This is a genomic window from Cellulomonas sp. Leaf334, from assembly GCF_001424195.1.
In the GTDB taxonomy this organism is placed as follows: Bacteria; Actinomycetota; Actinomycetes; order Actinomycetales; family Cellulomonadaceae; genus Cellulomonas.
Genome location: NZ_LMOO01000005.1, coordinates 574,382 through 630,950 on the forward strand (window position 1 = coordinate 574,382; position 56,569 = coordinate 630,950).

At 71.8% G+C, this 56,569-nt stretch carries 54 protein-coding genes and 1 tRNA gene (2 of these 55 cut by a window edge); 28 read left to right on the top strand and 27 right to left on the bottom strand.

Features of this window, described 5'->3' with window-relative positions:
- From ASF78_RS13060 to ASF78_RS13085, 6 genes are all read left to right on the top strand, one after another.
- A protein-coding gene (locus ASF78_RS13060; RefSeq protein ID WP_056589911.1) for a carboxypeptidase-like regulatory domain-containing protein crosses the window boundary here: on the top strand, positions 1–1,538 show its 3' portion. Its footprint begins 985 nt before the window's first position; 1,538 of the gene's 2,523 nt are visible here — the last part of the coding sequence; the start codon falls outside the window, past its left edge; its stop codon occupies positions 1,536–1,538.
- A gap of 13 nt (positions 1,539–1,551) precedes the next feature.
- On the top strand, positions 1,552–7,512 hold the full coding sequence (locus ASF78_RS13065) for a carboxypeptidase regulatory-like domain-containing protein (protein WP_056589914.1): 5,961 nt from the start codon (positions 1,552–1,554) through the stop codon (positions 7,510–7,512).
- A 30-nt stretch (positions 7,513–7,542) separates the two neighbouring features.
- Entirely contained in the window at positions 7,543–8,496 is a 954-nt protein-coding gene (locus tag ASF78_RS13070; protein ID WP_056589917.1) for a PaaX family transcriptional regulator C-terminal domain-containing protein, read from the top strand.
- A 60-nt stretch (positions 8,497–8,556) separates the two neighbouring features.
- Complete coding sequence (locus tag ASF78_RS13075) at positions 8,557–9,783, top strand: cellulose binding domain-containing protein (protein ID WP_056589920.1); 1,227 nt, start codon at positions 8,557–8,559, stop codon at positions 9,781–9,783.
- Between the two features lie 211 nt (positions 9,784–9,994).
- A complete protein-coding gene (locus ASF78_RS13080) occupies positions 9,995–10,285 on the top strand; it encodes a helix-turn-helix transcriptional regulator (RefSeq protein WP_200940602.1) in 291 nt (96 codons plus the stop codon).
- Positions 10,272–11,540 carry a type II toxin-antitoxin system HipA family toxin gene (locus ASF78_RS13085; protein WP_056589923.1) on the top strand — a complete coding sequence of 423 codons (1,269 nt, stop codon included), beginning with the start codon at positions 10,272–10,274 and terminating at the stop codon, positions 11,538–11,540. Before ASF78_RS13080 ends, ASF78_RS13085 begins: the two co-directional genes overlap by 14 nt.
- A 17-nt stretch (positions 11,541–11,557) precedes the next feature.
- On the opposite strand, the gene ASF78_RS13090 is transcribed toward ASF78_RS13085, so the two are convergent.
- The 7 genes from ASF78_RS13090 to ASF78_RS22415 are packed head-to-tail and all read right to left on the bottom strand — an operon-like array spanning position 11,558 to position 17,629.
- Positions 11,558–12,067 carry a hypothetical protein gene (locus ASF78_RS13090; RefSeq protein ID WP_056589926.1) on the bottom strand — a complete coding sequence of 170 codons (510 nt, stop codon included), beginning with the start codon at positions 12,065–12,067 and terminating at the stop codon, positions 11,558–11,560.
- Positions 12,064–12,612 carry a phage tail protein gene (locus tag ASF78_RS13095; protein ID WP_056589929.1) on the bottom strand — a complete coding sequence of 183 codons (549 nt, stop codon included), beginning with the start codon at positions 12,610–12,612 and terminating at the stop codon, positions 12,064–12,066. Before ASF78_RS13095 ends, ASF78_RS13090 begins: the two co-directional genes overlap by 4 nt.
- Complete coding sequence (locus ASF78_RS13100; protein ID WP_056589931.1) at positions 12,609–14,555, bottom strand: putative baseplate assembly protein; 1,947 nt, start codon at positions 14,553–14,555, stop codon at positions 12,609–12,611. The genes ASF78_RS13095 and ASF78_RS13100 overlap by 4 nt, the downstream gene beginning before the upstream one ends.
- Entirely contained in the window at positions 14,555–14,977 is a 423-nt protein-coding gene (locus ASF78_RS13105; RefSeq protein ID WP_056589934.1) for a GPW/gp25 family protein, read from the bottom strand. Before ASF78_RS13105 ends, ASF78_RS13100 begins: the two co-directional genes overlap by 1 nt.
- The gene (locus tag ASF78_RS13110; protein ID WP_056589937.1) at positions 14,974–16,737 is read right to left on the bottom strand and encodes a phage baseplate assembly protein V; all 1,764 of its coding nucleotides are present in this window, start codon (positions 16,735–16,737) and stop codon (positions 14,974–14,976) included. The genes ASF78_RS13105 and ASF78_RS13110 overlap by 4 nt, the downstream gene beginning before the upstream one ends.
- Positions 16,734–17,417, bottom strand: coding sequence for a LysM peptidoglycan-binding domain-containing protein (locus tag ASF78_RS13115; protein ID WP_056589940.1), 684 nt, complete (start codon positions 17,415–17,417; stop codon positions 16,734–16,736). Before ASF78_RS13115 ends, ASF78_RS13110 begins: the two co-directional genes overlap by 4 nt.
- Positions 17,417–17,629, bottom strand: coding sequence for a hypothetical protein (locus tag ASF78_RS22415; RefSeq protein ID WP_156374157.1), 213 nt, complete (start codon positions 17,627–17,629; stop codon positions 17,417–17,419). Before ASF78_RS22415 ends, ASF78_RS13115 begins: the two co-directional genes overlap by 1 nt.
- Before the next feature lie 79 nt (positions 17,630–17,708).
- Here ASF78_RS22415 and ASF78_RS22420 point away from each other — a divergent pair, with 79 nt between their 5' ends.
- The 3 genes from ASF78_RS22420 (at position 17,709) to ASF78_RS13135 (ending at position 21,545) form a co-directional block, all read left to right on the top strand.
- Positions 17,709–18,827, top strand: coding sequence for a hypothetical protein (locus ASF78_RS22420; protein ID WP_056589946.1), 1,119 nt, complete (start codon positions 17,709–17,711; stop codon positions 18,825–18,827).
- Positions 18,828–19,232: 405 nt separating this feature from the next.
- Positions 19,233–21,041 (top strand): hypothetical protein, encoded by a 1,809-nt coding sequence (locus tag ASF78_RS13130; protein ID WP_156374158.1) that lies wholly within the window; start codon positions 19,233–19,235, stop codon positions 21,039–21,041.
- A 27-nt stretch (positions 21,042–21,068) separates the two neighbouring features.
- Positions 21,069–21,545 carry a hypothetical protein gene (locus tag ASF78_RS13135; RefSeq protein WP_235518562.1) on the top strand — a complete coding sequence of 159 codons (477 nt, stop codon included), beginning with the start codon at positions 21,069–21,071 and terminating at the stop codon, positions 21,543–21,545.
- Here the strand turns inward: ASF78_RS13135 and ASF78_RS13140 are convergent.
- From ASF78_RS13140 to ASF78_RS13155, 5 genes are read right to left on the bottom strand one after another with little or no spacing between them, the layout of a single operon-like run.
- Positions 21,493–21,957, bottom strand: coding sequence for a phage tail protein (locus ASF78_RS13140; RefSeq protein WP_056589954.1), 465 nt, complete (start codon positions 21,955–21,957; stop codon positions 21,493–21,495). The two genes, ASF78_RS13135 and ASF78_RS13140, sit on opposite strands and share 53 nt — an antisense overlap.
- Positions 21,950–22,123 (bottom strand): DUF6760 family protein, encoded by a 174-nt coding sequence (locus tag ASF78_RS22795; protein WP_200940603.1) that lies wholly within the window; start codon positions 22,121–22,123, stop codon positions 21,950–21,952. Before ASF78_RS22795 ends, ASF78_RS13140 begins: the two co-directional genes overlap by 8 nt.
- A 5-nt stretch (positions 22,124–22,128) precedes the next feature.
- Positions 22,129–22,593 carry a hypothetical protein gene (locus ASF78_RS13145; RefSeq protein ID WP_056589957.1) on the bottom strand — a complete coding sequence of 155 codons (465 nt, stop codon included), beginning with the start codon at positions 22,591–22,593 and terminating at the stop codon, positions 22,129–22,131.
- Positions 22,590–23,069, bottom strand: coding sequence for a phage tail protein (locus tag ASF78_RS13150; protein WP_056589959.1), 480 nt, complete (start codon positions 23,067–23,069; stop codon positions 22,590–22,592). The genes ASF78_RS13145 and ASF78_RS13150 overlap by 4 nt, the downstream gene beginning before the upstream one ends.
- Positions 23,070–23,101: 32 nt before the next feature.
- On the bottom strand, positions 23,102–24,670 hold the full coding sequence (locus ASF78_RS13155) for a phage tail sheath subtilisin-like domain-containing protein (protein ID WP_056589962.1): 1,569 nt from the start codon (positions 24,668–24,670) through the stop codon (positions 23,102–23,104).
- A gap of 243 nt (positions 24,671–24,913) precedes the next feature.
- Between ASF78_RS13155 and ASF78_RS13160 the strand changes: the two genes are divergently transcribed.
- On the top strand, positions 24,914–27,526 hold the full coding sequence (locus ASF78_RS13160; protein ID WP_056589965.1) for a LuxR family transcriptional regulator: 2,613 nt from the start codon (positions 24,914–24,916) through the stop codon (positions 27,524–27,526).
- 10 nt (positions 27,527–27,536) lie between these two features.
- Positions 27,537–27,725: a hypothetical protein gene (locus ASF78_RS13165; RefSeq protein WP_056590888.1), complete on the top strand. Its 189-nt coding sequence runs from the start codon at positions 27,537–27,539 to the stop codon at positions 27,723–27,725.
- Positions 27,726–27,739: 14 nt separating this feature from the next.
- Here ASF78_RS13165 and ASF78_RS13170 read toward each other — a convergent pair whose 3' ends face one another.
- Positions 27,740–28,078: a hypothetical protein gene (locus ASF78_RS13170; RefSeq protein ID WP_156374159.1), complete on the bottom strand. Its 339-nt coding sequence runs from the start codon at positions 28,076–28,078 to the stop codon at positions 27,740–27,742.
- Positions 28,079–28,126: 48 nt separating this feature from the next.
- A complete protein-coding gene (locus ASF78_RS13175) occupies positions 28,127–29,461 on the bottom strand; it encodes an FAD-binding oxidoreductase (RefSeq protein ID WP_056589968.1) in 1,335 nt (444 codons plus the stop codon).
- A 97-nt stretch (positions 29,462–29,558) separates the two neighbouring features.
- Between ASF78_RS13175 and ASF78_RS13180 the strand changes: the two genes are divergently transcribed.
- The 6 genes from ASF78_RS13180 (at position 29,559) to ASF78_RS13200 (ending at position 35,693) form a co-directional block, all read left to right on the top strand.
- Positions 29,559–29,924: a VOC family protein gene (locus ASF78_RS13180; RefSeq protein WP_056590893.1), complete on the top strand. Its 366-nt coding sequence runs from the start codon at positions 29,559–29,561 to the stop codon at positions 29,922–29,924.
- A 79-nt stretch (positions 29,925–30,003) separates the two neighbouring features.
- Positions 30,004–30,076: transfer RNA gene (locus ASF78_RS13185), tRNA-Arg, on the top strand.
- Between the two features lie 1,556 nt (positions 30,077–31,632).
- Entirely contained in the window at positions 31,633–33,087 is a 1,455-nt protein-coding gene (locus ASF78_RS22035) for an AAA family ATPase (protein WP_082495039.1), read from the top strand.
- Between the two features lie 2 nt (positions 33,088–33,089).
- Positions 33,090–34,007 (top strand): hypothetical protein, encoded by a 918-nt coding sequence (locus ASF78_RS22425; RefSeq protein ID WP_156374160.1) that lies wholly within the window; start codon positions 33,090–33,092, stop codon positions 34,005–34,007.
- 702 nt (positions 34,008–34,709) lie between these two features.
- Complete coding sequence (locus ASF78_RS13195; RefSeq protein ID WP_156374161.1) at positions 34,710–35,012, top strand: hypothetical protein; 303 nt, start codon at positions 34,710–34,712, stop codon at positions 35,010–35,012.
- Between the two features lie 129 nt (positions 35,013–35,141).
- The gene (locus ASF78_RS13200; protein WP_156374162.1) at positions 35,142–35,693 is read left to right on the top strand and encodes a hypothetical protein; all 552 of its coding nucleotides are present in this window, start codon (positions 35,142–35,144) and stop codon (positions 35,691–35,693) included.
- A gap of 178 nt (positions 35,694–35,871) precedes the next feature.
- On the opposite strand, the gene ASF78_RS13205 is transcribed toward ASF78_RS13200, so the two are convergent.
- From ASF78_RS13205 to ASF78_RS13220, 4 genes are all read right to left on the bottom strand, one after another.
- Positions 35,872–36,111: a hypothetical protein gene (locus tag ASF78_RS13205; protein WP_056589979.1), complete on the bottom strand. Its 240-nt coding sequence runs from the start codon at positions 36,109–36,111 to the stop codon at positions 35,872–35,874.
- A gap of 56 nt (positions 36,112–36,167) precedes the next feature.
- Complete coding sequence (locus ASF78_RS13210; protein WP_056589982.1) at positions 36,168–37,037, bottom strand: patatin-like phospholipase family protein; 870 nt, start codon at positions 37,035–37,037, stop codon at positions 36,168–36,170.
- A gap of 195 nt (positions 37,038–37,232) precedes the next feature.
- Positions 37,233–38,447, bottom strand: coding sequence for a Fic family protein (locus tag ASF78_RS13215; protein WP_056589985.1), 1,215 nt, complete (start codon positions 38,445–38,447; stop codon positions 37,233–37,235).
- A gap of 50 nt (positions 38,448–38,497) precedes the next feature.
- Positions 38,498–39,832: a bifunctional 2-polyprenyl-6-hydroxyphenol methylase/3-demethylubiquinol 3-O-methyltransferase UbiG gene (locus ASF78_RS13220; protein WP_235518563.1), complete on the bottom strand. Its 1,335-nt coding sequence runs from the start codon at positions 39,830–39,832 to the stop codon at positions 38,498–38,500.
- Between the two features lie 480 nt (positions 39,833–40,312).
- On the opposite strand from ASF78_RS13220, the gene ASF78_RS13225 reads away from it, so the two are divergent.
- Genes ASF78_RS13225 through ASF78_RS13240 form a run of 4 tightly spaced genes read left to right on the top strand, consistent with a single transcriptional unit; the run spans position 40,313 to position 43,662 of the window.
- Positions 40,313–42,463, top strand: coding sequence for a DEAD/DEAH box helicase (locus tag ASF78_RS13225; RefSeq protein WP_056589988.1), 2,151 nt, complete (start codon positions 40,313–40,315; stop codon positions 42,461–42,463).
- A 42-nt stretch (positions 42,464–42,505) separates the two neighbouring features.
- Entirely contained in the window at positions 42,506–42,733 is a 228-nt protein-coding gene (locus ASF78_RS13230; protein WP_056589990.1) for a hypothetical protein, read from the top strand.
- Between the two features lie 2 nt (positions 42,734–42,735).
- Positions 42,736–43,122, top strand: coding sequence for a type II toxin-antitoxin system VapC family toxin (locus tag ASF78_RS13235; RefSeq protein ID WP_235518564.1), 387 nt, complete (start codon positions 42,736–42,738; stop codon positions 43,120–43,122).
- A gap of 54 nt (positions 43,123–43,176) precedes the next feature.
- Complete coding sequence (locus ASF78_RS13240) at positions 43,177–43,662, top strand: isoprenylcysteine carboxylmethyltransferase family protein (RefSeq protein WP_056589995.1); 486 nt, start codon at positions 43,177–43,179, stop codon at positions 43,660–43,662.
- Positions 43,663–43,666: 4 nt separating this feature from the next.
- On the opposite strand, the gene ASF78_RS13245 is transcribed toward ASF78_RS13240, so the two are convergent.
- Positions 43,667–44,308 (bottom strand): helix-turn-helix domain-containing protein, encoded by a 642-nt coding sequence (locus tag ASF78_RS13245; RefSeq protein WP_056589998.1) that lies wholly within the window; start codon positions 44,306–44,308, stop codon positions 43,667–43,669.
- Positions 44,308–44,742: a VOC family protein gene (locus ASF78_RS13250; protein WP_056590000.1), complete on the bottom strand. Its 435-nt coding sequence runs from the start codon at positions 44,740–44,742 to the stop codon at positions 44,308–44,310. Before ASF78_RS13250 ends, ASF78_RS13245 begins: the two co-directional genes overlap by 1 nt.
- Positions 44,743–44,908: 166 nt before the next feature.
- Between ASF78_RS13250 and ASF78_RS13255 the strand changes: the two genes are divergently transcribed.
- Positions 44,909–45,733: an aminoglycoside phosphotransferase family protein gene (locus ASF78_RS13255; protein WP_082495040.1), complete on the top strand. Its 825-nt coding sequence runs from the start codon at positions 44,909–44,911 to the stop codon at positions 45,731–45,733.
- Positions 45,734–45,887: 154 nt separating this feature from the next.
- Positions 45,888–46,685 (top strand): hypothetical protein, encoded by a 798-nt coding sequence (locus tag ASF78_RS13260; RefSeq protein WP_156374163.1) that lies wholly within the window; start codon positions 45,888–45,890, stop codon positions 46,683–46,685.
- On the opposite strand, the gene ASF78_RS13265 is transcribed toward ASF78_RS13260, so the two are convergent.
- Genes ASF78_RS13265 through ASF78_RS13280 form a run of 4 tightly spaced genes read right to left on the bottom strand, consistent with a single transcriptional unit; the run spans position 46,618 to position 49,998 of the window.
- Positions 46,618–47,892 (bottom strand): RNA polymerase sigma factor, encoded by a 1,275-nt coding sequence (locus ASF78_RS13265; protein WP_235518565.1) that lies wholly within the window; start codon positions 47,890–47,892, stop codon positions 46,618–46,620. The genes ASF78_RS13260 and ASF78_RS13265 overlap by 68 nt on opposite strands.
- Entirely contained in the window at positions 47,889–48,215 is a 327-nt protein-coding gene (locus tag ASF78_RS13270) for a YciI family protein (RefSeq protein ID WP_056590006.1), read from the bottom strand. Before ASF78_RS13270 ends, ASF78_RS13265 begins: the two co-directional genes overlap by 4 nt.
- Positions 48,216–48,231: 16 nt before the next feature.
- Complete coding sequence (locus ASF78_RS13275; RefSeq protein ID WP_056590009.1) at positions 48,232–48,831, bottom strand: dihydrofolate reductase family protein; 600 nt, start codon at positions 48,829–48,831, stop codon at positions 48,232–48,234.
- A 48-nt stretch (positions 48,832–48,879) separates the two neighbouring features.
- On the bottom strand, positions 48,880–49,998 hold the full coding sequence (locus tag ASF78_RS13280) for an epoxide hydrolase family protein (protein ID WP_056590012.1): 1,119 nt from the start codon (positions 49,996–49,998) through the stop codon (positions 48,880–48,882).
- 94 nt (positions 49,999–50,092) lie between these two features.
- On the opposite strand from ASF78_RS13280, the gene ASF78_RS13285 reads away from it, so the two are divergent.
- Positions 50,093–50,839 carry a DinB family protein gene (locus ASF78_RS13285; protein ID WP_056590015.1) on the top strand — a complete coding sequence of 249 codons (747 nt, stop codon included), beginning with the start codon at positions 50,093–50,095 and terminating at the stop codon, positions 50,837–50,839.
- 86 nt (positions 50,840–50,925) lie between these two features.
- Here ASF78_RS13285 and ASF78_RS13290 read toward each other — a convergent pair whose 3' ends face one another.
- Together ASF78_RS13290 and ASF78_RS13295 are read right to left on the bottom strand one after the other, a co-directional pair.
- Entirely contained in the window at positions 50,926–51,315 is a 390-nt protein-coding gene (locus tag ASF78_RS13290) for a hypothetical protein (protein WP_056590018.1), read from the bottom strand.
- 13 nt (positions 51,316–51,328) lie between these two features.
- A complete protein-coding gene (locus ASF78_RS13295) occupies positions 51,329–52,096 on the bottom strand; it encodes a class I SAM-dependent methyltransferase (protein WP_056590022.1) in 768 nt (255 codons plus the stop codon).
- A gap of 190 nt (positions 52,097–52,286) precedes the next feature.
- Between ASF78_RS13295 and ASF78_RS13300 the strand changes: the two genes are divergently transcribed.
- The 4 genes from ASF78_RS13300 (at position 52,287) to ASF78_RS13315 (ending at position 55,971) form a co-directional block, all read left to right on the top strand.
- Positions 52,287–53,738, top strand: a complete 1,452-nt coding sequence (locus ASF78_RS13300) for an MATE family efflux transporter (RefSeq protein WP_082495042.1) — start codon at positions 52,287–52,289, stop codon at positions 53,736–53,738.
- A 108-nt stretch (positions 53,739–53,846) separates the two neighbouring features.
- Positions 53,847–54,371 carry a sigma-70 family RNA polymerase sigma factor gene (locus ASF78_RS13305; protein ID WP_056590899.1) on the top strand — a complete coding sequence of 175 codons (525 nt, stop codon included), beginning with the start codon at positions 53,847–53,849 and terminating at the stop codon, positions 54,369–54,371.
- Positions 54,368–55,180 (top strand): hypothetical protein, encoded by an 813-nt coding sequence (locus ASF78_RS13310; protein WP_056590025.1) that lies wholly within the window; start codon positions 54,368–54,370, stop codon positions 55,178–55,180. Before ASF78_RS13305 ends, ASF78_RS13310 begins: the two co-directional genes overlap by 4 nt.
- Before the next feature lie 89 nt (positions 55,181–55,269).
- Positions 55,270–55,971: a hypothetical protein gene (locus ASF78_RS13315; protein ID WP_156374164.1), complete on the top strand. Its 702-nt coding sequence runs from the start codon at positions 55,270–55,272 to the stop codon at positions 55,969–55,971.
- A gap of 5 nt (positions 55,972–55,976) precedes the next feature.
- Here the strand turns inward: ASF78_RS13315 and ASF78_RS13320 are convergent, their stop codons facing one another.
- Positions 55,977–56,569: the 3' portion of a TetR/AcrR family transcriptional regulator gene (locus tag ASF78_RS13320; protein ID WP_056590031.1), read on the bottom strand. The gene runs 13 nt beyond the window's last position; 593 of the gene's 606 nt are visible here — the last part of the coding sequence; its start codon lies beyond the right edge, outside the window; it ends in the stop codon at positions 55,977–55,979.

The following is a 56,569-nucleotide window of genomic DNA, read 5'->3' on the forward strand; positions in this document are numbered from 1 at the left end:
CCGGCGCGGGTTTCGCTCCCACCTGGTACCCGTCGGCGGCCGCGCAGCCGGACGCGCAGCCGGTCGAGCTGACCACGGGCCAGACCGTCGACGGGCTGACGGTCGTGGTCGGCGGGGTGCCCGCCACGCTCACCGGCACGGTGACGGGGGCGGACGTCGGGGGTGCCCAGCTCACGGTGGAGCTGCCCCTCGACGTGCCGCCGCTCGCGGGCGAGGTCCAGCCGGAGGCGGGCGAGGCGACCGCGACCGGGAGCACGGGGGCGGTGGTGCGGACCGTCCCGATCGGCGCCGACGGCACGTTCGAGGTGGCCGACCTGCCGTCGCCCGCGGTGTACGACCTGGTGGTCTCCAAGGCCGGGTTCGCCAGCGCCGTGCAGCGCGTCGACGTGGCGGCGGGGGAGGACCGCAGCGGGATCCAGCTGTCGCTGCTGACGGGCGACGGGTCCATCGCGGGCTCGGTCAGCGGCGCCGCGGGGCCGGTCGGTGGGGCGACGGTCGTCGCGAGCGCCGGGCAGGTCGTCGTCGAGACGGTGACGCTCACGGAGGAGCCGGTGGGGTCGTTCACGCTGCGCGGGCTGCCGACCCCCGGCACGTACACGGTCGTCGTAACCGCGGAGGGGTTCGCCCCGGCGACCCTCAACCTCACGCTGACGCCCGCGCAGGAGCTCACAGGCGTCTCGGTGCTGCTCGGGCAGGACCAGTCGAGCATCAGCGGTCTGGTCACGGTGCCGGGCGGCGACCCGAGCGGCGTCGTGGTGACCGTGACCGACGGGGCCGTGACGGCGCAGACGGTCACGAGGTCGTCCGCACCGGCGGGCAGCTGGGAGGTCACGGGCCTGCGGCTCCCGTCCACGTACACGGTGACGTTCTCCCGGGCCGACCTGGAGTCGCAGGTGCTCTCGGTGAGTCTCGACGGGTTCGGGAACGTCACGTCTGGGGCACCGAGCGCGACGCAGGTGAACGCGACGCTGCGGGCGGCCGACGGCACCATCTCGGGGGTCGTCCGGCAGAGCACGACCACGGGTGCGACCAGCCCGGTCGGGAACGTGACGGTGACGGTGAGCTCCGGGACGACGCAGCGGGTCGTGACGACCGCGTCGACTCCCGCGTCCGAGGTCGGGCGGTACGTCGTCGACACGCTGCCGCCCGGCACCTACACGGTGACGTTCTCCCGGGCCGGCACCCGCCCGACCTCGACGATCGTGGTGCTGGCGGCGTCGCAGAACCGGGACCTCAGCCCGGTGCTCGTCGCACCCGCCGCGATCTCCGGCACGGTGACGCAGGGCAGCGCCCAGGTGCAGGCGGGGCGTGCGGTGCTGCTGTACCTGGCGGCGCAGTACGGCACGGCGGCCGGGCCGGTCGCCACGACGACGACCGACAGCGCGGGGTTCTACTCGTTCCAGGACGTCAGCGCCCCCGAGCACTACATCGTCGAGGTCCGCACCACACCGTCCGGCACCGTGCTGGTCACCTCCACCCCGCAGACCGTCAGCGCGAGCCAGCAGCTCACGGTCAACCTCTCCATCCCGACGGACTGACGGGGGGATCGACGTGGCCGTCGCACCGCAGCGCACCGGGCAGGGCGCCCCGAGCGTCCTGGCCGAGCCCGGCGCGCACGCGTCGCCGGGCCAGTCCGCGGTCCTGCGGGTGCACGCACGCAACATCACGACGCAGGCGCAGGACCTCGCGTTCTCCGCGATCGGCCTCGAAGGCGCCTGGCTGCCGGCGCCCGTCGCGGTCCCCGGGGTCCCCGCGGACGCCACGGTCACGGTCGAGCTGCCCCTGATGCCCCCCGTCGGTGCCGCCCCCGGCGACTACCCGTTCGTCGTCGCGGTCGAGGCCCGCGGACCCGGCGCAGGCGCACCCGCGACGACGCTGGCCGAGGTGGTGCTGCGCGTCGACGGGGTCAGCGACCTGGTGCTCAGCGTCGAGCCGGCGGACTCCCGCACGGTCCGGCGCAAGCCCGTCCAGGTCGTCCTGGCGAACACCGGGGAGCAGCCGGTCCGGGTACGTCTCGAGGCGCTCGGGGATGCCGACCTGGCGGTCGACCTGGACGCCACGGACGTCGACCTCGCGGCGCACCAGACCGTCCGCATCGCCGGGCAGGTCCGGGTGCTGCGGCCGCGCGTGGTCGGCAGCACGCAGCGGTCGCCGTTCCACGTCGTCGCGACGGGTGCGCGGGCGCCGCAGCGGTTCGACGGGTCCGTCGCGCTGCGCCCGCTCCTCACGTCGACCGCGCTCAAGGCCGTCGCGATCACGATGGTGTCGCTCCTGTGGATCGGGGCGGTGCTGGCGGCCCTGCCGCTGGTGTCGCAGGTCGTCGCGGACCGGTCGCAGGAGCAGGCGAAGGCGCCGTCGGACGAGTCGCAGGGCGGTGCCGACGGAGGGACCGACGGCGCGGCGCCCGAGGGGCCGCCGCCCGGCCCTCTCGTGCCCGGTGTCCGGGTCGCCGGGCAGGTCACGGGGGCGGACCCGGCCGGGGTGCAGGTGCAGGTGGCGCCCGCGTCGGCGTTCGCACCAGAGGCGACCGAGACACCACCGTCGACGGCTGCCGGCCTGGACCGACGACTCGTCGCGCTCGCGGCGCCCGGCCGCCTCGCCGCGACGCTCCTCGCGGCCGCCAGCGTCACCCCGCCGTCGACCGACGCGGGCAAGGTCCTGGGCACCGCGCTCCCGGTCGAGCTCACGGACCAGGCGTCGCAGCGCCGCTCCACGACGACCGACGAGAAGGGCACCTGGGCGTTCGCCGACCTGTCCGCGACGGGCCGCTACCTCATCGTCCTGTCGAAGCCCGGGTACCAGACCCAACGCTTCCTGGTCACGGGTGCGGAGGCGGCCGCCGCGCCGCTGGAGCTCGAGATGGTCCCCGGGAACGGCCGGATGTCGGGGACGGTCACGGGTCCCGACGGTGCGGCCGGCGGCGTGGAGATCACGCTCTCCGACGGCACCACCACGGTGACCACCCGGACCGCCACGAGCGGGCGCGTCGGGTACTGGGAGGTCGACGGGCTGTCCACGCCGAGCACCTACCTGGTCACCGCGGGCACCGAGCGCCTGGGCGCCCAGTCCGTGCTCCTGCGCCTGGAGGCCGACGGGACGCGGACGGTGAACCTGGCGCTGCGCAGCGGGGTCGCGACGCTGTCCGGGACCGTGCGCGGCACCGACTCCCTCGGCGGGTTCGGCGGGCTGGGCGGGCTGACGGTGACGGCGACGGCGGGTGAGGTCACGCGCACCGCCACCACGGTGACGGGCGACCGCGCCGGCACGGTCGTCCTGCCCGACCTGCCCGTGCCCGCGTCGTACACGGTGACCGTCTCCGGGGCGGGCTACGCGACGCAGACGCGGCAGGTCGACCTGGGACCGGAGGGCATCTCCCCGCTCGACATCGTGATGACGTCCGTCGGCGGCGTCGTCGAGGGCACCGTCAGGGCCACGGGCGGAGGCGGCCTCGCGGGGGCGGGCCTCACGCTCGACGGGCCGACCGGGACCTACAAGACGATGGCCGCGTCCGACGGGTCCGGCACGTTCCGGCTGTCGGGGATCGACCCGGGCCAGTACGTGCTCACGGCCACCGTGTTCGGGCACGAGCCGGGGTCCGCGCAGGTCACCGTGACCAGCGGGAGCACCTCGCGCGCGGACCTCGTGCTGGCGCCCATCCCCGGTGACGGGCTCGTCGCGACCTCCCGCATCCGGGGCAGCGTGCGCGACGCGAGCACCGGCGGGCAGGTCACGTGCCCGCACCTGCGGGACGACGACGTCGGCGGGTGCATCATCACGGTGACCGGTGACGTCGCCGACGCGTCCGGCGCCACCACCCGGTTCACCGCGACGGTGGGACCAGACGAGGAGTACACGTTCCCGACGCCGGGCGACCCCGGTCTGCTGCCGGGCCTCTACCGGCTGACCATCTCCGCTCCCGGGTACGAGAACGGGCACGTCAACGTCACCGTGCCCATGGGGCAGGTCATCGAGGCCACGACCGTCGCGCTCGAGCAGTCCCCGTCGATCGTGGGGACGATCCAGGCGCGGGTGGGTGCCGTGTCCACGGACACGTGCGTGATCGCGGTGCCGTCGACGCCGGGGGTGGTCGTGCCGACCGCCCCGTGCACCCCCAGCGACGACCCGGCGTGCGAGATCACGGGGGCGGCGTGCAGCTTCATCGGCACCAACGGGTCGTACGAGATCAACCGCCTCACAGCCGGGCCGTACACCGTGTTCGTGGTCCCGCCGGCCGGCACCGAGTACCTGCCACCCGAGCCGGGCGAGGTCTCGCTGGTCCCCGGGTCGTCGCGACGGTTCGACGCGGTGCTCGACCGCCTGGGCCGGCTCAACGTGACCGTGATGCGCTCCGACGGCACCTCCGCGCTCGTGCCCGCCGTCGGGGCGACCGTGTCGACCGCCCCGGCGTCCGTGCTCTCCACGCCCACGCCCGCCACGGACATCAACGGCCTCACACAGGTCATCGGGCTGGAGCAGGGCGACTACCAGGTGACGGCGTCCGGCATCAGCACGGGTTCCCTGGCCGACCCGGTCACCGTCGGGCTCAACCAGGAGGTCTCCGTCCAGATCGTCCTGACGCTGCCCGTCGCGAAGGTCACGGGGACCGTCGTGACGCAGCTCATCGCGGGGGAGCAGACCCCCGTGCGGGACGCGGTCGTCACGGTCACGGGCACGACGAGGTTCAACGGGCTGACCCCCGTCCGCGAGTCCGCGTCCGCCGTCACGCCCGTCGAGGGTGCGTTCACCATCTGCACCGACGGCGGAGCGTGCCCCGAGGAGGTCACCAGCCCGGCCAGCACGATGGTGCTGCCGCTGGTGCAGCCGCGCGTGGACGTGACGGTCACCGCACCCGGCTTCCAGCCGTTCTCGGCCGTCGACGTGCCCACGTCCGCGCTGGCGACGCTCACCCTGTCGCCCGCGGGCGTGGCCTTCTCGGGGACCCTGTCGTTCGTGCCGGGTCTCGACCCCACCGCGACGGCCGACGCGGTGCGCAACGTGCGGTTCTCCGTCCAGTCGGCGCCGCCCGGGGTGGGCCAGCTGTCGCTGACGGCCGTGATGGTCGGCACGACGCCCACGGTCGTCTGGTCCGACTCCGCGCAGGGTGCCGACCCGACCGGTCCGACGGGCAGCCGGCTCATCCGGCCCGGGACGTACACGGTCACGGCGACGCTGCCGGGGTACGACCTGGCGCCGATGACGTTCACCGTCGACCCGGGCGTCGCCATGCCGCGGCCGCCCGACCCGGACGCGCTCGTCTTCACGCTGCGCAAGTTCGGGTTCCTGCGGGTGACGGTCGGGACCACCCAGAACCCGGCCCTGCTGGTGCAGGGCGCGATCGTGACGATCACGCTGCAGGGCGGGACCACCCAGCAGCGGGCGGCCAACCCGGGGGACACGCACGTCGACTTCGGTGACCTGCCCACCGACGACTACACGGTCGAGGTCCGGGCTCCGGGGCACGCGCGGGTGACGACGACCGTGCGCCTCGAGGCCGGAGACGGTCCCGACGACGACAAGCTCGTGACCGTACGACGGCTCGGCCTCGTGCAGGGCATCGTCAAGTCCGTGCTGACCACCGGGCTGGAGCAGGACCTGCCCGGCGCCCGGATGGCGGTCCGCCAGGGCGTCGCCGGCACGCCGTTCGTCGGCACCACCGGCTCCACGGGCGCGTACCGCCTCACCGGCACCACCGTCACGGACGGCCTGGTGGGAGGCGGCTGGCAGGTCGAGGCGACGGCGCCCGGCCATGACCCGGTGCCCGCGACCGCCGTCACGGTCCCCGACCCGAGCTTCGCGTCGCTGCCGAGCCTCGACGTCGACGTGCCCGTGATCCGGCTGCCTGCGAAGAACGGCGGGCTCCAGGTCCGTGCCTACGACGGCACCACGGTGGTGCCGGGGCTGACCATGCAGCTCAGCTACCTGGACTCCACCGGTCCGCGGACCATCACGCCGACGTGCGGACCGGACGACAGCACCGCGCCGTGCCCCGGCGGGCTGTACGTGTTCATCGACGTGCCGCCGCTGACGTACAACCTGAACATCTCCGGCCCCACCTACTCGCCGCTCTCGCTGCCCGTGACCATCCCGCCCGGGGAGACGCCGTCCATCAGCGTGCCGATGACCACCCCGTCGGGGTCGATCCAGGGCCTGGTCCAGCACCAGCGCGCCAACGGTCGGCTCGACCTCGTGGACGGCGCCGTCGTCACGCTGACCCCCGAGACCGGCGACCCCCGGACCACGACGTCCGACGCGAACGGCCAGTACTCGTTCCCGGTCGTCGTGGCCGGCACCTACACCGTCTCGACGACCGTCGACGGGCTCGGCGCCACCCGGACCGTCGCCGTCCAGCCCGGGCAGGGCATCGTCGTCGACCTGGTGCTCCAGGACGTCACCCGACAGGTGCAGGTGACCGTGACGTCCGCGAACGGCACGGACCTCACGGGTGCGCTGGTCAGCCTGACGAGCGCCACCGCGACGGGACCCGCCGCGCAGCCGGTCGTCCGCACGGGCGCGGGCGCCAGCACGTACACGACGACGTTCAACCAGGTCCCCACCGGCACCTGGACCGTGACCGTGTCAGGCCCGTCCGGCCACCTCGGCACGCACACGGGGACCGTCGACGTCCCCGCGACCGGGACCGGCGTGGTGCCGGCCGCGGTGACCGTGCGCGAGACGCAGCTCGCGCTGCGCGCCACGTCGGCCGCCAGCGGGGCACCCGCGACCGTCCTGGCGACCGTCACGCAGGGCGCCACCGCCACCCCCGTGACGGTGGCCGTCGGCGGCGGCGACTCCGTCCTGTTCCTGCCCGACACCGCCGCCACCGTCACCGCGACCGTCACCGGCGGCTGGGTGGTCACCGTGACCGGTGGCACGATCCCCGCAGGCACCACGTTCCGCTCGGTCACCATGGATGTCACCGGTCGGCCGACCACGACGTCCGCCACCGTCGGCGCACCGACCGTGACGACCGGCGGGACGGTCTCCGTGACGTCCCGCGTCCAGCCGGGTTCCGGCGGCGGGACCGTGGACGCGGGCACGCTCCAGCTGCAACGGCGGACGGGGCCGACCACCTGGGCCGACGTGGGGGCCGACGTCGTCGCGACGGGCGCGAACCAGACCGTCTCGGCGACCGCCGACGCCGGCTGGGGCACGGGTGTCGTCACGCTGCGTGTCGCGTACTCCGGCGCCGGGTCGTGGGGCGCATCCGCCAGCCCGGACGTCAGCGTGACGGTCCAGACGCCGACGACCACCGCGCTCGCGGCCGCGGCGGGGGTCCTCACCGCGACCGTCAGCCCGTCGGCCGCCACGGGCACGGTCGCGTTCGAGGTCGTCCCTGCGACCGGGCCCGCGACGACCGTGACCGGCTGCGGCGCGGTCGCGCTCACGGCCGGCGTCGCGACGTGCACCTACACGCCCGCGGCGGGGGTCACGGAGAACGTGCGGGCCAGGTACGGCGGCGCGACGACGTTCGTGGCGTCGCAGAGCGCGAACGTCACGATCACCGGGCCGTGACCTGACGCGGGCGCCCGCTAGGTTGACGGCGTGGACGCACAGGCGGGAGACGTCGACGTCCCTCGCGTGCAGTCCGGGCCGAACCCGCAGCACCTGCTGTCGACCGTGCTGGGGGAGTACCTCGACTCCTCCGGCGCCGAGCTGCCCGCGACGACCGTGGTCGCCGTGCTCGCCGAGTTCGGCGTCACCCCGGCGAGCGCGAGGGCAGCGTTGTCGCGGCTCACGCGGCGGGGCATCCTCGCCGTGCGGGGCGGCACCCGGCCGCCGGTGTACAGCGTCACGCCGCAGACGATCGCGCGGCACCGGTCGACGATGCACCGTCTCCTCGCGTTCGGCGCGGTCCCGCGGCAGGGGGACGGGTCCTGGCTCACGGTCTCGTACTCGCTGCCGGAGTCCGGGCAGGCGCAGCGGCATGCGGTCCGCAAGAGCCTCGGCGAGCTCGGGTTCGTCCGGCTCTACGACAGCCTGTGGATCAGCCCGGACGCCGACCCCGAACCGGTGCGCAGCATGCTCAGCGGGGTTCTCGACGCCGTCCCCGGTGCGCGCTGGTCGGTGCTGCACGTGCGGTTCGACGACGAGGCGGGTCCGCACGGCCCAGGTGCTGCTTACGACCTGACCGGTCTGGCGTCCGACTACCGGCGCTTCGTCGACGGGCACGCCGCGCTGCGGGCGGCGACGCGTGCGGGGCGGGTGGGGGCCGCGGAGGCGCTGGTCGCGCGCACGACGCTCATGGACGACTGGCGACGGTTCGCGCTCACGGACCCTGACCTGCCGGCGCACCTGCTCCCCGACCCGTGGCCCCGGCAGGACGCGCGGGAGCTGTTCCTCGAGGTCCACACGGAACTCGGGCCGCTGGCGCAGGAGCGGCTCGTCGAGGTGATGCAGCCGACGTGGCCCGATGCCGGGTCGTGGGTGACGTACTTCGTCGCCGCCGACGACCCTGCGGCGCCGCCTCGGGGCGGTCGGGGGTCCGGAATCGTTTAGCCCCGGGCTGTGGCGTCGGATCGTCTAGACAGATTTCCTGACTGCCGTCACGTTTACTGCATGAGACGACTGCTCACCCGTGCCGCACTGACCGCGACCCTGGCCGCCACCGCCGTGCTCGGCTCGTCCGCGCTCCTGCCGGCCGCCGCAGCACCGGGCGGCTCGGGTCCGTACCCGGCCGACTACTCGACCGCGAGCAGCCTGCCGAACCACACCGTCTACCGCCCGTCGACCCTGCCGTCGCAGCGGATGCCCGTCGTCGTCTGGAGCAACGGGGCCTGCTCGGCGGACGGCACCTCCGCCGTGAACTTCTTGAAGGAGATCGCCTCGCACGGCTTCCTCGTCATCTCGAACGGAAACCCGGGCGGCGGCGGCAGCTCGAGCTCCTCCTGGCTCACCCAGTCGATCGACTGGGCGGTCGCGGAGAGCTCCCGGCCGCAGAGCGCGCTGTACAACCGCCTCGACACGAGCAAGATCGGCGTGGCCGGCTTCTCGTGTGGCGGGATCGAGGCCTACGCCGTCTCGGGCGACCCTCGGGTCACCACCACCGGGATCTTCAGCAGCGGCCTGCTCAACGACGCCGACGACTACCAGCTGCGACGCCTCGACCACCCGATCGTCTACATCATCGGCGGCCCGAGCGACATCGCGTACCCGAACGCCATCGACGACTGGGGCAAGCTCCCCTCCGGTCTGCCCGCGTTCATGGGCAACCTGAACGTCGGGCACGGCGGGACGTACCACCAGACCAACGGCGGCGAGTTCGGGCGTGCGGCGCAGCTGTGGTTCCGGTGGCAGCTCAAGGGCGACACCACGGCGGGACGTGCGTTCGTGGGGCAGGGCTGCGGGCTGTGCGGCAACGGGTGGACGGCGCAGCAGAAGAACCTCACGCTCGGCCCTGAGCCCACCCCGACACCGACGCCCACCCCGACACCGACTCCCACGCCCACGCCGACTCCCACGCCCACGCCGACCCCCACCCCGACCCAGGGCACGTCCGGGTGCAGCGCGACGTACGCCGTGTCCGACCAGTGGCCCGGCGGCTTCGTCGCGAACGTCTCGGTGACCGCGCGCTCCGCGGTCACCGGGTGGACGGTGCGGCTGACGTTGCCGAGCGGCGCCACGGCCACCCAGGCGTGGAACGGGGTCCTCACGGGCAGCGCGGGATCGGTCAGCGTCACCAACGCGGCCTGGAACGGTCGGGTCGCTGCGGGGCAGAGCACGTCGTTCGGGTTCCAGGGCACGGGCACCGGGGCGGGCGCCACGGTGACCTGCGAGGCCATCTGACTTGATGGCACGAACGGTGCGGCGGGCCGTCGAGGTCCGCCGCACCGTCGGCGCGCGTCCGACGATCCGGGGGGCGACGGTTGACGGATTGCTCGTGCCACCTACAATAGAACGCATCTGAAACGGTCTTGGATACGACTTATTGTTGGTGGTGATGAAGGTGCCTAGGCGTCCGATCGCTGCGTCCCGCGCGTCACGTGACGCATTGGCCGTGCTCGGTGCCCAGATCAAGACCGCGCGCCTGGCGCGCGGCTGGACACAGGCAGACCTGGCCGGCCGCATCGGTGTCGATGCCCGGACGCTCGCGGCGGTGGAACGCGGCGAACCCCACAGCGCGATCGGCACCGCGTTCAACGCTGCGTTCACGGTGGGGGTCAACCTGTTCGGGCTGGACGGGGATGACCTTGCACTGGCGCGGCGCCGCGGCGAGGAGACCCTTGCACTTCTCCCTCGGCAGGTCCGGGCGGCAGCGGTGACGAGTGACGCCGATGACGACTTCTGACGTCCTCGCGACACCACCGACGAACGCCTTCGTCTGGGTGTGGCTCCCGGAGTCCACGGAACCCGTCGTGGCCGGACAGGTTCGCCAGGTCGGTGACCTGCACCAGTTCATCTACGGCCGGAGCTACCTCGATCGCGCGGACGCGATCAGCCTGTACCGGCCGGAACTTCCACTGACGTCCGGGTGGCAGGACCCTCGTGAGGCCATGGGCATGGCCGGCTGTCTGCGGGACGCCGGCCCGGACTCGTGGGGGCAACGAGTCATCAACGTGCGGCTGGCCGGTGGGCGACACGGAGACGTCGCGGACAAGATTCACGCGACGAAGCTGACCTACCTGCTCGAGTCCGGCTCGGACCGCATCGGCGCCCTGGACTTCCAGCGCAGCGCCACTGAGTTTGTCCCGCGCGTCGCGGATGCCACCCTGGACGAGCTGCATGCTGCTGCACAGGCGATGGACCGCGGCGAGCTCACCGGCGTCCTGGATGACGCGTTCGTCAACGGGACCGCGGTCGGCGGGGCGCGCCCCAAGGTGCTCCTGCGTGACGGGCAACGCCAGTGGATCGCCAAGCTGTCGACGTCGAGCGACACGTACTCGGTGGTCAAGGCCGAAGCAGTGGCGATGGCCCTGGCTCGGCGAGTCGGCATCCCCGTGCCGGCGACGAAGGTCATCCGCTCGCTCGGGCGCGACGTCTTGCTCGTCGAACGGTTCGACCGGCCCGGTGGTGGGCGGCGGCGCATGATGATCTCCGCGCTGACCATGCTCGGATTCGACGACTTCCTGGGCGCGCGGTACTCCTCCTACGTCGAGGTGCTCGACGTCCTGCGCCGACTCGGACGCGACGGCGAGAGAGCGGGGCGGTCACTGTTCGAACGGATCGTCTTCAACGTCGCGATCAGCAACATCGACGACCACGCACGCAACCACGCAGCGTTCTGGGACGGCTCCGAGCTCGAGCTGACCCCGGCCTACGACCTGTGCCCACAGCTGCGCTCGGGGACCGAGGCACGCCAGGCCATGGACATCACGGCCGACGGGCGGCGCGCGAGCCAGTTCGCGCTCCTCGTCGAGGCAGCACCCGAGTACGGGCTGACCGGTTCGCAGGCACGCGACGTCATCGACTCGCAGGTCGCGACCATCCGGGAGCAGTGGGCGGACGCTGCCGACGAAGCCCAGCTGACCCTGGACGACCGCAGCTACCTGTGGGGTCGTCAGATCCTGAACCCGTACGCGTTCGAGGGGTACGGCATCGGCTGAGGTGCTCCCACTCCCCGTCAGAACAGCCAGACCACCAGCAGCGTCAGCGGGACCACGATCCACGCGGTCACCAGCACGACGACCCAGGTCCGCGGATGCCCGCAGGGCTCGGGTGGCGGCGGGGGCTGCACGATGATGACGGGCTGCGGTGCGGGCGGCGGGGGAGGCGGCGGGGGCGCGGGCGGGTTCATGTCCGCGCCGCACCGGACGCACAGCGCGGCCGTCGGGACGTTGAGCTCGTTGCACACCGGGCACGCCAGCGTGGCGGGCGTCGCGGTCCCGGAGGCGCCGGGTGCGCGGCGCAGGGCGTCGTCGGAACGGCCCTCGACCCCGGCCGGCGCGACCGACGGGCGGGCCCAGAACAGGGGGTAGTCGCACGTCGGGCAGAAGTCCTCGGCACGGCGCTGGTCGGTGTGGACGGGCGACGGTGTGCCGCACTCCGGGCAGGGGATGACGATCGTGCCTGCCGGCTCCAGCGGGTCGACCGGATCCATCGAGCCCGGCTGCTCGTCGATGACGTCGGTCATGACGCCTCCCTCTCGGCCAGTCGCTCCGGCGTCGGCCAGATACGGCGCTGGGCGACCCAGATCTCCGCGTGCACGTGCGCGGGCACCTCATCGAGCACCAGCGACAGGAAGTCCGCCTCCTCCAGGAGCCCGGTCGACGGGACCTCCATCACCACCCAGGCGGGCCCGACGGGAGCCTCGCCCTGCTCGAAGACGCCACCGCCCTCGGACACGATCACGGGTCCACCCGAGTAGAGCTCGAGCAGCCGGGTCAGCCCGGCCGTGGTGCCGCGCAGCTGCAGGGTCGCCGCGGCGGTCGCCAGGATCCGTCGCTGGACGGCCTCGCTGTACTCGGGGTCGATCCCGGGCAGCCCGAGCCACTGCGCCATCCAGCGGATCATCTCCGGCGGCGTGAGCTTCAGGTCCGCGAGGTGGGCGAGGTTGTCGGCGTGCGCGACGAGCGTGCCGGCCTGCTCCTGGAAGATCGACACGAAGCGCACGAAGAAGTCCTCGGACACCATCCCCAGCGGGAGCTGGCGCAGCAGCCAGTCCTGGTCGCGGCTCATCGCACGACCACCCGGTGCTCGGCGGACAGGAACAGGGTGTGCGGCTCGAGCACGATCGACTCGCGGCCGCCGCCGATGCGGCGTCCGGTGCGCAGGTCGTACTCGAACAGCTGGAGCTCGTCGACGGACAGCACACCCTCGACGGCCTCGATGACCTGCGTGACGGCGGTCGCGGTCAGGGTGGTGTCGAAGGGCCAGCCGGTCCGGTCCGAGCCGCCGGTGAGCGGGTGCACGAAGCGGGTGAGGGCGTCGACGATCCGCTGCCGGACCATCGCGGCCGGGCGGCCGGGCAGCGAGCGGACCAACGCCGCGACGCTGACGCCCTGGTAGTACGGGGTGCCCAGCTCGATCGGCACCCCGACCATCCGCCGGACGTCGAGGGCCTTCCCGACGACCGCGTGCAGCTCGGTGGACAGGGCGAAGTCGTCGAGCTTGTGCAGGCGCGGGTCGGTGCGCACCTGCGGCACGACGAGCACGCGGACGACGGACGAGCCGGTCTCCGCGGCCGGCAGGCACCGCGCGCGGGCGACCTCGACGGACGCCTGCCGGGCGATGGCCTCGAAGTCCGATGCGGTGACCGCCCGCTGCCCGGTGCGCAGCGTCAGCGGGCCGCGCGCCTTGGCCTCGGCCGGGGTCTCGGCGTCGACCCCGCCCGTCGCGGGCTCCAGGTTGGTCACCGACGCCACGAACGGCAGCGCGGTGCGCAGCGCGGTGAGCGTCCGGGTGCCCAGGTTGCCGTGCGCGCCACCGCCCGAGCGGTAGCCGGTGACACGGATCTCGGCTCCGTCCTGCGGGATCGCGCCGTGCTGGCGGACGGCGCCGTCGGGGTGCCGGATCGCGGGACCGAACTGCACCACTCCGGTGTTCGAGTCCCACACGACGTGCAGGTCGTCGGGGCCGGACGCGGAGAAGTCCGGCACCTCCTGCCAGGCGAGGGTGCCGCGGCGGTCCACGACCACCACGTGCTCGTCGTCGCGACGCGCCGCGACCGGGGTCACCGAGACGGGGAACGACTGACCGGTGACACCCGTGGAACGGCCGAGCAGCTCGGCGGGCTGCGCGCTCGCGTGCTCCGCCGGCACGGTGATGCCGATCGCCTGCAGCGCGATCGACGCGATGCGCGGCGACGCCTGGTACGTCGGCTGGCCGGGCTGCGGCCGCAGCAGGCGGACGCGCAGCCAGTGCGCGAGCGTGCCGCCGAGCACGAGCGGCTCGTGCTTCAGCGGGACGAGGAGGACGACGGAGCCCGCCTTGTTCAGACCGCCGGTGCCGTCGGACTCCACGATGGTCCGCACCCACGCCTCCCCGTTCCACGCCTCCCAGGCCAGGGGAGGGTTGCGGGGGTCGACGCCGATGCCCTGCGCGTCGGCGGCCAGGTCGAGCCGCACCGCGAACCCGGCGAGCGACTCCTTCGTGCCCAGGTACAGGGCGTCGCCCTCGGCCAGCGGGGACGACGGGAAGCAGACCGCCGACTGGCCCGGCAGCGTCAGGTCGTCCCAGACGTCCGTCGACGCGAGGTGCGCGGCGTCCGACGTGTGCGCGGTGGTGAGCGTCGGTGGGCTGACAACCGCCTCGCCCGCCGTGGAGAACACGGTCGCGTCGGCGTCGTCGAGGGCTGTCGAGACCTCGGTGCCCTCGGGGATGCGGACCACCCGGTCGGCCGGCGAGGAGAGCCAGAACGTGAGGTTCGCGCGCGCGACGCTCGGCGGGAACGGCTCGATGCCCACCAGGTTGAGGAAGTGCACGTACATGCGGTCCGGCACCTGGTTGACGCGGTAGAGCACCATCTCGCTCACCCAGGCGAACAGCTCGATGAGCGCGACGCCCGGGTCGGACACGTTGTGGTTGGTCCACTCCGGCGTGAAGCGCGGGATGAGGCGCTTCGTCTCGTCGACGATGTCCTGGAAGGTGCGGTCGTCGAGGTTCGGCGGGTCGAGCGGCATCAGACGTCCTCGCGGGGGATCACGTAGAAGGGGTAGACCAGGTTGCGGCGGTCGTTGGTGGCGCGGACGCGGTAGGCGATGCGGATCTGGACGACACCCGAGGACTCCGCGTCCTGCTCCGGCGTCACGTCCTGCACCTCGATCCGCGGCTCCCACTGCGCGAGCGCGTCGCGGACCGCCTCGCTGATCAGCCCCAGCAGGTTGGCGTTGACCGGCTCGAACATGAGGTCCCAGATGCGGCAGCCGAACTGCGGCCGCATCAGCCGCTCGCCGGGGGCCGTCAGCAGGACCACCCGGATCGAGTCCTCCAGGTCCCCGCCCGGGCGCGTCAGCGCGATGGCACCGGTGTGGTCGACGCCCAGCGGCCAGGTGAAGCCGCGACCGACGAAGTCCGACGTCGGCGTCGTGGAGAGCTCGCTCAATTGATCTTCACCATCGCTCCCTTGACCTCGAGGATGCCGCCCGCCTCGACGGCTGCCATGCCGGTGCCCTTCAGGGACGCCTGCGTGCCCTGCAGCTTGAGCGCGCCGGTCGCCTTGGTGTCGATCTCCGCGGCCGACGTCTCGACCTTCGCCTTCGCCTTGATCGTCACCGTCGTCGCGTCGATCGTGATGCCGCCCTTGCCGTCGAACTCGATGAAGGACGAGCCGGCGGTGATCTTCAGGGGGATCCCGTCGGGCACCTTGAGGTCCGCCCGGTCCTTCCCGATCCGCAGGCTGTGCTTGAGGCCGGCCGCCGCGAGCACCACGTGCTGCGTGGCCGGGTCGGTGCCGTCGCTCATCTCCAGGACGTGCCCGAGCCGGCTGGTCAGGGCGCGGGTCACGACGGCGCCGTTCTGGTCCACCGCCGCCGTCGGCGTCGTCGACTTGCTCCCGTACAGCCCGCCCAGCACGACGGGCCGCGTCACGTCGTCGTCCTCGAAGCCGATGAGCACCTCGTCGCCGACCTCCGGCAGCACCACCTGGCCGCGCCCCGCCCCGGCGCCGAGCCCGAGCACCCGAGCCCACGTCGTCGTGGCCTCGTCGGACGCGGTGGCCAGCGAGACGCTCACGCGGCCCATCCCGTCGGGGTCCTTGACGTTGTCGACGATCCCGACGGCCAGCCCGCTGCGCCGGAAGCTGGACACCGGCGCCGTGGTCGACCACGGGTCGGAGAGCTGCACCGGGTCGCGGTCGCCCGCCACGAACCGGGTCTCCGCGTTGCCGCTCATCCAGGTGTTGGTGATCTCCCGGACGTAGTAGTTGCCGTTCGACGGACCCGCCCCGCCGACGGTGACGCGCCCCCCGGGGACCATCCGCGCCGTGTACTGCACCTTGCCGGTGGCGATGACGCGACCCGTCCGGGCGGCGATCGCCACCGCGGCCGTCGTCGCGTCGCTCTGGGACCGTGTCGCGGCACGCGCGTCGACCCGGGTGTACTTCGGTGCGCCACCCGAGCTCACGTCGAAGCCTGCGCGCGACGTCGGTGTCGTCGACGTGCCCACCACCGGGGACTGCGCCACCGGGTCCCAGCCCCGGACCGTCACCTTCGTGTCGCCGTCGCCCACCTGCCGCGCACTGAACGCGATGACGTCCTGCCCCACCGTGACCGAGACGGGCTGGGCGCCCGGCGCGCTGCCGGTGGCCGCCGACCACATCGAGAACGTCTTCCCCGCGATGCACCAGTCCCGGCCGGTCCGCTGCGCGATCTCGTCGATCAGCCCCAGAGCCGTGTCGTTGCGCAGCGCGTACTTCACAGGCGCCGTCGGCAGGTCGATCGTTCCGAGCGACAGCCCGACCTCCTGGACCAGCCGCGACACGATGTCCTTGTACGAGATGTTCGTGAACGACTCGATGTTCGTGTCCCGCAGCAGCTCGTACCCGAGGTCCTGGACGGTCACCGTCAACGTGGCACCGCGGTAGCCGTCCACCTCGCTGGCGACCGAGGTGACCGTGCCGTCGAACACCGTGCCGAGCAGGTCGTCGTACCCGGCGGCCACCGAGACGGCCTTCCCGATGTTCAGCCTGCCCGACCCCACGAGCGCGTAGCTCTCGTCGACGAACACCAAGGTGCAGCGCCCGACCGCGCGCAGCCCCAGCTGCACCCGCACCTGGAGGAGCGGGAACTCGTCGGGGAGCTCGACGCCCTCGACCGTGATCTTGACGTTGACGACGGCGCCAGCGTCGACCATCGGGCTCGTCATGAGTCCAGCTTCGGGATCGTCAGCATCGACCCGGGTCGCAGCGCCAACGGGTCCGCGATCGCGTTCGCCGACGCCAGCAGCCGCCACTTCGTCGAGTCCCCGTAGTACTGCGCCGAGATCCGGTCGAGCGTCTCGCCCGCCTGCACCCGGTGTACCCGGTGCGGTCGCGGCGTCCCGGACGTCGGGTTCTGCTTGCCGAAGGCCTTCGACTCCTCGTACTGCCGCAGCACCAGCCCCATCGTCGCCCGCAGCGGCATGCCCGTGCTGGAGAAGTACGTGAACGTCAGGTCGAGGTGCGCGACCACCGCCTTGAACGAGTGCAGGTCACCCCAGTGGAACGTCACGTACGGCGGGCGGACGCTGTGCTTCGTGTCGTCCGTCCCCGGCAGGGTCGGGTCCACCTCCATGAGGTCGACGATCTTGCCCGTGTGCGCGCTGACGTCCGTGCCCGTGTCGGTGGTGTCGAAGAACAGGTCCACCCGCAGCACGCCGGCGTTCGCGCCCGTGTAGCGCAGCCGCGTCACGCCACGCCCCGGCATCGCTGCGCCCGCCCACGTGTTGCTGCGCGTGATCTTCAGCTGCGCCGGGTTGAACAGGCACGGGACCTTCGTGCCGTCCTCCGTCTCCAGGAACGCCTTCTGGCTCGACGGCGGGGACGCCGCGGGCTGGGTCGGTGTCATCAGAACACCTCCGACCCACGACGCCACGCCCGACGGTCCGTCTCTTCCTCGAGCCGCTCCTCGACGATCCGCAGGACCGCCTCCCGGAACTCCGGGTCGTCGAAGGTACCCAGCCCCGACCCCGTCGGTGTGTAGAGCCCGTCCACGCTCTTGTCGACGCCGGAGTTGTCGAACTCGGCGAAGCTGGCCCGCCACGCGTCGTCGATGCTCATGTCCGGATCCCCCTCGTGGTGGAAGCGCCGCACCACGTGCGGCGAGCCGGCAGGAGCGCCGAACGTCAGGGGTGCCGCCGTGCCGGTCCGGCTGGCCAGCGCGTCCGCGACCGCCGACGTCGGGACGTCCCCGGTCGAACGACGCACGACCGTGCGCGGCGGCAGGACGTTCCACGACGACGGCAGCTGCGGCGGGTTCGCCCCGCTCGACGGCACCGGTGGCGGGACGATCCCGGTCGACGACGACGCCGCCCCCGGAACCCACCCCGCACGCCCGTCACGGTCCGCCGCCGACCGGCGGACCGTGGCACCCGGCGGGAGGCCGACCGTCGGCACACCCGAGGAACTGCCCCCCGCGCCGATCGCTCGCACGACGCCGGAACCCGCGCCGCCCGTCGCCGGGTGGCCCCCACCGGGACCGGAGTCGGACGGGCGGCCCCCTGCGCCGCCCGGCGCACCGGTCGCCGGGGCGACGGGCCTGCCCAGTGCTCGTCCGGACGGCGGTGCCCCCAGCACCTGCACGCCCGCACCGCTCGCCGACATCACCCCGGCGCTCGACCGCCCGACGGCCGTGCTCGCTGCCCCGGGGTCACCGCTCGTCGTCCTGCCGGAGGCGCCCGACGTCGTGCGGGACGCGCCCGCCGTCCGCCACGACGTGCTCGCTGTCCCGGCGGACGCACCGGTTGTCCTGGCGGACGCACCGGTTGTCCTGGCGGACGCACCGGTTGTCCTGGCGGACGCACCGGTTGTCCTGGCGGACGGCGACCCCGCTCGGCGGCGGACCGGCGACGCCGCCGAGAGGATCGACGCCCCTGCCGCCGACGCCCCACCCGCAGCGGCGACGACGGTCGGAGACATGAGCCGCAGCGCGTGGCCCGGCGCTGCGAGCAGGCGCTGCACCGGCGCCTCGGCAGCCCTGCTGCTCCCAGCGGGCGGGCTCCACGCCCGCGGTGAGCCGGCCGTTCCCCGCGCGCCGACACCCGACGGGTCAGCCGCGCCGCGAGCGCCGCCGCCCGACGAGCTGGCCGTGCCCTGCGGCCCGCCGCCCGACGAGCTGGCCGTGCCCTGCGGCCCGCCGCTCGATGGGCCGGCCGTTCCTCGCGCGCCGACACCCGAGGAGGTAGCCGGCTGCCAGGCCCCGGCCTCCGACCGGTTCGCCGACGCGTACGCGGCAGCGGCACCCGTCGGAGGTGCATAGCTGCCCCGGTGGTCACGGACCGACGCCGGCGACGACCCCGGACCGACGGATCCGACCGACCGCCGCACGTGGACCCCCTCGATCCCGAGACCGAACCCCGTCGGTCGGGTGCGATCGTGCCCAGCGCGACGATGACCGGTCCCGGGCAGCCGCCCCTCCGCAGCGGGAGCGCCCGCGAGTCCGTCGTCCGTACCGCTCGTCCACCGACGCACGGCCCCGGCGCGGGTCGAGGCGGAACTCGCCGGTGCGCGCAGGGAGGACGCCACACCGGCGGTTCCCGTCGCGGGTGCGGCCGTCCCGCTGTCCGCGCGTCCCCGGGCTGCGGTCGAGCCGATCGATGCCGACGTGGGGACCGTCCCGGTCGCCGACGCCGCAGCCGTCGAACCGACCGTCGACGGTGCCCCCGTGGCTGGCGTGCCCGTCCCCGACGTGCCGGTCCCCGACATGCCGGACGCCGACGTGCCGAACGCCGACGCGGCTGACGCCGAGGTGCTGGGTGCCGACGCGGCGGACGCCGACGTGCCGGGTGCCGACGCGGCGGACGCCGAGGTGCGGGGTGCGGACGCGGCTGACGCCGAGGTGCGGGGTGCGGACGCGGCCGACGCCGAGGTGCCGGAGACCGACGCGGCCGACGCCGACGTCGCCGCACTCGGTGCCGGTGCCGCGGGTGACGCGCCGCCCGTGCCCGAGGTGGCGGGTCGGGTGGTGGCGACAGAGCCCGACGTCGCCGGTGCTCGGGTCGGAGCCGCGGACGGGGAGGTCCCGGTGGGCGACGAGGTGCCCACCGGGCCAGCACTCGCCGCGGCGGTCCGCACGACGCCGTTCGACGACGAGGACGACGGCGCCGCCGACGAGGAGGACGACGGCGCCGCCGACGAGGACGCCGCCGACGACGAGGACGCCGTCGACGACGAGGACGCCGTCGACGACGAGGACGCCGTCGACGACGAGGACGCCGTCGACGACGAGGACGCCGCCGACGAGGGCGACAGTGCCGGGCGTGGGCTGGTCGTCGGCGTCGGAGCCGCGTGCGGGTCCGTCGAGGAGAGCGCGGAGTGCGCGCTGTTCGACGACGCCGCGTCCGATGCGGTGCGACGGGCCGCATCATGGCCCGCACCGGCTGCGCGACCCGACGTCCCCGACCCGGCACCGGTGGACGCGACGAGTGCGGCGGTGGACGCTGCTGCGTCTGCGGCGACGGCGGCGACCGCCGCGGAGGTCGGTGCGACCGAGCGGCGGACTCGCGCGGTCGGGTCGGCGAGCGTGCCGTGCCCCTGGAACAGGCGTCGTGCGAGCGTGCGCCGCACCGCGCTGGCCAGCGGCCGGTGCGCGGGCATCGCCTGGTCGGTCGACGACCCGACGGGCGACCCGGCGAACATCGACATGGTCGGAGCGACCGCAGCGCCGGGAGCCGCACCCGGCCCGCGGGAGCTCATGGCAACCGGTGTCATCTCGGCTGGCCGGACGGCGTCCGGCATCGGCCCACTGGTGCTCGGGGCGATCGGCGGCGTCTCGCGTCGACGGACGACCTCCGGCGTCGGCTCACGGGGACTCGCGGTGGTTGCCGTCGTCTCGTCGGAGCCGACGGCGGCCGGCGTCGGCTCACTGGGTCTCGCGGCGATTGCCGTCGCGTCGCCGGAGGTGAGGGCGGGTGGCGTCACAAGGCTCGCAGCGGCGTCGTGCGGCGTCGGTCCGCCGGGCGCGAGCTCGGCTGACGGGCCCCCCGTCGAGGTCCCGGACACCGACCGCTGGACGTCCGCCCCGCCCGCCGACCCAGCACCTGGTCGGCGCCCACGGGTGCCGAGCTCGTCCGTTCGCGCCGAACTCGTCTGCTGCAACGAACGATCTCGGCTCGGACCGACGAGTTCGGCGCCGGTGGGCGAGGCGGCGGTGGGCGAGGCGGCGGCGCGCGCGGCGGCGGTCGCCTGGGCGCGGCGGCGCAGCAGTCGGCCGGACGGGGCAGGGCGAGCGCTGGTGGCGGGAGGGAGCGTCGCAGCGGAGGGAGCCCGGTCACCTGTCACGGCGGACGCTGCTCGTCCGGGCCCCCCGTCGTTCCCCGGTCGTGCGGGTGGTCCTGCGGCGCGCGTCGCGGGAGTGCGCATGACGCGGGCGTCGGACTTCATCGTCATCGTCCCGGCGGCCCGCACGTCCTCGGAGACGCGCACGGGGATGGTCGTCGGGGCCAGCCGCGTGGTGCTGCCGCCCGGGCGGTAGCTGGCCTGGTCGGGGACGCGGGCGAGCATGCGCGGGAGGCCGCGGGGGGTGGGCTCGACGGCGGCCGACCGCACGACCGACACGTCGGTCCACCAGCGCGGCGGCGCGACGTCGGCCGGTCCCGACCCGACCGACACCGAGGCGGCCGGTCCGACCAGCGACCGGCGGACGGTCACGGAACGCCCCCACCCGGCGGAGAACCGCGACGACGAGGACGCGAGCGACCCGATCGGCGACGGGCGCGCGTGCCCGAGCGTGGGTCCGGGCCGACGCAGCCGGACGCCGATGGCCCGACCCAGCCGGGTCCGCGGGTCACCGGCCGACGCGCCGGACTCCGACGAGCCCGGCACCGACGACGGGCCCGGCACCGACGACGAGCCCGGCACCGACGACGCGGACGAGCCCCGCACCGACGACGGCGTCGAGCCCGGCGACGACGGCACGGCGGCGGTCACAGCGTCGTCGCCCGGAAGCCGTTGTGCGCGACCTCGAGCGTCTCGGTGAGGGAGTCGGCGACGTCGGCACTGAGCGTCGGCCCGCTCCACGCGACCGCGAACACGCCCTCGAACTCCCAGGAGCGCAGGCGCTCCCCGTTGTTGCCGAGGACGGTCACGGCACCGGTGGAGCGGGTGACCTTGTTCTGGTTGCCGGCGAAGCCCTCACCGGAGGACTTGCCGACCCAGGTGAACAGGGCGTCGGAGTTGACGAGGCCGCGCTTGAACACCAGGTGCGGCCAGCGGATGACCCCGGGGAACTGCTGCACGTACTGGTTCTGGCCGCCCTCGACGTACTCGTGGGTGGTCACGGTCATCTGCAGGCCGGTGATCTCCTTGAACGCGCCGATCTCGACACCGTCGACCTCGAACACGAAGTTCGCGGCGACCGGGACGTCGCCACCGAGCGGCTCCTCAGGCACTCTCCCTCACCGCTTCCCACGCTCGGGCGTTCATGGCGGACACGGCACGCACGATGCGGACGCGGTCGAGGTGCTCGAGGTCGAGCAGCTCGTCCATGGGCCAGTGCAGGTGGTACGCGAGGAACGCGATCTCCTGCCAGAGCGCCTCGGTGGGGTAGCGCAGCATGGGTCCTACCGGGCCTCGGTCCGGATCTCCTCGATCGATGCCCGGCCGGGACGGCTGAGCACCGGGGTCGGGACCTCGTCGGGAACCTCCACCTGGGTCGGCGCCGGCGACGGCTCCGACCCAGGCAGCGGCCCAGCCCCCTGCTGCGCGGCGACGAACTCGTCGAACTCCTCCTGCGACCCGAAGTTGATCACGCCGTAGAAGTCCTGCAGGTACGCCAGGTCGGCCGCGAAGAGACCTTCGATCTCGTGCGGCGTGACCAGGTCGAGCGTCCCCAGCGTCTCCACCACCCGCGCGAGCACCACGATCGTCAGCCGCGGGTCGTCCGGGCCGCTGATCGTCGGGTCGCGCAGGGGTTCCAGCTCGTCGCGCGCCGTCGCCAGGCGCATGACACCGTCCCGGTGGAGTCCGCCGTTGCGGTCCACGTACCCCCGGGGGAGCGTGAACTCGTAGCGGGTCTTGAGGCTCACTTCACCCGCGCGAGCGACTCGATGGTGAGGGTGATGGTCTCCTTCACCGGGTCGTTCGAGTCGACGCTGAGCTGGTCGGTCGAGATCTTGCTGGGCCAGCCGTTGGTGAAGTTGAACCGCGCCACCTCGACGTGGGTCGAGTCGTACATGACGATCGAGCCGCTCTTGCGGTTGTTGGTCCGGTCCGACTGCAGGATGCCCTTGCTCATGATGTCGTTGAACCAGCCCCACATCTTGTCCTGCGTGGAGTCGGGCGGTGCCATCCGGACGAGCGAGAGGTCTGGGGCCTTGTTGCGGCCGGCCAGCGTCTTGACGGTCTGGGACTTGCCGTCCTTGCCGACCTGCTGGGTGGAGGCCACCTCCATCTCCACGTCCAGGCCCGACACGGAGGCGAGGATGGTGACGACGGACCCGTCGATCTCCAGGAAGAAGTTCTGGGCGATGATCGGGTCGACGCTGATGAGGTCGTTCGGCATCTACGTGCTCCTGTCCGGGTGAGGTGGCGCGCTCAGGACGCGATCTGCTTGTTCTGGCTGATGCGGAAGATCACGAACTCGGCCGGCTTGACGGGCGCGATACCCACCTCGACGACGAGCTTGCCCGCGTCGACGGACTCGGGCGGGTTGGTCGTCTCGTCGCAGCGGACGAAGAACGCCTGGTCCGCGCTCGCGCCGAACAGGGCACCCGCCGACCACAGCCCCCGCAGGTATGCGTTCAGCGTGCGCTTGACGCCCTCCCACAGGGCCACGTCGTTGGGCTCGAACACGGCCCACTGGGTGCCTTCGAGGATGGTGGCCTCGATCATGTTGAACAGCCGGCGGACGTTGATGTACGTCCAGTCGGTGTCCGAGGTGAGCGTCCGGGCGCCCCAGATGCGGATGCCGCGCTGGCCGAACGGTCGGATCGCGTTGATGCCGAGCGGGTTGAGCACGCCCTGCTCCGCCTGCGTGATGGAACGCTCCACGTCCAGGACGCCACGGATCGTGTCGTTGGCCGGGGCCTTCCACACACCGCGGCTCTCGTCGGTCCGTGCCCAGACGCCGGCCACGTGGCCCGACGGCGGGATGAGGACCTCGGAGTTGCCGTTGGACCCGGTGGGGTTCTCCACCTTGATCCAGGGGTAGTAGAGCGTCGCGAACGCCGAGTCGAACTGCGCGGTGTCCGTGCGCCACTCCTTGACGGCCTGCGGCGACAGCCCGGGAGGGGCGTCGAGGATGGCGACCCGGTTGGCGTGCAGCTCGCAGTGCGCGATGAGGCTCGTCTGCACGGCCTTCCAGAGGCCCAGGTCGAGCGACCCGTCCTCCTTCGTCGCGGCCGTGATCAGGTCCGGGACCAGCACGATCGTGACGTCGTCGGCGATCGCGAGGCCGGCGATGCCGGTGCGGGCCGACTCGGACCCGGCGAACTTGCGGCCGTTGACCGGGACCGGCTTCGCGGCTGCCTGCTCCAGGCTGTACGCGCCGGGCTTGAGCAGCTCGAGCTGGCTCTTGAGGTCCACGTCGTCGGCGAGCTTGACCTCGACCTTGACGCGCGTGGACGTCTTGTTGATCACCGTCGCAGCGTCGCGCGGCCCACCGAGCGTGAGGTCGTCGTAGCTCTCCACGGCCTCACCGCCGTCGACGATCGTGATGCTGAACGGGGCGGGCCCGTCGTGGTCGTCGGCGACGTCGGACGTCTCGACGACCACCGTGAGGTTCGCGTCGGGCTCCACGGACTCCACCGCGATGGGCAGGCCGAGCGAGCGGTCGGCGGCGGGCAGCGCCAGGCGGGCCGGCTCACCGGACGGCTCGGCGTTGGGCACGCGGACGATGTAGGCGAGGCTTCCGCCGTTCAGGAAGTAGCCGTAGACGGAGAGGGGCAGCACTGCACCCTCGACGAAGCCGCCGTAGAGGCTCTCGAACTGGTTCCAGCTGGTCACGAGGCGCGGGGCGAGGCCCTGCGGGTCGTTCGGGTCATCCAGCGGCGCTCGCTCCGTGAACCCCACGAACGCGGCCACAGCGGTGGGGGCGGACGCCAGCACCTTCTGGGTCGAGGGGATCTCTTCGACGTAGACGCCGGGCGCGGTGTAAGTAGGCACTGGCCATCCTCTGCTTGGTGCGCCCCGCCGGCTGGGCCTGCGCGGGAACGCTGCGACGCGGGTGTGTCGTTCGTCACGGTATGGACGGCTGTGACCGCGCGGCATCGGTAATCGCTACCGAGGTTTGAACCTGGACGCAAAACGCGCATAAGGTGCGAACCTGACAAGCTCGATGTGACTCGCGCAATGCCCCTACAGACGCGGGGGCGAGGGTCCTGGTGCTCACCGGTGAGTGGAGTTGCTGTGGCGGCTGACACCGACGTCCCGTCGACGTCGACGGTGCCCACCGAGAGCGTCAGCGCCGTTGCTCGTCGGACCCTGGTCGTCCGCCCCCTCACCGAGCAGGTCCGGACCGAGGTGCAGTCGGGCCGGAGCGTGCTCGTCGTCGGCGACGCCGGGGTCGGCAAGACGCACCTCGTGACGGCCGCCCTGGCGCACCTGTGGATCGGCACGCCGACGTCCCCGATGCCGACGGTCGTCAGCGTCTCCGGCGCCACCTCCCCGGCGGGCATCCCGCTGGGTGCGCTGGAGCCGCTGCTGGGCGACGTCGCGATCAGCTCGCTGGGCAGCTTCGCGCGTGCCGTCGACGCGCTGGCCCACTCGCTGCACGCGCGTTCCCGCGGCGGTCCGGTGATCCTGCGGGTCGAGGACGCGCACCTGCTCGACCGGGCCAGCAGCCAGGCCCTCGCGTGGATGGTCCAGCAGCACGAGGTGCAGCTCGTCGCGACGGCACGCTCGTCGGCCGTGTCGCAGTCGCCCTGGCTGGAGCTGTGGAAGGACGACGTCGTCGAACGCATCGACGTGCCGCCGTTCACGCTCGCCGAGGTGCGGCAGTGGCTCGTCGGCGAGCTCGGCGGGCAGGTCAGCCTCGACACCGTCCGGCGGGTCTGGTCCGAGACGTCCGGCAACGTGTTCCACCTCGGTGAGGTGGTGGGTGCCCTCCAGCAGCAGGGCGACGCGTGGGTGTGGGTCGGGGGCGCGCCGCCGGGCCGACGGCTCCTCGACGTCGTCGCGCACGACATGTCACGGCTCAGCGGGGACGCGCGCGTGGCCCTGGAGATCGCCGCCCTCGTCTGCCCCGTCTCGCTGAGCGTCCTGCTCGACCTGGTGTCCCGGCCCGTCGTCGAGGAGCTGTCCCGGGTCGGTCTCGTCTCGATGTCGCCGCGGCTGACGGTCGCGGGGGAGGGGGACGTCACGGTCGACCTCGCGCACGCGCTCTACGCCGAGGCGGTCCGTTCCGGGGTCCCGCGGGCGCGTCGTCGCGAGGTGCTCGAACGCGTCGCCGGCCTGGCCAACAGCGGCCACCGCAGCGGCGCCGCGCTGGTCCGCTCGGTCGCGCTGGCGCTCGACTGCGACCTGGCCGTCGAACCGGGCCGGCTCGACGCCGCCGTCGACGCCGCGTTCGAGCTCCAGCAGCCCGACACCGCCACCCGCATCCTGACCGCCGCGCTGCGTCAGACGCAGCCCGGCACCCTGCGTCGCGCCACCCTCGCGATGCAGCGGGCCGACGCGTGGTGGCACCTGGACGACGCGGGGCGGGCGTCGCGGGACCTGACCGACGTCGTCGACGTCCTCTGGGAGACCGCCCGGCCCGACGGGCCCACCGTGCGCCTCATGGTCGCGGCGACCGCGCTGCGCGCCCGGATCGCGTACCACCGCGACGGCGACCTCGACCAGTCGCTCGTCCCGTTCGACATCGCGGCCCGGTGGATCTTCGAGCGCGGCGGTGAGCACTCCGCCCGGGGCCTGCAGGAGCTCGAGAGCGCCCGCCTGACCCGGCTCGGCTACGGCGGACGCCCTCGGCTCGACGACGCCCTGACCGTGCTGCTCGACTCGTCCGCCGGCAGCGCGGCCGTCCCGCTCGCCGCTCCCACGATCGTCGGCCTCGCCCAGTCCGGACGGTTCGCGGACGCCGCGCACCTGGCCGCCCGCTCCGCCCAGCTGGCCGCCGCGCACCACGACCAGTACCGGTGGGGCCGCGGCGAGGTCGCCGTCGCCGCGTTCCTCACCACGCTCTGGTCCGGCGACGTCAGCACCGCCGAGCGCGTCGTCGACTCCCTCGACCAGGAGCGTGACGCCGCCGTCGACTGGGTCGCCGTCCACGTGACCCGAGGCCTGATCGGCGTCGCCCGCGGCTCCTGGCTGCAGGCCCACACCGACCTGCACGCCGCCAGCGCCCGCCGCGGCCACACCGACCTGGGCGGCGTCGCCGTCTACAACCTCGCCGCCGAGGCGCTCGCCGCAGCCGCCACCGGAGACGCCACCACCGCCCGCACCCTCCTCGCCCAGCACGCCGACGTCACCGCGCGCGCCATGGCCGGCGTCGACGGCGAGGTGCAGCTCCTGCGCGCCGACACCCTCGCCTGGCTCCGCGACCCGCGCGCCGTCGACGAGGCCCGCGCCCTCGCCCTGTGGGCCCGCGAGCGCGGGCTCCTGCGCGTCGAGCTGGAGGCCCTGCACCGCTCCGCCGACCGCCGCCGCCCCGGCACCCGGCCCCGCGGCGTCAACCCCGAGGTCCTGCGCCGCGTCCGCGAGCTGACCCCGCTGGTCGACGGCCCCCGTGCCGCCGCGATCGTCCGGCACGTCGAGGCCCAGGCCGCCGGTGACGACGACCTCGTCCGCATCGCCGAGCGCGACCTCAACCGCTGCGGCCTGTGGCTGCCGCCCGTCGAGACCATCGTGTCGCTGACCCGCCGCGAGCAGGAGATCGCCTCCCTCGCCGCCGGGGGGCTGACCAGCCGCGCCATCGCGTCGCGACTGACCCTGTCCGTCCGCACCGTCGACTCGCACCTGGCTAGGGTGTTCGCCAAGACCGGCGTCCACTCACGCGAGGGACTGTCGGCGGTCCTTCGCTGAGGGGATGGGCATGACGTCGAAGAGCTCAGCCGGCGGCGCGGCCGGAGGCGGCGCGGTGTACGGCGTCGGCTTCGTCGGCGCCGCGATCTACTACTTCTCCGCGGGGGACAACTTCTGGGACTTCGTCCTGGCGATCCCCAAGGCGATCGTGTGGCCCGCGATCCTCGTCTTCGAGGCGTTGAAGAGCTTCTACGGGTAGGCCGATCCGCGTCCCTACCGCAAGCTCTTGCGCCACCCCGCCGCGACCGCCTCCTCCTCGGAGCAGAACCAGCGCTCCCCGTACTCCTCGCGGATGACCGTCTCGTTGTAGAACTCCTGGCCCGGCACGTGGTAGATCAGCTCACCCGAGTCGATGGAGACGTTGCCCTTGACGAGACACTCCGCCGCGGGCACGACGGGTGCCGGTGCCTCACCGACGATGCCGACCGGTGCCTCACTGACGACGGCGGCCGGTGTGGACGGCGGGGCACCCTCCACCGGCTGCGGCAGACACCCCGCCACGGTCAGTCCGACCACGATCGTCACCAGGGCGAGACGCGACGGGCGGGACATCTCCGCAGCATGACCGCGTCGGACCCGGGATGGCTATCGCCCACATGGCTACATCTGACGCGGCGCCGGCGGGATGTTCTGGTTGAGCCGGAAGGTGTTGTCGGGGTCCCAGGCCGACTTCAGCCCCTGGAGACGCGCGTAGGTGGCGTCGCCGTACGCCCGGTGCACCCCCGCGTCGCCCTCGACACCGAGCGCGTTCACGTAGACACCGACGCTCCACGGCGCGATCGTCGCCGCGAGCTGCCGGCACGTCGCCGCGTGACGCTCGTCGTCGGCCGGGTCCGCCCACTTGGCGCCGACGTCGTACTCGAACCGCGTGCCACGGTGCGCGAACGCCGTCGCCCCGGGGTCGACGTCCGCGATGGCACCCCCGTACTGGACGAGGCTCGCCGCCCCGACGTCCGCCTCCGTGTGGGCCAGGAACGCCTCGAGCGCTGCATCGGGGAGCTCCCGGACGTAGTGGCTCTTCGCGTAGCGGCGGTACCCGTACGCAGCGCCGACGTCCGACTGTCGTTGCAGGTCGAGGTAGCTGATCGGTGCGACGCGTCTGGCCACCGCCGGACCGAGCCCGTCGAGCTCTGCGACCATCGGTGCGGCCTCGTCCGGCGGACCCACCCAGACGAACCCCAACGTGAGCGGACCCCCAGCGCGCACCTCCGCGATCAAGGTCGCACGCCTCGGAGCATCGTCCGCCTTCGCCAGCCACGTCCGCAGAGCGTCCAGCCCCTGCGCCGGGTCGAGATCCACCTCGGCGACGAGCGCCTGCGTCCCGACGTCGTGCAGAGCCAGGTCGAAACGCGTCACGACCCCGAAGTTCCCGCCGCCACCGCGCAGCCCCCAGAACAGGTCGGGGTTCTCGTCGGCCGACGCACGCACGAGCTCGCCGTCGGCCGTCACGACCTCGTACCCCAGCGCGTTGTCACAGGTCAGGCCGACCATCCGACCCAACCAGCCGACGCCCCCGCCGAGCGCCAACCCACCGATCCCCGTGTGCGACACGATCCCCGCCGTCGTCGCCAGCCCGAACGGCTGCGTGGCCGCGTCGAGCGACCCCAGCAGCGCCCCGCCCTGCACCTGTGCGGTGCGCTCTGGGGGGTCGATTTTCACACCCCGCATCCGCGACAGGTCGATCATCAGCCCGCCGTCCGGCACCGCCCATCCCGCCGCACTGTGCCCACCACCCCGCACGCCCAGCGGCAGCCCGAGCTCCCGCGCGACCCGGACCGCGGCACGCACGTCATCCGTACCGGCACACCGGACGACGTACTTCGGGCGACGATCGACGGCACCGTTCCAGACGGCGCGCGCGTCGTCGTACCCGGTCTCGCCAGGGACGAGAACCTCGCCCTCGAAGCTGGCAGGTAGTGCTCCGGCCATCGGCATGGCACGACTCTGGCGGCTGTCGGGCAGCTCTGCCAAGAGTCTCTCCTGAGCGGCCCTGCCCTGCCGAGTGTCAGACCGCCGGTCCACCATGAAGGGCATGACACTCACCTTCAGCGGCATCGTGATCGACAGCACCGACCCGTCCGCCGTGGCGGACTTCTGGCAGCAGGCCCTCGGCTGGTCCGGCCGCGGCTCCGGAGAGCGCGGCGAGGTCATCATCGAGGCGCAGCAGGGCGAGACCGTCTACGGCCCACCCAGCATCGTGTTCCAACCCGTCCCCGAGGCGCGGACCGTAAAGAACCGCGTGCACCTCGACTTCTACTCCGCCGACCAGGACGCCGACGTCGCGCGGCTCGAGGCGCTCGGAGCGACCCGCGTGGACGTGGGACAAGGACCGTCACGTTGCTTCGTCGTACTGGCGGACATCGAGGGGAACGAGTTCTGCGTCCTCAGCGAGGCGTGAACTGACCGGGTCGTGCCTTGTAGGCTGACCCGGCGTCCGGGGATCCCTCGGGCGTGCACGGGTCGCTTGTGCGGCCCGCGCGCCTGTAGCTCAGGGGATAGAGCACCGCTCTCCTAAAGCGGGTGTCGGCAGTTCGAATCTGCCCAGGCGCACAGTGTGTTGTTGCAGGTCAGGGGCTTGGTGACCGCAGCCGGTGAGTCCGCTGCGGGGCTTGCAAGGGCCTCGTGGTCAGCATGTGGTCAGCAGTCCTCGAGAGATTCGCTCCACGGCTCGACGACCCACGCTGGCCACCGGGCCGAGACAGAGCCCCCGGGACCGGGGGTGATGGCTCGAAGCGCAGGTTCCTCCTCGTACAGGTCTGGCGGCGTAGGAGTCCACCTCCACACCAGTCCCTCGGCCAGCTCGACGTCCTTGGACTCCGGACGAGTCCTGATCAAGTTCCGGATCGCACAAAGAGTGAGAGCCACTCGACGGGGGCTCACTTGTTCCCACTGGGGCCACACCGCGATCCGCGAACCCGGCCGCGGGCTCGGACGTGTCCCGCCAGCGGTCATCGTGTAGTGCCGAAGCCACGCGGCTTCCTCGACGATCGCTACGGCCCCGTGCGAACGAGCAAGGGCATCGACTTCGTCCCAGAAGGCGGCATCTGCGCATCGGGCGTCTGTGTCGAGGTCACCCTCATCGCGTTCGTAAGGCGACTGAACAAGAGCTTCTGCAAACAGTCCAAGATCTGTGACTGTCTGAACTGCGGAGCGACAGGGTCGATCGGCGCACACGTACATGTACATGTCCCAGCCGACGTGAAATTCCTACCAGGAGGATCGCCACATCTGCGGACCGCTGGATGACGCCGCTCACGCCCAGAGCGGAGGGGGCTCCATTGTCCGGCGGTCCGAACCGGAGTCCTGCCTGGGCAACATCGTCCGCGTCGCCGGGGAAGCCGATGGCTGAGTGCATGAGTTCGACCTTCGCCACCGTCAGTGAGCTGGTCAAAGGATTTCGTGGTGAGTCTGCGGTTTCGCCTTGCCTGGTTGACGTGTCCATCGCGCGGCCAATCAGCCGAGCAAAGCTGTAGCCTGGCTCGGTCAAGGCATAAGCCACTCCCGGGCGTCGCGCGTATGAGGCAGACCCTGGTGCGGACTGGACGTTAGCCAGGGCGCATCCTTCATGAAGGCACTCCCTCATGTCGGACTGCTCCAAGGTCTCGTACCCGAACCCACGCATGGCAGCGAAGGCGCTCCGCAACATCGCCCGCCGGCCACACGCCCCCGGCTCGGCCGGCCCAGTAGCCGTCTACCCCTGTGCGTCGTGTCGCGCCTGGCACCTGACGTCGCACCGCGCCACGGGGAGGCGAGCGCGCGGCTGGCAGCAGTTGGCTGGGCTCACGCGCTAGGGGTGCGGAGCCGGACGAGGCCGACGGCGAGCGAATGATCACATCGCCGACTCTTCTTGCACCGTGTGCTGCGCGCTGCAAGACAGCAGCGTGGGCGGCAAGCCGCTCGCCGGCTCCAACCCCGGCCTTCGCGCCGAAGATCCTCGTGCGTGGAGGACAACCTCCCGGTCGTCTCATAGACGCTCCACCGCTGGACGGCGCTCGGTCGGCAGAAGCGGCGTGATCTCGGAGGACGGGCGGCGCTCGAACACAACCGCCTGCGGTTCACGTCTCAAAGGGACTCTGCGCGGGCGCTAAACGTGGTATGAACACCACGTGCACATCTCCGCGCTCGCGTTTACCGGCATCAAGGCCTTCGCGGGCCGGCAAGCGCTCGACATCAAGCCCTTCCAATTGATTTACGGCGCAAATTCGTCTGGCAAGAGCACGATCCTTCAGGCGCTGCTCCTCCTCAAGCAGAGCGCCCCCCGTGCCTACGGCGCCGAATCCGGCGTCCTTGAGTTCCGTGGCGGATCCTTAGATCTTGGAGGATACCGGACGTTTGTTTACGGCCACGACGTGACCCGTCCGTTCACATTAGAATTGGGCCTTCGAGAATATGAGGGCACCTTTAGGAGCCTATTTGCCCCGGATCTCCGGGTGTCAATCACATTTGGCTACGCAGATGGAGACCTCGATCAGGAACCCGTAGTGGTTGGGCTGACCCTCACTGATGCGGCTGGCGCTGTTGAATTTGTGCACGACCGCGCCCGGCACACGTTAATGCTTGCAAACGCTACTTCATCAGCGTCCCTAGTTGATCGATGGATTGCTGCTAGCCCCGCCATCGTCAGCACCAGGCAGCGCACAAACCCAGTACCGATGCCAACTGAAGCCGACAAACTCTGGCTCCGCCAATGGGCGCGTACCCATGGCCTCGTGACGACGCAGGGTTGGGTGCCATATTGGTCTCCGACGGATGTTGGCCGTGGAAAGACCGGGCGCCCCTATGGAGGTTCGTTGACGGCGCCTCGTAACCGCATCCTGCAAGATTTCGTGTTCAGTTGGTACAACTGGGCGTTTGAGTTTGGATTTACCCTTGCTGACGCACTGAACGACGTGATCTACGTAGGTCCGCTCAGGGATTTCCCGCGCCGCGTCGTCACGGACGCTAGTGATGCGACGGGGATGGGTGTCAGGGGTGAGCGCCTCGTTCTGCATCTTGCGCGCCGCCAGGACCTTGTTGACCGTGTCAATGTCGCGTTTGGTGTCCTCGAAATCCCCTACAAGCTCGAAGTGAAGCAATTGAGAGCAGAAGGGACTGAGGAGGCGCTCGGCGATGTCGCCGTGGCTGTCCTAACGGACGTCAGAAGCGGAATCACGGTTAGCCCGGCAGATGTCGGATTTGGGATCTCGCAGATTCTCCCGGTAGTCGTACAACTAGTCGGTAACGTGGATCGATTGATACTGATCGAGCAACCCGAGATCCACCTCCACCCTAAGATGCAGAGTCGTCTGGCTGACATCATCATTCAGTCAGTGACTTCGAACCGGAACACGGTTCTCGTTGAAACCCACTCTGAGCACCTACTCTTTCGGGCTCAACGTCGGATGAGAGACGAATCCTTCGACGGTTGGAATGCAGAGTCGCTCGGTGTCGCTTATGTCATGTCAGCCGATGGCCGGAGCGAGATTCGACAGCTCGCGATGGGCAAGTCGGGGGAATTAATGGACCCCTGGCCAGACGGCTTCTTTGATGATCGCCTCGACGACCTCTTTGCGTCGATCTAGCGATGCTCGAGATAATCGGAACTCGGCCGGTTGGCTCGCCGCCGCGAGAGATCGAGTCGAAGGTCTGGGACGCGCTTGCGCAGAAGATCTACAACGTCGCGATGGTTCAAAAGCCGGGACTAGAGTTCATCGCGGAGCTCAAGGCGGTCCTGAGCTCGACCCCGCCCGAAACGCAGCAGCGGTGGTCTGAGGTGCTACGGCGCCGAATTGTCGAGGACCGTAGACCTGCGACCTGCGTTCAATGCCAGTGTAAAAGTAGGCTTAACCTGATTCTGGATCCAGATCGGGCTGATGTTTGCTCTCATTGTTCAGCCATCACGGCGACGCCGCTCGAGATGCTCGCGGACCCGCTTTTGTACGCGAACGAGCGATTGCAGCGAACGGGGCTGGTTCGTGGTGACGATTGCCAGGCGCGTCTGGACGAGCGTTTTTCTCGACTCTGCGATGTCGCGCGCCACGTTGTCATCGTGGACCGATTCGCACTGTCGGATGCCTCGCGAGCTGAGAATCGAACGGCGGGAAGCTCCGGCCTCAAGAAGTTCCTCAAGCTAGCGAACGATGGGGGTGTGTCCTCAGTGCAACTCCATGTTGCGGAGGGCGCGGAGATAAACCGTGTCGTGATGCGTGCCGGTGACATTCCCGGCGTCCTCCGTTCGCTCGTCGCGCCGCTAGGCCTGAGTCTTTCGATTGAGGTAGTGGTTCAATCGAAGCGCGATGGACAGGAAAAGATCCATGACCGATCGCTGGCATTCACGTGGCCATCCGGGGGAGTGTCTTGGTTCTTGGGGAAGGGGCTTGCACAGTTTGATGGACCGCGGGTCACGCAGGATCATGATCTGGGTCGAAAGTCCCACCGCCAGATGATGCAGTTGGTAAGCCGCCTTCCCAGCTCGGCTCAACTACAAGTCAGGGTCACCTGACGCGCGCACATTGCTCGGCGCCCCCGCCCCAACCTCGTCATCGCGTGGTTAGCACATGGTCAGCAGCGAGCCTGAGATACGGGCAGCATTCGCATTACATGCGTGTATTTCTGCAGGTCGCAGCGTTTTCAGCCTCGTCTGATCGAACTCCTAAAGCGGGTGTCGGCAGTTCGAATCTGCCCAGGCGCACAGTGTGTTGTTGCAGGTCAATGCGAAGTCAAGTGCGACGGGATGTCGTCGATGCGACCGCAATGTCGGTTCGTGCTCCGCATGTGGTCAGCGGTCCTCCCCGAGCCGCGTGAGGAAGGCGACCTATCTGTGACCGCTGCCTCTCGTCTCCACCACGGCGTCTCCGCTGACACGCCAGCTGAGCGACGTGCCGGGGGGTACTGAGATCCACGTCGTCCATCCGCTGTCGTTCAGCCGCCGACGGACGATGCCGCTCGATGAAGCGCCCAGTTCCGGCAACGCGGCGAGGCTCACGACGCGAACAGGTCTCCCGTCATTCCGCATCTGCTTCTTGTGCAGACCGGCGGTACGGACGCGCCGTGCGGCGTCTGATGGCTTGGAGGCAGTCACCGCGACCTCCGCCGACCAGCCATCTGCGTCGGCATCCTCCACACTGAACACGTACGCAAGTTCCATGAGCAGGAGCATGTCAGGCGTCCGAGCCCGCTCGCCGGAGAGCCGTTGGTTGCATCGATGGCCGCCGCCGTCCACACTCGCAGCCACGACGGATGGGTGAGGCAACGGGCCCTGCGCAGGCTCCTGTCCGCGCCGGTGGTGGCGCCGTGGATGACTCCGTTTGTCGTCCAATTAGTGGGCGAGTACGTCGTGCAGATCGTCGATGACATCGCGGAGGCGCTGCCCGACGTCGGCGTTCCGGGGTCAGTCCATCAGGCCGCGTTCGGCCGCTACCTCGTCGAGAACCCAGAGGTTCTCCCGCCTCACACGCGCACGAGTCGCCAGTTACTGGGAGTGCTACTACCGCAGGGCCTTCTTTGACGCGGCGTCCGCGTCGTCACTCGACCTTCTCCCGCCAGCTTCCGAGGCGCAGAAGGTAGTCCGTAGCGACGGCGCCGTCTCATCACGGAGCGCGTCGGATGACGACGGAGGAACTGGCACGATGCGTTCGTGCACCAGGACTTCTATCGCCCCGCGGGAGACGCCACGGCGTGGAGAGACGAGCTGCCTGACTGGTCGCGCGTGTCGCCGGTGGGGCTCGTGGTCGGCTACTGGCACTGGCGAGCGGGGGCGCCTCGGTCGGCGGCCGCACGCACCGCTGCGTGGGGGTACCGGGTCGGTTTCGGCGGGCACGGCGAGTGCGGGGTGCTGGGCGGACGGTTCGAGCCTCACGAGTACCCGTACCTCGCGGTCTCGGTGGGGGCGACTGTGGATCTGGGTGCGAAGGGTTCAGGGCGGTTCGCGCCGACGCGTGTCGGGCTGCCGCTGGAGTACGTCGGCGGCGTCCTGGCCGGAGCGCTGCAGGAGCCGGCCGCCCTGGGCCCCGGAACCCTGACCTTCGACCACGCGGCGGTCCATGACGTCGACAGCTCGTGGGAGGCCTTCCGCGTCCTCGCCATCGGGGTGGTGCGCCTGCTCGCCTTGCCGTCCGACGTCGCGATACCGGGTGACCTGCTCCCACGGTTCGGCGGCTCGTTCCCGGCCGCACCGGGCGACGACTGAGCCTGAGTCGGCCGACGGTCCGCCGTCAGAGGCGGGACCACACGAGCGTGTCCGGGAGTCTCCCGCGAACGAACTGCTGGACGACCAGGCGGGCGGTCTCGAGCGGGACGGCGACGTCGCTGCCGAAGGTCGCGAGTTCATCCATGATCTGCACGTCGACGGTGTCGACCGAGGCGGTTCAGGCGCCCTGCAGGAGGGAGACCGAGCCGGGGGAGTCGAACAGGTGGAGCACCGCCCGGTTTCCCGCGTGGCCCACGGCGAGCATGGGCCACTCGGCTCCCTTGTGGTGGATCTCCAGGTAGCCGCGGTCGCGACGGTGCAGCTCGTCCATCAGGTCGGACAGCGCGTCCTCACTGAGGGCGCGCGCGACCCCGAGGAACCGCCCGTCCGGCGACGTCGCTGCGACGAGAACCGTCATGAGGAGGACGGTAGCGGGGGTGCGGCGGGGTCGTCCCGCCGCACCCCACAGTCCCCTCAGCGCCAGAGCTCGGTGAGCTGCTCCGCCAAGGCCCGGCCCTGCTCGGCACCGGCTCGCGCGGCGAGCGGGCGCAGCGACACGTCCATCGCGTTGGCGCCGAACAGGTGCTCGGAGGCGCTGTCCGGGACGATCGTCTCGACGCGGCTGCCGCCCGCGCGGAGGGCGTCGACCTGCGTGGCGAGATGCGTGCCCCACTCCGCCGGGTAGAGCGACCGGCCGCCGAGCGGTGACAGGACCAGAACCCGCGCGTAGCCGGCGGCCAGGTCGGCGTTCTCGGCGTTGGCGCGGTAGCCGCCGTCGATGTACCCCCGGCCGCCGATGGTGTACGCGGAGCCGCCGCCGGCGGTGCTCGCGGCGACGGCGTCGACCAGGTCGACCCCGCTGTGGCGGTCGAACACGACAGGGTCACCGGTCTGGGCGTCGACGGCCGTGATGAGCACGGTGCGATCCGGCCAGCGCGCACCGGGCAGGCGTGCGGCGACGGTGGTGCGCCACTGCGCCTGCCAGGAGCCGTCCTGCCTGGCGAGTGCCGCCGCGCCCATCCTGCGCCGCAGGTCGGCGGCGTCCTCGGAGGAGGCGATGATCGCGCGGAACCGTTCGAGGTGGTCCGACACCGCTCGGCCCGGACCGCTGCGTTGCGGCGGTACGGCCGCGAGGGCGGCTGCAAGCAGCTCGGGTGGGGCCGCAGCGGCCAGCTGGGCCGCGGCTGTGGCGCCGGCCGACGTGCCGATGGTGAGGTCGGCGGTGGTGACGTCCAGGCCGGTGTCGAACAGGCCGGCGACGATGCCGATGAGCCAGGCGTTGCCGGTGGATCCGCCGCCGCCGAGGACGAGTGCGCGCCGGGGTGAATCGGGTGTGGTGTTCATGGGAGTCGCCTCACGAGAAGTGTCTGGCGGGCGCTCCCGGCGGCGACTAGCTGAGTCGCGCGACCGTGGACTGCGCAGGAGCACCCGGTACGGAAACGTTCATGGGTGTCACCTCCTACGTCGGACGGGTCGAGATCACGGGAACGATCGCACACCGTCGACACGGCTCACAACCGATATTGCCGACGTGCCACGTCACCGCCGATGGAGCTGCTGGCCGTAGGCGTCGAGCACGCCGAGAACGCCGGCGTGAACCCACACGCGGTTGCGGTGGAGGCCGGTCCTCTCGACGAGCACACCCGCCTCTCCCAGCTGGCGGAGGGCTCGCTGTGCGGTGGTGTCGTTCAGTCCGAGGCGCTCCGTCAGGAACCGGGAGTTCATGACCGGGTGAGCGACCAGGTGCGGCACGACGTTCCACGCAGCCGCCTGGGGGCGCAGACCCGCGAGCCTGGCTCGGGCGTCCTCGATCTGCGCCGCGAGGTCGTCGACGAGCGTCGCCCCTGTCGTCGCAGCGAACCTGCTCGCCGCGGTGAACTGCTCGACGATCGGTCGCGCGTCGCCGCGTCGATACGCGGTCAGGGCGCCGAAGTAGGCCTCGGTGTCGGTGAGCAGTCCCGCCGACACGGGGGCGGTGGTGTGCCGCATGACGCCCTTGCCCCGGAGGAGCGCGTGGACGAGCGCCCGGCCGGTCCGGCCGTTGCCGTCGGAGAAAGGGTGGATGGTCTCGAACTGGGCGTGGGCGACGCTGGCCTGGACCAGGACGGGCAGGTCGTCGCGACGTAGGAAGGTCACCAGGTCGGCCATCGCGCTCGGCACCTGGTCGGCCTGCGGTGCGACGTGCGACGCACCGCGAGGCGTGATGCGGCTGGTGCCGACCCACACGAGTCCGTCGCGGTACGTGCCGGCGTGCTCCTCCCAGCCTCGTTGGCCGAGCATCAGGGCTCGGTGCATGGCGAGGATCGCGTGCTGGTCGAGCTTGTCGGCGAGGTCGAGGGCGGCTTCCATCGCTCGGACGTTGGCGACGACGGCCTTCGCGTTCTCGCTCGTCGACTGGTCCAGCTCGGCCATCGCGAGCTGTCGAGCGCCGACGGTCAGGTTCTCGATCTGCGACGACGACGCCGACTCGGTGCGCAGCAGGATCGACGACATCGGGCCGAGGACAGGGCTGTCGACGCCGAGCTTGGCGGCTGCGTACGAGTCGAAGCGGGACAGCGCGCTGGCGGCTTCCTCGACGTCCGCGGCAAGGTCGGACGGGAGTACTGGGCTGAGGGCCGCGATGCTGGCGGGCACGGTCGACTCATAGGGCCCGGAGGCGGAGGCCAGCTGGGAACGTGACGCCATCCCGTCGTTCTCGGCCAACCACCGGTGCGTCTGCACGGTGATCGGATCCACGGCGAGTTCTGTTGGCATATCTGCATCTTACTTACAGTTTTGCCAAAACTGTAAGTAAGGATACCGCGTCAGCGTCGCCGAGCAGTGAGCGTGAACGTCGCCGGGAGGCGTTCCGGGCGGTCGCGCAGGCGGTACTCGTTGACGTCCTCGTCGAGAACCATGAGACCGGGCAGCGCGTCCCACGGAACACTGTCGTGCTCGGTCAGCGACGTCAGCTCGAGGCCCGCGTCGAGCAGGGCGGTGACGATCTCGCCGAGCCCGTGGTTCCACTCCATCGACCGCGGCTGCTCGACCTTGTCCGCTCCTCCGTAGGTGTAGTCGTCGCTCCAGACCAGGGGATCGGTCTGCTCGAAGTACGGGAGCTCGAGCGCGGGAGTGAGCGCCTGCGGTCCGGTGATCCAGTGCTGCTGCTCGCGATCCTCATGCTCGGCGCCGACCGTCATGGCAAGCGTCGCGAGCAGCACCGGGTGGCCGTCGCGGATGAACAGGCGCCCGCCGGGGCGCAGCAGGGTCGCGACGGTCTCGGCCCAGCGGCGGATGCTCGGCAACCAGCAGATGGCTCCGATACCGGTGTAGACGAGGTCGAAGCGTCGGCCGTCGAGCGCCTCCGGCGCCGCGTAGACGTCGGACTGGACGTACTCGATCGGCTCGCCGGCGCGCGTCGCCAGGCTCCGTGCCGTGTCGAGGGACGCCCCCGACAAGTCGACGCCCGTCACGCGCGCGCCCAGCCGGGCGAGGCTCAGGGTGTCAGTGCCGAGGTGGCACTGCAGGTGGACGACGTCGAGGCCGGCGACGTCCCCGAGCCGAGGGCGGTCGAACTCGACGACGGCCGACAGACGGTCCGGGTCGGCGAGGAGCTCGTCGATCCCGTAGCTCTGCGCATGGACGGCCGCGCGGCTGTCCCAGTTGGTGCGATTGAGGTCCAGGTACTCGTCGGCGGGCACCTGTCGGACGCTAGCAGCGTGCGCGAAGGCCTCCAGCAGCTCGCGGCTGCGGCGGTACTTCTCCCGCAAGCGGTCGGCAAGGTCCGGCGGTAGGAGCGCGAGCCGCTGCGGATCGGAGTTGTCGTCGAGGTCGGCATGCTTGACGACGATCGCAAGGCGATGCTCGGCGACCCTGCGCATGCTCTCGTCCAGGGTCTCGCCTGGCCGCTTGCTCAGAGCCTCCACGGCATCGACGACGGCCGCCGGGCAGCCGAGAGCCAGCAGGTCCGCCGCGGTCACCGGCGTGTCCTCGATGACGTCATGCAGCACGGCGACCATGCGCGCGTCGTCCCCGTCCACGCGCGCCATCACCCGGAGCGGGTGCCCGATGTACGCGGCACCGGCCTTGTCGGTCTGCCCGTCGTGCGCCGCCGTCGCGAGCGCCACCGCTGCATCGAGATCGAACACCGGCTCGCTCACGCGCGACCTCCCTCGCTCGAACGGCGGGCTGCGATCCGTCGCTCGAAGTCCAGCGCTGCGGTGGCGCTGATCGGTTCAACCTCGTGCTCGTACATGGTCATCCGGCCCGTCCGCGTCTCTCCTTGATGAACAGCCAGCGCGCCGTCTGGAGGTCGCTGACCAACTCGAACCCTGGGTCGTGCAAGCTGCATCGAGGAGAGGATGCCAGGAGTGCGAGGCGCGCTCGTCGCGTGCTCACCGTCGCATCCGGGTGCTCGGCGGTAGGCTCCCAGTGCTCGGGCGATGACGTCGAGCCATGACCGTGCCCCGCGGTGTTCATGAGGAAGCCCGACGGCGTCGGTGCCAGCCTGTACGGCTCGCAGGCGGGGACGCTGCGCGGAGGTCGGTTCGAGCGCCCAGGCTCGGGCTCCTTGGGACTCGGTCGGTGGTGCCCGACGTGTCACGCCGCAGGTGCGGTGCGGATGCTGCGAAGGAGGAGATGTGGCCCGAGGAGGCCAGCGCGGGTCCGGTCGCGCGCGCACGAATCCTGGCGCCCAGCGCAACCGCACGCAGCGTCCGACCGAGCAGGGGATCATCCCGGTGCTCGCGGAGGTCGCCGCGGAGGTCGACCGCGCGGTGCAGCGCCCGCCCGTGCGCCCGGCGGTGCGGACGAAGTTCCAGGTCGTGGCGCTGCTCGTGCGCGAGGAGCGGGCGCGGGTCAAGGCCGACGTCGCGCTGGGGGAGTCGGGTCGCGCCAAGCAGCTGAAGAGGCTCGACGGGGTCGCGACGCAGCTGGCCAAGACCGCTGCGCGGGACACGTCGCTGCTCCAGCTGCTCGCCGAGGACGCGCGGGTCTCCGACGCGGCGCTCGCGTACAAGGCGAACCTGATGCGAGCAGGCGGGCTGGAGCCGCCGGAGACGCCCGCGCCGGTCGTCGAGAAGGTCGCGCCGACGCAGGCCCCCACGACCCGGGTGGTGCCTCGCTCGGTGATCTCCCGCCAGCTGGCGAACCCGTTCCTGGCTCCGGACTACGAGGCCGCGGCCGAGCGGACCGCGACGCGGGCGCGCCGGCTGGCCGGCTGGGAGCTGCTCGACCCGCTGTTCAACTCCTTCGAGCGCGCTGCCACGGGTTCACCGGCCTGCATGTCGCTGCCGCCGGCGCGCCCGGTCCCGGTGCCCGCCGGACGCGAGCTGATGCCGCACCAGGCCCAGGTCGTCGCGGCGACGATCACCGGACACCGCACGTTCCTGCTCGCCGACGAGCCGGGGCTCGGCAAGACCGCGCAGGCGTTGCTCGCCGCGCAGGCGGCCGACGCGTACCCGCTGCTGGTCGTGGTGCCGAACGTCGTGAAGACGAACTGGGCGCACGAGGTCGGGCTGTGGACCCCGTTCCGACGGTCCACCGTCGTCCACGGCGACGGTGACCGCATGGACGGGTTCGCGGACGTCGTCATCGTGAACTACGAGCTCCTCGACCGGCACGTCGGCTGGCTCGGCGACCACGGCTTCCGCGGCATGGTCGTCGACGAGGCGCACTTCATCAAGAACAAGACCTCGCAGCGGTCGCAGCACGTCCTCGCGCTCTCCGAGCGGATCCGCGCCCGCGTCGCGCGGCCGCTGCTGATGGCGCTCACCGGCACCCCGCTCATCAACGACATCGAGGACTTCCGGGCGATCTGGCAGTTCCTCGGCTGGATCGACGACGAGAAGCCGCTGGGACCGCTCATGGCCGCCCTGGAGGACACGGGGCTCACCCCGGCTGACCAGGGGTTCTACGCCGCCGCGCGGGCCAGCGTGATCGACATGGGCATCGTGCGTCGCCGCAAGGTCGACGTGGTCGCCGACATCCCCGCCCGCCGCGTCGCGGACCTCCCGGTCGAGCTCGACGGTGCGGCCGGCCGCTCGATCCGGGCGGCGGAGACCGCGCTCGCGGCCCGGTTGGTCGCGCGGTACCGGTCGGCCGTGGACGTGCGTTCCGGTGGCGCCGGCGAGGACGACCTCGACCTCGACCTCGCCCGACGGGTGGCGGCGGCGGAGCTGAAGGACTCGAGCTCGAAGGCCGGCGGCGAGAACGTGTTCACGATGGTCCGTCGGATCGGTCAGGCCAAGGCCGGGCTGGCCGCCGACTACGCCGCCCAGCTGGCCCGCAACGTCGGCAAGGTCGTGTTCTTCGCGAAGCACATCGACGTGATGGACCAGGCAGAGCAGATGTTCGCGGACCGTGGCATCCGGTACGCGTCGATCCGAGGCGAGCAGACGACCAGGGTCCGCAACAAGAACGTCGCCGCGTTCGTCGACGACCCCGAGGTGTCGATCGTCGTGTGCTCGCTGACAGCAGCGGGTGTCGGGCTGAACCTGCAGGTCGCCTCCAACCTGGTGCTGGCCGAGCTGTCCTGGACCTACGCCGAGCAGACCCAGGCCATCGACCGCATCCACCGCATCGGTCAGGACCAGCCCGTCACCGCGTGGCGGGTCATCGCCGCGCAGACCATCGACGCCCGGATCGCCGAGCTCATCGACAGCAAGTCGGGTCTCGCCGCCCGGGCGCTGGACGGCGCGGGCGACGAGGACGAGACGTCGTCGACGGATGTGCAGCTCGACGCCCTGGTCGGGCTCCTCACCGACGCGCTCGCCGCCGAGGGCGTGAGCTGAGCGGGCTCGTGCGCGCGCTTGCACACTGCTAGCATCCCATCCATGACCACGCTCTACATCCGGGATGTGTCCGACGACGTGGCAACGACGCTGAAGGAACGTGCCGCTGCGGCAGGTATGTCGCTCTCGGCGTACGTGAACACCGAGCTGGCGAAGATTGCCGCCCGCCCGACCAATGCGCAGGTTGCCGCGCGGCTCCGGGCACGCGACCGATCCAGCGGGCCGACCACCGACGAGATCGTCGCCGCGGTACAGGCCGACCGGCGGTGATCGTGATCGATCCCTCGGCCATGGTCGAGGCGTTGGTCGGGCGCACCCCGCACGACGATCTTCTGGACGCGCTCGGCGGCCCGCTGAGCGCACCGCACCTCCTGGACGTCGAGGTCGTCTCCGTGCTGCGCGGCCTGCTGCTCGGCGGCAAGATCACCCAGGAGACCGCCGACGAGGCGCGACTCGACCATTTCGCCTTCACGATCGTGCGTCACGAGCTCGAGCCGCTGGTCGAGCGCGTGTGGACGCTGCGCCACCAGTTCACCACCTACGACGCGTCGTACCTCGCTCTCGCTGAGGCCCTGGAGTGCCCGTTGTACACCTGCGACTCCAAGCTGGCTGTTCCAGGGCACCGGGCGGATGTCCGGCTCCTGCTGAGAACACACTGAGTGCTGGCCGCAGACGGCGGCCCCGCGTGCCCCCCGACCCGCCACAATGCGGACATGTCGCAGAGTCCTGAGGGTGTCGCCGCGTTCCGGCTCTGGCCGCCCGTCGCGGTCGGTGCGCCCCTGCTGGTCGGCTGGCTGGTCACGGTGCTGTGGGGTGACCCGGTCGATCTCGGTACCTGGCGCGTCCCGCTCGGCTGGGCGCTCGTGCTGGTGTTCGTCGGGTGGAACGGCTGGTCGTTGTGGCTGTTCCGCACGCACCGGACCGGGCTCCTGCCGGGCCAGGAGACGAGCGCGATGATCGAGAAGGGTCCGTACCGGGTGTCCCGCAACCCGTTGTACGTCGGCCTGCTCGTGCTCTACCTCGGGCTGGCCCTGCTGGCGCCGACGTTCTGGGGGCTGCTGCTGTTCCCCGTCGCAGTCCTGCTCCTGTTCTGGGGCGCGATCGTCCCGGAGGAGCGGTACCTGCTCGAGCGGTTCGGTGCGCCGTACGACGACTACCGGCGGCGGGTGCCTCGCTGGTTGGGACCGGTTCGGCGCTGACTCGTCACGCGGCCAGGTGGAACGTGCTCGCGAAGCGGTCGAGGAGCTCGCCGGGCCCGTGCAGCACTTCGACCGCACCGGTCGCGATCGCTCGGTCCGGGGTGAGCTCGCCGGAGAGGAGCCGACGGATCTCCGGGCCGGTGACGAAGGCCAGGTCGACAGGGCCGTCGCCGCGTGTCACGTCGAGCGTCGAGCCGTCGACGCGGATGAGCAGGTCGGTGGGGCCGAGGCGTGCCGCGTAGGCGGTCGCGGGCAGGTCGGCCGCCACGTGCGGCCGGAACGCGGTGCGCAGGGTCATGGTCATCGCGTCGGGGGTGATGATCTGCTCGTCGCGCGGGTCACCCATCGCCTTGAAGCCCCAGGCGCCGAGCGCGAGCACGACGGGTTCGAGCTCGCGGCCGTAGGGGGTGAGCTCGTAGATGATGACGCGCGAGCGCGGCGCCCGACGGATGACGCCGGCCTCCTGCAGCTGCTTGAGCCGCGCCGCCAGGATGTTGCTCGGGATGCGGGGGAGTCCCGCGGCGAGCTCTCCGTAGCGACGCGGCCCGACGAGCAGGTCACGGACGATCAGCAACGCCCAGCGCTCGCCGACGAGCTCGAGGGCCTGCGTGATGCCGCAGTACTGCCCGTAGTCGCGTGCGGCCATCAGGCCTGCTGGTCCGCGAACGCCTCGGGCCCCTGGGCGGCGGCGGTCTGGTCCATCCAGCCGAACTCGAGGATGTTGCCGTCGGGGTCGGCGAGCTGGCGCTGGTACATGAAGCCGTAGTCGGAGGCGGGTCGGTCCTCGGAACCACCTGCGGCGAGCCCGTCGGTCACGGTCGAGTCGACGGCCTCCCGGCTGTCGAGGAAGATCGCGGTCGACACGGAGGGGTTCACCTTCGGGTCGCCGATGGGCAGGTCGGTGAACGTCTGGAAGTACTCGCGGACCAGGATCATGAAGTAGCTGTGGTCCTCCTCGACGACGACGCAGGCGGCGTTGTGGTCGGAGAACTGCGGGTTGATGGTGAAGCCGAGTGCCGTGTAGAACGCCTTCGCGCGCTCGAGGTCGGTCACGGGCAGGTTGACGAACATCGCGGTCATCGTGGGTGCCTCTCGCGGGTCTGAGCTGCGGACACCACGACACTTGCAAAAAACAAGTGCCGCGTCAAGGGTCACCGGGGCCGGACGGCGGAGGACGCGACGTCGAGGTCGGTAACCTGCCTCGTGCCCTCGTGAGACGCCAGGGCACGGGCACGGGGAGGGCGCGATGGACGCGATGTTGCACGCGGGCGCGTCGGCCATCGCGGTCGCGACGTCGCTGGGGCTCGCCGTCGACGACACGGTCGTCCTGCACGACTCGAACAAGCTCATCCTGCGCCTGCTGCCGTGCGACGTCGTGGCCCGGGTGGCGCCCGTGGAGGACCAGGTCGCGCAGCTCGAGGTCGATGTCGCGCGACGGCTCGCCGAGCTCGGGGCCCCGGTCGCTGCCCTGGACCCGCGGGTCGAGCCGCGTGTCTACGAGCGGGACGGCGTCACGGTCACGCTGTGGACCCACTACGCGCCTGCGGCGACGCGCGAGGTCGCACCGGCCGACTACGCCGAGGCGCTCGTGCGCGTGCACGCCGGCATGCGCGACGTCGACGTCCCCGCACCGCACGTGACCGACCGGGTCGACCAGGCGCTGGCGCTCGTCGCGGACCGTGACCGTACGCCGTCGCTCGGGGACGCGGACCGGGACCTCCTGCACCGCACGCTGCAGCGTCTGCGACGGTCGGTCGCCGGGCACGGCGTCGCCGAACAGCTGCTGCACGGTGAGCCGCACCCGGGCAACGTGCTCAGCACCGCGAGCGGGCCGCTGCTCATCGACCTCGAGACGTGCTGCCGCGGTCCGGTCGAGTTCGACGTCGCCCACGCGCCCGAGGACGTCGACGAGCACTACCCGGGCATCGACCGCCGTCTGCTGCGGGACTGTCGGCTGCTCGTGCTGGCGATGATCACCACGTGGCGCTGGGACCGCGACGACCGGTTCCCCGACGGACGGCGGCTGGGCGTGGAGTGGCTCCGCCAGCTCGAGGCGGCGCTCGACGCGTAGAGGGGCACGAACCGCGCGCCGATCGGTACCGTACGCACGTCGCGTCCAGCGACGGAGGCTTCGAGCAGACGGCGACCTGACGTTCGCCAGTGGGGGCAGAGGTGGGCGAGCTCGAACCGCGTCCTGACGGTCACGCGGCCCACGGGGGTGCGAGGTGACGGCTTCCCGGAAGCTGGTGGAGTTCCGGGACGTCGAGAGCCTGGGCACCGCGGAGGAGCTGATCGCGCTCGTCGACCAGACCGCGTCCGACCAGGGCGAGGTGCGAGCCACCTTCCGACCGTGGCCCGGCCGGACCGCCTGGGGCGTCATCGTGGCGCTCCTCGTGCTGACCGGCACCTACACGTTCAGCGCTCCGGACACGACGGAGATGTGGGTCCGGTCCGCCCTCCTCGGGAGCCTCGTGTTCTGGACCGCGGTCGTCGTCGCCGCCGGCGCCATCGACCGGCACCGGGTGTGCGAGCACGGTCTCGTGGTGGGCTTCCGGACGCGCTCGAAGTACGTGATCCCGTGGTCGACGATCGACCCGGGACGCGTGCGGGTGGTGCGTCGACCGCTCCTCCTGGGCCGTCGTGAGGAGATGCCGACGTCGTCGCCGCACTACCGCGTCGGCTGGCTCTCGACGCGGGCCGTCGCGGTCAACGGCCTCGACACCGCGATCGACGGGTGGACGCGCGTCCCCGGCCTGCTGGGGGTCACCGACGCGGCGGAGCTCGGTGGCCGGGCGCGGATCACGCCGTTCGTGTGGTGGCTGCTGGGGACGCAGCGTCCGCGCGAGCTGCTCGAGGCCATGGAGGCGGCGATGGTCGCCGACAGCTACCCCGCGCAGGGGATGGCCGAGCGCGCCCTGCGGCAGACCGTGACGCTCCCGTGGCGTCCGACGCCCGTCAGCCCGGTGCCTCCCCGGTACGCGATCGACCCGGTGATCGGGGTGGACGGTCCGGCGCTGCCGTGACGAGCTCGTCGCGACGGCGCGCCAGGTAGGCGGTCTCGGCGGTGTTGCCCGCGAGCGCGATCGCCCGGTCGTAGGCGGCGCGTGACTCGGCGCTGCGGTCGAGCCGGCGCAGCAGCTCGGCGCGCGTGGCGTGGAACGCGTGGTAGCCGTCGAGGGGGAGGTGGTCGACGGCGGCCAGTGCGGCCTGCGGACCGTCGACCTCCGCGACGGCGACGGCCCGGTTGAGGGCGACGATCGGCGAGGGGTCGACGCGGACGAGCTGGTCGTAGAGGGCGACGACCTGCGACCAGTCGGTGTCGCGGGCGTCGCGCGCGTCGGTGTGCACCGCGTTGATCGCGGCGAGCAGCTGGTAGCGACCGGGCGCGGCACCGGACGCCAGGCGCTCGCGCACGAGTCGGTGTCCTTCGTCGACGAGTGCACCGTCCCAGGTGTGGCGGTCCTGTGACGCGAGGGGGACGAGCGTGCCGTCTGCGGCGACCCGGGCGGGTCGGCGTGCCTCGGTGAGGAGCATCAGCGCCAGCAGGCCGGCCACCTCACCGTCCTCCGGGAGCAGCGTGCGGACCAGCCGGGTCAGCCGGATCGCCTCGGCGGTCAGGTGGGGACGGACCGGGTCGGTGTCGGGGCCGGTTGCCAGGTAGCCCTCGTTGAAGACGAGGAACAGGACGGCGAGCACGCCGGTGGTGCGGGCGGGCAGGTCCTGCGCGGACGGCACGCGGTACGGGATGCGTGCGGCGGCGATCTTCGCCTTCGCGCGGGTGATCCGCTGGCCCATGGTGGCCTCCTGGACCAGGAAGCTGCGGGCGATCTCCGGCATGGTCAGGCCACCGACCATCCGCAGCGTCAGGGCGACCCGTGCCTCCATCGCCAGGGCGGGGTGGCAGCAGGTGTAGATCAGTCGGAGCCGGTCGTCGTCGACGGCGCCGAGCGGCTCGGGCGGGGCGTCCTCGGAGAGCATGAGGGCCTCCCGGTGCTTGTCGTCCCGCTTGTTCTCCCGCCGGATCCGGTCGATCGCCTTGCGGTTGGCGGTCGTGGTCAGCCAGCCACCCGGGTTGGGCGGCACACCGTCGACCGCCCACCGCTCGACGGCGGTCGCGAACGCCTCGGCGGCGGACTCTTCGGCGAGGTCGAGGTCGCCGTAGCGCCGGGCGAGCGTGGCGACGAGGCGGGCCCACTGCTCCCGGTAGGCCCGCGCGACCGCCTCCGTCACACCAGGAACGGCCGCACCTCGACCCGGCGGTTGCACGCCTTCGAGCCCTCCGTCATGAGCGCGAGTGCGACGTCGAGGTCGGGCGCGTCGATGATCCAGAAGCCCGCGATGTGCTCCTTCGACTCGACGAACGGCCCGTCGGTGAACAGGGGCTGCTCACCTCGGCCGTCGATGACTGTCGAGGTCTCGGGTGCGGCGAGGCCGCCCGCGAACACCCAGTGGCCGCCGGTCCGTAGCTTCTCGTTGAAGTCGTCGATCGCCAGCGCCTCCTCGGCGGTCCCGGAGTTGGTCTTGTCGTCGATCACGGACACCAGGTACTGCATCGTCCACCTCCGAGGTCTACGCGTACTGCGGGCGGCCGGCGGGCCGGTACGTCTGAGCCAGGATGCCCGTCGGGAACCGGCGCGTCTCGACGAGGTCGAGTGCGTGGTCGAGACCCTCGGCAGGGAACAGCCGCGTGCCCGCGCCCACGACCACCGGGCAGACGATCAGGACCAGCTCGTCGACGAGCTCGTGCTCGAGCAGCCACCGGACGAGCTGCCCGCTCCCGTGCACCTGCAGCTCACCGCCGGGCGTGGCCTTCAGCTTGCGGATCGCGGCCTCCAGGTCCCCCGACAGCACGGTCGTGTCGCCCCACTGCGGGTCGGTGATGGTGGTCGACGCCACGAACTTCGGCCGCGAGTTCAGCGCCCGGACGAACGGGTTGTCGTCGTCGTCCCGCACGCCCCAGTACCCCGCGAACAGGTCGTAGGTCCGTCGGCCGAACAGGAACGCGTCGGCGCGCAGGTAGCAGTCGCCGATGTAGGCGGTCGACTCGTCGTCGCCCAGCGGCAGCGCCCAGCCGCCCCGGTCGAACCCGGGGTCGAGCGTCGGGTTGTTCCCCCCGTTCGCCTGCATCACCCCGTCGACGGTGACCTGGGTGTTGGTGACCAGCTTCATGGTCGTCGCCCCTTCCGAGGCACCCTCCGTGGGCGACTCTCACCCCTGCTACGAACGGGGTCGTCCCGTTCCGACAGCCGCCGCGAACCGCCGCACGTGCTCCGCCATCGCCTCGGGCACCTCGGCGACCGTGAAGTGCCCACCCTCGTCCAACCGCTCGAACACCCGGAGGTCGCGGTAGAACCGCCGCGCGACCGACTCGGGGTTGTCGTGCTCGTGCCGCTGGACGAACACGGCGGCGGGCACCTCGACGGGCGGGATCTCGGCGTCCCCTCCGTCGAAGTACGTCGTGAAGGACGTCCCGATGCTCTGCGTCGCCCAGTACAGGGTCGCCTCGGTGAGGATCCGGTCCCGCGAGATCCGCCGCTCGACCGCCGCCGGGTCGTCGGCCGGGGTGTCGCTCCACTCGACCAGCTTCTCGGTGAGCCACGTGAGCAGGCCGGCCGGCGAGTCGTTCAGCGCGGCCGCGAGGGTGTCGGGCCGGGTGCCCTGGACGTGGGCGTAGGCAGCCTGGTCGTACCAGCCGGCCGCCATCCGGTCGTAGAACGCGCGCTCGGTCGGGTCGGTCGTCGTCTCCCGCTCGTCCTGCGGCAGGAAGTGCGCGTGCGTGACGACGATCCCGGCCACCGACTCCGGGTAGGTCGCCGCGACGAGGTCACTGACGTTCGCGGTGAGGTCCTCGCCGTACGTGAGGTAGCGCGTGTAGCCGAGCACGTCCGTCATGAGGGTGTGCACGAGCTCGGCGAGCCGCTGCTCGGTGGTCGGCCCGTCGAGGGGCGGCGAGAACGCGAACCCGGGCAGGCTCACGACGACGACGTCGAGGTCCGGCAGCAGGTCGGCGAAGTCGAGCTGCAGGGCGAACGTGTGCGGCCAGCCGTGCATCACGAGCAGCGCCGGTGCGTCAGGGACGGCCGACCGCTGGTGGACGACGTGCAGCGTCGTCCCGTCGACGTCGGCGAGGAACTGCGGGTGCTCGTTCAGCCACGCCTCACGCGCGCGCCAGTCGAACGTCTGCCACGACGCGACGAGGTCCCGCAGGTACGCGGACGTCATGCCCGAGGTCGGCCGACGGGGTGAGTCGTCGAGGAAGCGGGTGCGCGACAGGCGGTCGCGCAGGTCGTCGAGAACCGGCTGCGGCACGTCGACGACGAACGGTCGGACGGTCATCGGCACACCGTAGGAGCACCCTCCGACATCGCGCGTGTGTCAGAGGTCGTCGGCACAATCGTCGCGACGAGCCCGCGCCGACGAGGAGAGCCCCATGGCAGCCTTCACCCGCTCCGACGACTTGCAGGGAGCGACGTTCGTCGGCGCGAACCTGCGGGGTGCGCGGTTCGTCGAGTCCGACCTGTCGGGCGTCGTGATGCGTGGGGTCGAGGTGGCCGACGTGGACATCGACGCGCCGTGGCTGCCCGACGCCGACTTCTTCCGCGTCAACGGGGTCGACGTGATCCCGTTCGTCGAGGCCGAGCTGGACCGCCGGTTCCCCGGCCGGGCGCAGCGACGCGCGGCGGACCCGGACGGTCTGCGTGCGGCCTGGGCCGTGCTCGAGCGCACCTGGGCGGCGACGCTCGACCGGGCTGCCGCGATGCCCGTGGAGACGCTCGACGTCTCGGTCGACGGGGAGTGGTCGTTCGCGCAGACGCTGCGGCACCTGGTCCTGGCCACGGACACGTGGCTGGGCAAGGCGATCCTGCGGCTCGACCAGCCGTTCCACCCGCTCGGCCAGCTGGACGCGGGGACGGCGGGCGACGACGTGGACCTGTCGGTCTTCACGACGGAGACCCCGTCGTACGCGGAGGTTCTCGACGCCCGGGCCGACCGGGTCGCGATGGTGCGCGACCTCCTCGCCGGTGTCACGGCCGACGAGCTCGACGCGCCCCGTGCGAACCCGCACGCCCCGCGGCACCCCGAGACCGTCCGGTCCTGCCTGCACGTGATCCTCGAGGAGGAGTGGGAGCACCACCGCTTCGCCGTGCGCGATCTCGACACGCTCGACGCCGGTTAGCCGACGACGGCGTGTGGGGTCGCCAGTCCCGGCGCGAGCACGACACGGCGTACGCACGCGCCCGGGACCTGCGTAGCCGTGCCTGATCAGGACGGGAGCAGGCCGCCGTCGAACGTCGTGGCATCACCCTCGAACGGGCGCAACGTGTCCGGGGCAGGGAACGGCAGCTCGTAGCTGTCGGTCACGACGTCGACGGCGCCGAAGTCGTCGACCTTCACCACGACGCGCTCGGGCGTCACCTCGACGATGCGCACGCGCTCACGGGTGCCGTCCGGCAGGTCGAGCTGGTACAGGTCGGCGAGCCAGTGCAGGCCGCGCTCCTCGAGCGCCTCCTCCGCGACGAGCCAGTCGACCGTGCCGGTCGCCTCGCGTCCGAGCGCGTCGTGGGCGACGAACCCGTCGCCCTCCGGGCGGATCCAGCCGAGGCGCTCGCGGTCACCGGGGCGGCGGTGCTCGATCCAGCTCTCCGGGGGCATCGGGCGATGGTACTCAGGGTCGGCCTGCCACCCACAGCTCCTCGGCGGGCCACCGGCGGGCCCAGTCGGCGGAGACGATCTCGTAGAACGCGTGGTCCCCGCCGTCGGGCGGTGCGTAGAGCTCGTGGAGGGCGTCGACGACGAATCCGGCCCGACGCAGCAGCCGGACCCAGTCGCCGTGCGACGGGTGGAACTCGACGCCGCCGCCGGGCCACTGCACCTTGTACGCCTCGCGCTGCCCGCGCAGCAGCCGCTCCTCCGCGACACCTTCGTCCTCGGGGACGCACAGGGCCGAGAGGTGGCTGTTGGTGAGGAACACCAGCCGCCCACCAGGCCGCAGGAGCCGTGCGGCCTCGGGCAGCCAGCGTTCGGGGTCGCACCAGGCGGCGGCACCGTGCTCGCTGACGACGAGGTCGGCGCACCCGTCGGCGAGCGGGACGTGCTCCGCGTCGCCCTGGACCAGGGGGAAGACCGGACCGTGCTGCCGCTGCAGCCGGTGAGCGGTCGTCAGCTGCTCGCCCGAGAGGTCCACCGCGACCGGCCGCGCGCCCGCGCGGGCGAGCCAGGCGGAGAAGTAGGCGGTGCCGCTCGCCAGCTCGACGACGTCGAGGCCGCGCACGTCGCCCAGGACCGCGAGCTCGCGCTCGGGGACGGCGAAGAGGCCCCAGACGGGCTCGGGCCGGACCCACTGCTGCTCGGCCGCAGCGTCGGTGAAGCGTTCGTTCATGACGGCCCACAGTGCCCGGTTCAGGGCGGTCTCCGCGGCTCTGTCGTCGGCCATCCTCCGACCCTAGGGCGCGCGCCCGCCCGTGATGCCCGAGTCCTCCCGGTCCCCGGAGGAAACTTGGTGTGACCTGCATCAATTCGCTTCGTCGACGCCGGATCGTATCGATACGATCGAGGCACGACGCGACCCGGCACCACCGACCACCGCGGACGTCCCACCCGCTCTCCAGTCCCAAGGTCTCGCTGTGCCCAAGGTCCTCACCGCCGGTCGCCCCTGGCGTGTCATCTCCCTGTTCGCCGTCCCCCTGCTCGTCGGCAACGTCGTCCAGCAGCTCTACCACGCAGCCGACGCGGTCGTCGTCGGCCGCGTCCTCGGCGTCGACTCGCTCGCCGCCGTCGGCGCGACGGGTGCCCTCCTCTTCCTCCTGCTCGGCTTCGCGTGGGGCATGACGAACGGCTTCGCGATCCCGACGGCGCAGGCGTTCGGTGCCGGTGACCACGCGGCCGTGCGACGCTCCGTCGCCGCCGGGACCGTCCTGTCCGCGGCGACGAGCGTGGTGCTCACGGTGGCGGCTCCGCTGCTCGCGGGACCCGCGCTGCGGCTGCTCAGGACGCCCGAGGAGCTGCTGCCCGAAGCGACCACGTTCGCGGTCATCAGCTTCCTGGGCGCCAGCACGATGATGTTCTTCAACTTCCTCTCGGCGGTCATCCGTGCGATCGGCGACTCGCGTACGCCCCTGGTCTTCCTCACGATCAGCTGCGTCCTGAACATCGTGCTCGTGGTCGTCACGGTCGGCGGCCTCGGCCTGGGCGTCGCCGGGGCGGCGTGGTCGACGGTCCTCTCCCAGGGCGTCTCGGTCGCGCTCTGCCTCGAGTTCGTGCGGCGCCGGGTGCCGGTCCTGCACGTGCACCGCGACGACTGGCGGGTCGGCGGCGTCGAGCTGCGTCGGCACCTGCGGCTCGGTCTGCCGATGGGGTTCCAGGCGTCGATCATCGCGATCGGCACCCTCGCCGTGCAGGTGCGCCTGAACGAGCTGGGTTCCGACGCCGTCGCCGCCTACACGACGGCCGTCCGCGTGGACGGGCTCGCGGTCGCCCTGCTGGCGTCCCTGGGCCTCGCGGTGTCGATGTTCGTCGCGCAGAACCTCGGCGGAGGGCGGCCCGACCGCATCCGGCAGGGTGTCGCGCAGGCGATGTGGCTGTCCGTCGGGGGTGCGCTGGTCCTCGGCGTCGTGCTCGTCGCCGGCGGGTCCGCGATCGTCGGGCTCTTCGTCGGCGAGGGGGAGGAGCGCGTCGTCGGCATGGCCGCGCACTACCTGCTGGTCAACGGGGTCCTGTACGTCGTGCTGGGTGTGCTGTTCGTCCTGCGTGGCGCGCTGCAGGGACTCGGGCAGACCGTCGTCCCGACGCTCACCGGCGTGATCGAGCTGATCTGCCGGGTCGGCGCCGCGGGCGTCCTCGGCGCGGCCTACGGGTACGGCGGCGTCGTCTGGGGCAACCCGCTGGCGTGGATCGGGGCTGTCGTCCTGCTGGTGCCCGCGTACGTGGTCGCGTCGCGACGCCTCGCGCAGCAGCCGGTGGTCACCGCGGAGGGACCAGCCGACCGACCCGCGCCGCCGAGGCGGATCACGAGGCTCAGGCGCCGCGGACCGTCGCCGCTCGCGGCGAAGCGGCGATCGCGGGTCCCGTCGGCCTGACCCGACGCCGTGGGCGAGGAGTAGACCTGGAGGACGAGCGCACTCAACGTTTCCCGCGTGCCGTTCGTCTCTCTCAGTGTCGGCCTCACCCACCGGAAGGGGGCCGCGATGAATCGATGGGAGCCGGTCCTCACCGACCTGGTGCGGTACCGCGGCGGGTCCCTGGTGCGCTATGCCGCGCTGCTGTGCGGGGACCGGCGTGAGGCGGAGGACCTTGTCCAGGACGCGCTGGTCCGGACGTTCACGACCATGCGTCGGTCGCAGGGCGACGGTCCGGGCGACCTCGCGGCGCTGGAGCATGCGGAGGCCTACGTCCGGCGGACCGTGCTGAACCTCTACCTCGACGGCTACCGCCGCCGCCGGCGCTGGACCGCGGTCCGCCACCTCCTGGGGGGTCAGGCGTCGACCCCCGGACCGGAGCAGGCCGGTGCCGACCATCTCGACCTGGACGTGGCGCTCGCCGCGCTCCCGCCACGGCAGCGGGCCTGCATGGTCCTGCGGTTCTACGCGGACCTCACGGTGAACCAGATCGCGGAGGACCTCGGGGTCAGTGCGGGAACCGTCAAGCGGCACCTGCACGACGCCGGCTCGACCCTGGCGTCCAGGCTCGCGGTCGACGAGGAGGCGTCATGACCCTCGAAGAGCTGCTCCGCCAGGAGCGTGACGTCGTCCCGCCCAATCCTCTCGCCGACCGGGCGGAGGAGATCGTCGCCCGGGTCCGTCGACGCCGGCGCGCCGCTGCCGTCGCCGCGGGCGCGGTCATCACGGCCGTTGTCGCCGTCGCCGTGGTCGTCGTCGGCCAGCTCCTGCCGCGGGCGCCTGAGCCTGCCGAGCCGAGCCCGAGCGGGCCGGTCCTGACACTCCCGCAGACCACGGAGGGGGTGCCGATCGTCCCCGGTCGCTACGTCCTCCCCGTCCTCGACGCACCCGCGGACTGGACGCTGGAGCCCGTCGTCACGGTGCCCGAGGGGTTCCTCGGCCTGGACGCCGGCGTGACGTCGGGCGACTTCGAGACCGACGACGCGCGCGTGCTGTGGCTCTGGAACATCGACAGCGTCTTCACCCACCCCTGCGAGCTCGGCGCGACCGCCGCCCCGGTCGGGCCGACGGTCGCCGACCTGGCCGCCGCCCTCGCCGCGCAGCCCATGCGCGCAGCCACCGCCCCGGTCCCCGTCACCGTGGGCGGGTACGAGGGGCTCTACCTGGAGCTGTCCGTACCGGACGACATCGACCCCGATGCCTGCCCCGTCGGCCGGTTCTCCAGCTGGGAGGGGCGCTGGCAGCAGGTGCCCGGACAGGTCGACCTGCTCTGGATCGTCGACGTCGACGGCCAGCGCATCACCGTCGACGCCTCGCTCTCGCCGGGCACCAGCCCGCAGGAGGCGGCCGAGCTCACCGACATGGTCGCGTCGACGAGGTTCGTCCCGGTCGACGACCACTGAGCCACCAGCACCACCGGCCCTCGTGAGCCGAGGGTCTCGCAGCCGTGCGCCGGACCCGGCACCCGGCAGGGAACGAGGAGGGGACGATCATGAGGATCCGCACCAGGAATGACCTGCTCACCTGCGGCGTCGTCGCCGTGGCGATGACCGGGTGCACGTCCGGCCCGGCCGAGCCCGCGGCGAGCAGCGCGACCGGAGCACGGGCGCTCGCCGGGGTCCCCGCGGAGGCACCCGTGGAGCCGGGGCCGTACGGCTTCGCGGTCGTCGACGCCTCGCAGGAGCACCCCGTGCCTCTGGTGACCGTGCCCGAGGGCTTCGCCGCGATGGAGGACGGGATCGGGGTCTTCCGCGGGGACTTCGACGCCGACGACGCCCAGGTGCTGTGGATCTGGGACATCGACAGCGTCTACACCCACCCCTGCGAGGCCGGTGCCACGGCCGCCCCGGTCGGCCCGACGGTCGCCGACCTCGCCGCAGCCCTCTCCGCCCAGCCGCTGCGCGAGGGCACCCACCCGGTGCCGGTGACCGTCGGCGGGTACGACGGCGTCTACGTCGAGCTGTCCATGCCCGACGACGTCGACGTCGACGCGTGCCCCGGGGGCAAGTTCAACAGCTGGCCGGGCCGGAACCAGCAGGGGCCGGGCCAGGTCGACATGCTCTGGATCCTCGACGTGGACGGTCAGCGCATGACGTTCGACGCGTCCGCCTCCCGGGCACTCGGGCCGGACGGTCTGCAGGTGCTCACGGACATGGTCACGACCACGACGTTCGTGCCGGCGGAGCAGGGCTGACGGGCCTACGCCAACGCCAGCGGCAGGATGACCGAGTCGATCATCTGGGTCACGAACTCGTCGTCGATGCGCTGGCCCGCCACCATCTTGCGGTAGGCGATCATGGCCGGTGCGACGGCGGAGACCATCTCGAGGTCGACGTCCGCGCGCAGCTCACCGCGGGCCTGCGCGCGCTCGAGGAGGCCGCGCATGAGGTTCACGCGCGAGCGGACGAACTGCTGCTGGAAGGCGGCGGCGACGTCGGGGTTCTCCTTGACCGCGGAGATCACGCCGGACATCAGCTCGGAGTCGTCCGACCGCTTGCGACCGAAGCGCACGGCGAGCAGGTCGGAGCGCAGCGAACCGGTGTCGGGGATCTCGTCGGCGGTCATCGGCACCCCGCCGGCACAGACGATCGCGTCGACCGTGAGCTGCACCTTCGAGGGCCAACGGCGGTAGACGGTCGCCTTGCCGGCCCCGGCGCGGTCGGCGACGGCGTCCATGGTCATCCCGTCGAATCCGCGCTCGGCCAGCAGCTCGCGGGTGGCCTGGAGGATCGCGTCGTCCTTGGACTCGTCGCGACGGCGCCCGGGTCGGCGAGGCGCAGTCTCCGCTGCCT

Coding starts and splice junctions, on each gene's coding strand:
- ASF78_RS13075 (WP_056589920.1), top strand. CDS start 8,557: ATGAGACGACTGCTCACCCGTGCCGCACTGACCGCGACCCTGGCCGCC.
- ASF78_RS22415 (WP_156374157.1), bottom strand. CDS start 17,629: ATGAGCATCGACGACGCGTGGCGGGCCAGCTTCGCCGAGTTCGACAAC.
- ASF78_RS13285 (WP_056590015.1), top strand. CDS start 50,093: ATGGCAGCCTTCACCCGCTCCGACGACTTGCAGGGAGCGACGTTCGTC.
- ASF78_RS13240 (WP_056589995.1), top strand. CDS start 43,177: ATGTCGCAGAGTCCTGAGGGTGTCGCCGCGTTCCGGCTCTGGCCGCCC.
- ASF78_RS13245 (WP_056589998.1), bottom strand. CDS start 44,308: ATGGCCGCACGCGACTACGGGCAGTACTGCGGCATCACGCAGGCCCTC.
- ASF78_RS13195 (WP_156374161.1), top strand. CDS start 34,710: ATGGCCGCCGCCGTCCACACTCGCAGCCACGACGGATGGGTGAGGCAA.
- ASF78_RS13205 (WP_056589979.1), bottom strand. CDS start 36,111: ATGACGGTTCTCGTCGCAGCGACGTCGCCGGACGGGCGGTTCCTCGGG.
- ASF78_RS13100 (WP_056589931.1), bottom strand. CDS start 14,555: ATGCCGCTCGACCCGCCGAACCTCGACGACCGCACCTTCCAGGACATC.
- ASF78_RS13255 (WP_082495040.1), top strand. CDS start 44,909: ATGGACGCGATGTTGCACGCGGGCGCGTCGGCCATCGCGGTCGCGACG.
- ASF78_RS13210 (WP_056589982.1), bottom strand. CDS start 37,037: ATGAACACCACACCCGATTCACCCCGGCGCGCACTCGTCCTCGGCGGC.
- ASF78_RS13135 (WP_235518562.1), top strand. CDS start 21,069: ATGCGCGGGAGGCCGCGGGGGGTGGGCTCGACGGCGGCCGACCGCACG.
- ASF78_RS13115 (WP_056589940.1), bottom strand. CDS start 17,417: ATGACACCGACCCAGCCCGCGGCGTCCCCGCCGTCGAGCCAGAAGGCG.
- ASF78_RS13280 (WP_056590012.1), bottom strand. CDS start 49,998: ATGACCGTCCGACCGTTCGTCGTCGACGTGCCGCAGCCGGTTCTCGAC.
- ASF78_RS13165 (WP_056590888.1), top strand. CDS start 27,537: ATGACGTCGAAGAGCTCAGCCGGCGGCGCGGCCGGAGGCGGCGCGGTG.
- ASF78_RS13295 (WP_056590022.1), bottom strand. CDS start 52,096: ATGGCCGACGACAGAGCCGCGGAGACCGCCCTGAACCGGGCACTGTGG.
- ASF78_RS13095 (WP_056589929.1), bottom strand. CDS start 12,612: ATGAGCCGCGACCAGGACTGGCTGCTGCGCCAGCTCCCGCTGGGGATG.
- ASF78_RS22795 (WP_200940603.1), bottom strand. CDS start 22,123: ATGCTGCGCTACCCCACCGAGGCGCTCTGGCAGGAGATCGCGTTCCTC.
- ASF78_RS13305 (WP_056590899.1), top strand. CDS start 53,847: ATGAATCGATGGGAGCCGGTCCTCACCGACCTGGTGCGGTACCGCGGC.
- ASF78_RS13215 (WP_056589985.1), bottom strand. CDS start 38,447: ATGCCAACAGAACTCGCCGTGGATCCGATCACCGTGCAGACGCACCGG.
- ASF78_RS13150 (WP_056589959.1), bottom strand. CDS start 23,069: ATGCCGAACGACCTCATCAGCGTCGACCCGATCATCGCCCAGAACTTC.
- ASF78_RS13085 (WP_056589923.1), top strand. CDS start 10,272: ATGACGACTTCTGACGTCCTCGCGACACCACCGACGAACGCCTTCGTC.
- ASF78_RS22425 (WP_156374160.1), top strand. CDS start 33,090: ATGCTCGAGATAATCGGAACTCGGCCGGTTGGCTCGCCGCCGCGAGAG.
- ASF78_RS13110 (WP_056589937.1), bottom strand. CDS start 16,737: ATGACGAGCCCGATGGTCGACGCTGGCGCCGTCGTCAACGTCAAGATC.
- ASF78_RS13250 (WP_056590000.1), bottom strand. CDS start 44,742: ATGACCGCGATGTTCGTCAACCTGCCCGTGACCGACCTCGAGCGCGCG.
- ASF78_RS13275 (WP_056590009.1), bottom strand. CDS start 48,831: ATGAAGCTGGTCACCAACACCCAGGTCACCGTCGACGGGGTGATGCAG.
- ASF78_RS13170 (WP_156374159.1), bottom strand. CDS start 28,078: ATGTCCCGCCCGTCGCGTCTCGCCCTGGTGACGATCGTGGTCGGACTG.
- ASF78_RS13175 (WP_056589968.1), bottom strand. CDS start 29,461: ATGCCGATGGCCGGAGCACTACCTGCCAGCTTCGAGGGCGAGGTTCTC.
- ASF78_RS13290 (WP_056590018.1), bottom strand. CDS start 51,315: ATGCCCCCGGAGAGCTGGATCGAGCACCGCCGCCCCGGTGACCGCGAG.
- ASF78_RS13090 (WP_056589926.1), bottom strand. CDS start 12,067: ATGACCGACGTCATCGACGAGCAGCCGGGCTCGATGGATCCGGTCGAC.
- ASF78_RS13270 (WP_056590006.1), bottom strand. CDS start 48,215: ATGCAGTACCTGGTGTCCGTGATCGACGACAAGACCAACTCCGGGACC.
- ASF78_RS13230 (WP_056589990.1), top strand. CDS start 42,506: ATGACCACGCTCTACATCCGGGATGTGTCCGACGACGTGGCAACGACG.
- ASF78_RS13180 (WP_056590893.1), top strand. CDS start 29,559: ATGACACTCACCTTCAGCGGCATCGTGATCGACAGCACCGACCCGTCC.
- ASF78_RS13310 (WP_056590025.1), top strand. CDS start 54,368: ATGACCCTCGAAGAGCTGCTCCGCCAGGAGCGTGACGTCGTCCCGCCC.
- ASF78_RS13315 (WP_156374164.1), top strand. CDS start 55,270: ATGAGGATCCGCACCAGGAATGACCTGCTCACCTGCGGCGTCGTCGCC.